Origin of the sequence: Streptomyces buecherae, from assembly GCF_014295035.1 — a bacterium.
Classification (GTDB): domain Bacteria; phylum Actinomycetota; class Actinomycetes; order Streptomycetales; family Streptomycetaceae; genus Streptomyces; species Streptomyces youssoufiensis.
Map to the genome: position 1 here is coordinate 1924301 of NZ_CP060404.1, position 57671 is coordinate 1981971.

The 57671-nt window shown below is 73.1% G+C and carries 45 protein-coding genes and 1 riboswitch (2 of these 46 running past the window's edge); of the genes, 15 read left to right on the top strand and 30 right to left on the bottom strand.

Going from position 1 to position 57671, the window contains the following annotated elements:
* Positions 1-71 carry the start of a PaaI family thioesterase gene (locus tag H7H31_RS07000; protein WP_176164531.1) on the bottom strand. Its footprint begins 514 nt before the window's first position, so 71 of the gene's 585 nt are visible here — the first part of the coding sequence; its start codon is at positions 69-71; its stop codon lies beyond the left edge, outside the window.
* A 59-nt stretch (positions 72-130) separates the two neighbouring features.
* Here H7H31_RS07000 and H7H31_RS07005 point away from each other — a divergent pair, with 59 nt between their 5' ends.
* Complete coding sequence (locus H7H31_RS07005; protein ID WP_187062314.1) at positions 131-577, top strand: DUF3093 domain-containing protein; 447 nt, start codon at positions 131-133, stop codon at positions 575-577.
* Positions 578-624: 47 nt separating this feature from the next.
* On the opposite strand, the gene H7H31_RS07010 is transcribed toward H7H31_RS07005, so the two are convergent.
* From H7H31_RS07010 to H7H31_RS07025, 4 genes are all read right to left on the bottom strand, one after another.
* A complete protein-coding gene (locus H7H31_RS07010) occupies positions 625-1482 on the bottom strand; it encodes a hypothetical protein (protein WP_308284320.1) in 858 nt (285 codons plus the stop codon).
* Between the two features lie 17 nt (positions 1483-1499).
* The gene (locus H7H31_RS07015) at positions 1500-1799 is read right to left on the bottom strand and encodes a DUF4193 domain-containing protein (RefSeq protein WP_187062315.1); all 300 of its coding nucleotides are present in this window, start codon (positions 1797-1799) and stop codon (positions 1500-1502) included.
* A gap of 464 nt (positions 1800-2263) precedes the next feature.
* Positions 2264-3511, bottom strand: coding sequence for a sensor histidine kinase (locus H7H31_RS07020; protein ID WP_187117840.1), 1248 nt, complete (start codon positions 3509-3511; stop codon positions 2264-2266).
* A gap of 6 nt (positions 3512-3517) precedes the next feature.
* A complete protein-coding gene (locus tag H7H31_RS07025) occupies positions 3518-4171 on the bottom strand; it encodes a response regulator transcription factor (RefSeq protein WP_176164527.1) in 654 nt (217 codons plus the stop codon).
* Positions 4172-4641: 470 nt separating this feature from the next.
* Here H7H31_RS07025 and H7H31_RS07030 point away from each other — a divergent pair, with 470 nt between their 5' ends.
* Positions 4642-4818: a hypothetical protein gene (locus H7H31_RS07030; protein ID WP_187060645.1), complete on the top strand. Its 177-nt coding sequence runs from the start codon at positions 4642-4644 to the stop codon at positions 4816-4818.
* A gap of 79 nt (positions 4819-4897) precedes the next feature.
* Here H7H31_RS07030 and H7H31_RS07035 read toward each other — a convergent pair whose 3' ends face one another.
* A complete protein-coding gene (locus tag H7H31_RS07035) occupies positions 4898-5710 on the bottom strand; it encodes an inositol monophosphatase family protein (RefSeq protein ID WP_187060646.1) in 813 nt (270 codons plus the stop codon).
* A gap of 85 nt (positions 5711-5795) precedes the next feature.
* Positions 5796-6971: a ferrochelatase gene (locus H7H31_RS07040; protein ID WP_187060647.1), complete on the bottom strand. Its 1176-nt coding sequence runs from the start codon at positions 6969-6971 to the stop codon at positions 5796-5798.
* A 139-nt stretch (positions 6972-7110) separates the two neighbouring features.
* Between H7H31_RS07040 and H7H31_RS07045 the strand changes: the two genes are divergently transcribed.
* Together H7H31_RS07045 and H7H31_RS07050 are read left to right on the top strand one after the other, a co-directional pair.
* On the top strand, positions 7111-8415 hold the full coding sequence (locus tag H7H31_RS07045; RefSeq protein ID WP_187060648.1) for an MFS transporter: 1305 nt from the start codon (positions 7111-7113) through the stop codon (positions 8413-8415).
* On the top strand, positions 8372-9694 hold the full coding sequence (locus tag H7H31_RS07050) for a D-arabinono-1,4-lactone oxidase (RefSeq protein ID WP_187060649.1): 1323 nt from the start codon (positions 8372-8374) through the stop codon (positions 9692-9694). Before H7H31_RS07045 ends, H7H31_RS07050 begins: the two co-directional genes overlap by 44 nt.
* 167 nt (positions 9695-9861) lie before the next feature.
* Here H7H31_RS07050 and H7H31_RS07055 read toward each other — a convergent pair whose 3' ends face one another.
* Complete coding sequence (locus tag H7H31_RS07055; protein WP_187117841.1) at positions 9862-11199, bottom strand: hypothetical protein; 1338 nt, start codon at positions 11197-11199, stop codon at positions 9862-9864.
* A 466-nt stretch (positions 11200-11665) separates the two neighbouring features.
* On the opposite strand from H7H31_RS07055, the gene sepH reads away from it, so the two are divergent.
* A complete protein-coding gene (gene sepH, locus H7H31_RS07060; RefSeq protein ID WP_187061275.1) occupies positions 11666-12736 on the top strand; it encodes a septation protein SepH in 1071 nt (356 codons plus the stop codon).
* A gap of 365 nt (positions 12737-13101) precedes the next feature.
* Here the strand turns inward: sepH and H7H31_RS07065 are convergent, their stop codons facing one another.
* Entirely contained in the window at positions 13102-13986 is an 885-nt protein-coding gene (locus tag H7H31_RS07065) for a sulfurtransferase (protein ID WP_187061276.1), read from the bottom strand.
* A gap of 434 nt (positions 13987-14420) precedes the next feature.
* Here H7H31_RS07065 and H7H31_RS07070 point away from each other — a divergent pair, with 434 nt between their 5' ends.
* The gene (locus H7H31_RS07070) at positions 14421-15140 is read left to right on the top strand and encodes a VOC family protein (protein WP_232110257.1); all 720 of its coding nucleotides are present in this window, start codon (positions 14421-14423) and stop codon (positions 15138-15140) included.
* A 311-nt stretch (positions 15141-15451) separates the two neighbouring features.
* Here H7H31_RS07070 and H7H31_RS07075 read toward each other — a convergent pair whose 3' ends face one another.
* The 4 genes from H7H31_RS07075 to H7H31_RS07090 all read right to left on the bottom strand — a co-directional run bounded on the left by H7H31_RS07075 (position 15452) and on the right by H7H31_RS07090 (position 21674).
* Positions 15452-16252, bottom strand: a complete 801-nt coding sequence (locus tag H7H31_RS07075; RefSeq protein WP_187061278.1) for a thymidine kinase — start codon at positions 16250-16252, stop codon at positions 15452-15454.
* Positions 16253-16374: 122 nt separating this feature from the next.
* Entirely contained in the window at positions 16375-17610 is a 1236-nt protein-coding gene (locus tag H7H31_RS07080) for an alkaline phosphatase family protein (protein ID WP_187061279.1), read from the bottom strand.
* Positions 17610-18197 (bottom strand): DUF5998 family protein, encoded by a 588-nt coding sequence (locus H7H31_RS07085; protein WP_187061280.1) that lies wholly within the window; start codon positions 18195-18197, stop codon positions 17610-17612. Before H7H31_RS07085 ends, H7H31_RS07080 begins: the two co-directional genes overlap by 1 nt.
* A gap of 150 nt (positions 18198-18347) precedes the next feature.
* Positions 18348-21674, bottom strand: coding sequence for a bifunctional acetate--CoA ligase family protein/GNAT family N-acetyltransferase (locus H7H31_RS07090; protein WP_232109725.1), 3327 nt, complete (start codon positions 21672-21674; stop codon positions 18348-18350).
* A 146-nt stretch (positions 21675-21820) separates the two neighbouring features.
* Between H7H31_RS07090 and H7H31_RS07095 the strand changes: the two genes are divergently transcribed.
* A complete protein-coding gene (locus H7H31_RS07095) occupies positions 21821-22102 on the top strand; it encodes an HPr family phosphocarrier protein (protein ID WP_176164515.1) in 282 nt (93 codons plus the stop codon).
* 232 nt (positions 22103-22334) lie between these two features.
* On the opposite strand, the gene H7H31_RS07100 is transcribed toward H7H31_RS07095, so the two are convergent.
* From H7H31_RS07100 to H7H31_RS07110, 3 genes are all read right to left on the bottom strand, one after another.
* Positions 22335-23240 (bottom strand): M23 family metallopeptidase, encoded by a 906-nt coding sequence (locus H7H31_RS07100; protein ID WP_187062896.1) that lies wholly within the window; start codon positions 23238-23240, stop codon positions 22335-22337.
* 13 nt (positions 23241-23253) lie between these two features.
* Positions 23254-23416, bottom strand: a riboswitch (cyclic di-AMP (ydaO/yuaA leader).
* Between the two features lie 528 nt (positions 23417-23944).
* Positions 23945-25312, bottom strand: a complete 1368-nt coding sequence (locus H7H31_RS07105; protein ID WP_187062904.1) for a M16 family metallopeptidase — start codon at positions 25310-25312, stop codon at positions 23945-23947.
* Between the two features lie 56 nt (positions 25313-25368).
* Positions 25369-26808 carry a M16 family metallopeptidase gene (locus tag H7H31_RS07110; protein WP_187062897.1) on the bottom strand — a complete coding sequence of 480 codons (1440 nt, stop codon included), beginning with the start codon at positions 26806-26808 and terminating at the stop codon, positions 25369-25371.
* A gap of 215 nt (positions 26809-27023) precedes the next feature.
* On the opposite strand from H7H31_RS07110, the gene H7H31_RS07115 reads away from it, so the two are divergent.
* Positions 27024-29477, top strand: coding sequence for a DNA gyrase/topoisomerase IV subunit A (locus H7H31_RS07115; RefSeq protein ID WP_187062898.1), 2454 nt, complete (start codon positions 27024-27026; stop codon positions 29475-29477).
* Positions 29478-29669: 192 nt separating this feature from the next.
* Here the strand turns inward: H7H31_RS07115 and H7H31_RS07120 are convergent, their stop codons facing one another.
* Both H7H31_RS07120 and H7H31_RS07125 read right to left on the bottom strand, forming a co-directional pair.
* On the bottom strand, positions 29670-30899 hold the full coding sequence (locus H7H31_RS07120; protein WP_187062899.1) for a CobW family GTP-binding protein: 1230 nt from the start codon (positions 30897-30899) through the stop codon (positions 29670-29672).
* 11 nt (positions 30900-30910) lie between these two features.
* Positions 30911-32152 (bottom strand): citrate synthase, encoded by a 1242-nt coding sequence (locus tag H7H31_RS07125; protein ID WP_187062900.1) that lies wholly within the window; start codon positions 32150-32152, stop codon positions 30911-30913.
* Positions 32153-32281: 129 nt separating this feature from the next.
* Between H7H31_RS07125 and H7H31_RS07130 the strand changes: the two genes are divergently transcribed.
* The 4 genes from H7H31_RS07130 to H7H31_RS07145 all read left to right on the top strand — a co-directional run bounded on the left by H7H31_RS07130 (position 32282) and on the right by H7H31_RS07145 (position 37387).
* Complete coding sequence (locus tag H7H31_RS07130) at positions 32282-33610, top strand: citrate synthase (RefSeq protein ID WP_187062901.1); 1329 nt, start codon at positions 32282-32284, stop codon at positions 33608-33610.
* 209 nt (positions 33611-33819) lie between these two features.
* A complete protein-coding gene (locus tag H7H31_RS07135; RefSeq protein WP_187062902.1) occupies positions 33820-34869 on the top strand; it encodes a sucrase ferredoxin in 1050 nt (349 codons plus the stop codon).
* Between the two features lie 248 nt (positions 34870-35117).
* Entirely contained in the window at positions 35118-36710 is a 1593-nt protein-coding gene (locus H7H31_RS07140; protein ID WP_232109726.1) for an ATP-binding protein, read from the top strand.
* Positions 36707-37387: a response regulator gene (locus H7H31_RS07145; protein WP_176164506.1), complete on the top strand. Its 681-nt coding sequence runs from the start codon at positions 36707-36709 to the stop codon at positions 37385-37387. The genes H7H31_RS07140 and H7H31_RS07145 overlap by 4 nt, the downstream gene beginning before the upstream one ends.
* Before the next feature lie 279 nt (positions 37388-37666).
* Here the strand turns inward: H7H31_RS07145 and H7H31_RS07150 are convergent, their stop codons facing one another.
* The gene (locus H7H31_RS07150; RefSeq protein ID WP_176164505.1) at positions 37667-39787 is read right to left on the bottom strand and encodes a DNA gyrase/topoisomerase IV subunit B; all 2121 of its coding nucleotides are present in this window, start codon (positions 39785-39787) and stop codon (positions 37667-37669) included.
* Positions 39788-40218: 431 nt separating this feature from the next.
* Here H7H31_RS07150 and H7H31_RS07155 point away from each other — a divergent pair, with 431 nt between their 5' ends.
* Complete coding sequence (locus H7H31_RS07155) at positions 40219-40443, top strand: DUF7455 domain-containing protein (RefSeq protein ID WP_187064377.1); 225 nt, start codon at positions 40219-40221, stop codon at positions 40441-40443.
* A gap of 123 nt (positions 40444-40566) precedes the next feature.
* On the opposite strand, the gene H7H31_RS07160 is transcribed toward H7H31_RS07155, so the two are convergent.
* From H7H31_RS07160 to H7H31_RS07185, 6 genes are all read right to left on the bottom strand, one after another.
* Entirely contained in the window at positions 40567-41385 is an 819-nt protein-coding gene (locus H7H31_RS07160; RefSeq protein ID WP_187064378.1) for a serine protease, read from the bottom strand.
* Between the two features lie 136 nt (positions 41386-41521).
* Positions 41522-43078: an RNA polymerase sigma factor gene (locus H7H31_RS07165; protein ID WP_187064379.1), complete on the bottom strand. Its 1557-nt coding sequence runs from the start codon at positions 43076-43078 to the stop codon at positions 41522-41524.
* A gap of 355 nt (positions 43079-43433) precedes the next feature.
* On the bottom strand, positions 43434-44372 hold the full coding sequence (locus H7H31_RS07170) for a FadR/GntR family transcriptional regulator (protein ID WP_269475442.1): 939 nt from the start codon (positions 44370-44372) through the stop codon (positions 43434-43436).
* 152 nt (positions 44373-44524) lie between these two features.
* Positions 44525-46540, bottom strand: coding sequence for an ATP-binding cassette domain-containing protein (locus tag H7H31_RS07175; protein ID WP_187064380.1), 2016 nt, complete (start codon positions 46538-46540; stop codon positions 44525-44527).
* 117 nt (positions 46541-46657) lie between these two features.
* Positions 46658-47419, bottom strand: coding sequence for an NUDIX hydrolase (locus H7H31_RS07180; RefSeq protein ID WP_187064381.1), 762 nt, complete (start codon positions 47417-47419; stop codon positions 46658-46660).
* Positions 47420-48147: 728 nt separating this feature from the next.
* Positions 48148-49740 carry a DUF4192 domain-containing protein gene (locus H7H31_RS07185; protein WP_187064382.1) on the bottom strand — a complete coding sequence of 531 codons (1593 nt, stop codon included), beginning with the start codon at positions 49738-49740 and terminating at the stop codon, positions 48148-48150.
* A 153-nt stretch (positions 49741-49893) separates the two neighbouring features.
* Between H7H31_RS07185 and H7H31_RS07190 the strand changes: the two genes are divergently transcribed.
* Entirely contained in the window at positions 49894-52059 is a 2166-nt protein-coding gene (locus tag H7H31_RS07190) for a RecQ family ATP-dependent DNA helicase (RefSeq protein ID WP_187064383.1), read from the top strand.
* A 205-nt stretch (positions 52060-52264) separates the two neighbouring features.
* Complete coding sequence (locus H7H31_RS07195; RefSeq protein WP_187064384.1) at positions 52265-52885, top strand: hypothetical protein; 621 nt, start codon at positions 52265-52267, stop codon at positions 52883-52885.
* Between the two features lie 202 nt (positions 52886-53087).
* On the opposite strand, the gene H7H31_RS07200 is transcribed toward H7H31_RS07195, so the two are convergent.
* From H7H31_RS07200 to H7H31_RS07220, 5 genes are all read right to left on the bottom strand, one after another.
* The gene (locus H7H31_RS07200; RefSeq protein ID WP_187064385.1) at positions 53088-53711 is read right to left on the bottom strand and encodes a hypothetical protein; all 624 of its coding nucleotides are present in this window, start codon (positions 53709-53711) and stop codon (positions 53088-53090) included.
* A 59-nt stretch (positions 53712-53770) separates the two neighbouring features.
* Entirely contained in the window at positions 53771-54481 is a 711-nt protein-coding gene (locus H7H31_RS07205; protein WP_187064386.1) for a ribonuclease HII, read from the bottom strand.
* A gap of 582 nt (positions 54482-55063) precedes the next feature.
* Positions 55064-55957: an ADP-ribosylglycohydrolase family protein gene (locus H7H31_RS07210; protein WP_187064387.1), complete on the bottom strand. Its 894-nt coding sequence runs from the start codon at positions 55955-55957 to the stop codon at positions 55064-55066.
* Positions 55947-56627, bottom strand: coding sequence for a histidine phosphatase family protein (locus H7H31_RS07215; RefSeq protein WP_187064388.1), 681 nt, complete (start codon positions 56625-56627; stop codon positions 55947-55949). The genes H7H31_RS07210 and H7H31_RS07215 overlap by 11 nt, the downstream gene beginning before the upstream one ends.
* Before the next feature lie 79 nt (positions 56628-56706).
* Positions 56707-57671, bottom strand: partial view of an ABC-F family ATP-binding cassette domain-containing protein gene (locus H7H31_RS07220; RefSeq protein WP_187064389.1) — the 3' portion only. Its footprint extends 649 nt past the window's final position; 965 of the gene's 1614 nt are visible here — the last part of the coding sequence; its start codon lies beyond the right edge, outside the window; it ends in the stop codon at positions 56707-56709.

Consider the following 57671-nt stretch of genomic DNA (forward strand, 5'->3'; position numbering starts at 1 on the left):
GGCGCTTCGGGGTGTCGCACCGGCGCCGCGGCCTCGACCGGCGGCGTCAGCGATGTCGTTCGTCCACTCACGGGTGCAGACCTTACCCGCGCTGGTGGGCGGCGGGCTCCGTCGTGCCAAGCTGGAAACCATGCAGCCTTACGAGGAACGCCTGACCGCACCCCGTTTCTGGTGGTTCATCGCCGCCCTGACCGGTGTGGCGGGGGCGCTGATCCTGCTGCCGCTGGGAACCCTGGCCATGCTCGGCGGGCTGATCGGAGCGTCGGCCCTGGCCAGCGTCGCGATCAGCGCGTACGGCTCGGTCCGCATCCGGGTGGTGGCGGGTGCGCTGGTCGCCGGGGACGCGAAGATCCCGGTGGAGGCGCTGGGCGAGGCCCGGGTCCTCGACCCGGCGGAGGCCGTCGCCTGGCGCGGCCCCAAGGCCGACCCGCGGGCGTTCATGCTGCTGCGCAGCTACATCCCCACCGCGCTGCGGATCGAGGTCACCGACCCGGCCGACCCGACGCCGTACCTGTACCTGTCCACGCGCCACCCGAAGAAGCTGGCCGCGGCCATCGCCGCGGTACGAACGAGCTAGCCCCTGGCCGGGGCGGCACGGGTGGGGGCCGTGGCGGGTGCGCCGGCTCAGTCGCGGGGGCGGCGGCGGCCGAGGCGGCGCCGCTTCGCCTTGGGAGGCGGCGGAAGCTGTGCCGCCGGTCGGGGTGGGGTGAAGGTCTGAGCGGGTCCGGCGGGCGACAGCTCGCCCGCGACCTGTTCGGCCCGCTCCGGGGACGGGAGCTGGTCCCAGGGGATCTGGCGGGCCCGCAGGTCCTTGCGGACCTTCTCGGCGAGCCGCTTGGTCTCGCGCCGGTTCATCATCGCCCCGACGGCCGCGCCGATCATGAACGGTGCGAGGTTGGGCAGGTTGCGGAAGGTGCGCTTGACGATGCGCTGCCGCAGCTCGCGCTTGACGGGCCCGGACAGGGCCGCGTTGAAGCTGGCGGGCTTGACGACGTCGATGCCCCGCTCCTGGGTCCACGCCGTGAGGTAGGCGGCGCTGCGCTGGGACAGGGTGCCGGGCGCACGCACGCCGTAGACCTCGTGCAGCTCGGCGATGAGCTTGAACTCGATGGTCGCCACGCCGACGATCTCGGTGGCGAGCTCGGCGGGCATGGCGGGCGGAACGGGCAGCATGGCCGCGGCGCCCACGCCCGCGCCCACGGTCGAGGTGGCGCCCGCGGCGCCCGCGACGAGCTTGTCCGCGATCTCCTCGGGGCCGAGCCCCGGGAACTGCGCTCGCAGCGTCGCGAGGTCCCGCACCGGAACACGGGGGGCGCTCGCGATGATCCGGTCGGCGACGGCGCTCACGCCCGCCCGTACGCCGCGACCGGTCCGCCTGAGTCCGGTGCCGGCGGCCTTCGTGCCTCGGCCGACGGCGTCCGCGAGCGAGGCCGCACGGCCCCGCTCGACGTTCGCGTCATCCCGCTGGGAAACGTCCCGCACCGTAAGGGAGCCGTACCTCAGGCCGCGCAGTCGCGGCAGATGGGCTGGCCGTTCTTCTCGGCGGCCAGCTGACTCCGGTGGTGCACGAGGAAGCAGTTCATGCAGGTGAACTCGTCCGCCTGGCGCGGCAGCACGCGCACCGACAGCTCCTCGTTCGAGAGGTCGGCACCGGGCAGCTCAAGGCCCTCCGCCTGCTCGAATTCGTCCACGTCTACGGTGGACGCGGACTTGTCGTTCCGCCGTGCCTTCAGCTCCTCAATGCTGTCCTCGTTGACGTCGTCATCGGTCTTACGTGGGGTGTCGTAGTCCGTTGCCATGTCGCTCTCCCCCTCTGGGTATCTGCGGTGTCTCCAGCGCACGTAACGCGTGAGAGGCCGGACTTGTGCCCGACCTGAGGCGGAGATTTTGCCTCACATCAAGGTCTGTTACTCAATCGACACCCAACCGGCCCCCTGAAGAGGTGATCGGCTTGGATGGCGGTCGGACGGTACACGATGCGCGGGGGGTCCTTCACACGCGCCCTCACCGGTACTTCCCGTGATCGGCGCCCCCGGAAACCCGGATTTTCCCGGCTTTGCACCACTCTCCGCGGCTACGGAGAGTACGTGGCCGAAAATTCGTCCGTGTGATCGAAAACACATGGCGATGAATCTCGCCCCGTCGGGATAATTCCGCTAAAAGCGAACAAATTCCCAGGCTCCCGTGCGCCCCCTGGGGAGCGCCCCCACCGTTCGCCGGGGTGACGCGTCGCACGCCGCGCCCGGCCCGCGGCCCCACGCGCTCACACCGGGAAGGAGACCTGGATCACCAGTCCACCCCCCTCGCGCGGCACGGCCGTGATCCGCCCGCCGTGCGCCCGCACCACCGACCGCACGATCGACAGGCCGAGCCCGACGCCCTTGTCGCTACCGGTCCGCTCCGTCCGCAGCCGGCGGAACGGCTCGAAGATGTTGTCCACCTCGTACGCGGGAACCACCGGGCCCGTGTTCGAGACCACCAGCACCGCCTCCGCCCGCTCCAGCACGGTGTCCACCCGCACCCAGCCGTCGGGGGCGTTGTAGCGCACCGCGTTCTGCACCAGGTTCAGCGCGACCCGCTCCAGCAGCACGCCGTTGCCCTGGAGGACCGCGGGCTGCCGCTCGCCGCGCAGCTCCACCCCCTTGGCCTGGGCCTCCGTACGCGCCTGGTCGACCGCCTGGGTGGCGACCTCGGCCAGGTCCACCGGCTTGCGGTCCACGATCTCGTTGTCGCTGCGGGCGAGCAGCAACAGCCCCTCCACCAGTTGCTCGCTGCGCTCGTTGGTGGCCAGCAGCGTCTTGCCGAGCTGGGTGAGCTCCGGCGAGGCGTCCGGGTCCGAGAGCTGCACCTCGAGGAGGGTGCGGTTGATCGCGAGGGGGGTGCGCAGCTCGTGCGAGGCGTTGGCGACGAAGCGCTGCTGGGCCGTGAAGGCCCGGCCGAGCCGCTCCAGCATCTCGTCGAAGGTGTCCGAGAGCTCCTTGAGCTCGTCGTCCGGGCCGCCCAGCTCGATGCGCCGGGACAGGTCCGAGCCGGCCACCTGGCGGGCGGTGCGCGTGATCCGGCCCAGCGGCGACAGGACGCGCCCGGCCATCGCGTACCCGAAGGCGAAGGCGACCACGGTCAGCCCGAGCAGCGCCAGCAGCGACCTGCGCAGCAGGCCGTCCAGCGCCATCTCGCGCTGCCCCTGCATGCACTGCGCCACGGCGTGGTTGAACTGCGCGCTGTTGCCACGGTCGGGCAGGTCGCAGACGTCGCTGGTGGCCCGGTAGTCGGCGTTGATGATCTGGAACGGCAGCTCGTTGCCCTTGTGCAGGGCGTCGGCGGCCAGCAGGTAGATGATCGACAGCAGCAGGATGCCGGCCATCAGGAACATGCCGCCGTACAGCAGCGTCAGCCGTATCCGGATGGTCGGGCGCAGCCAGGGCAGCGGGCGGCCCAGCTCTGAGGGTGACCAGTGGGGCTTGGGGGGCGCGGTGGGCAGCGGCGGGGTGGGGGGAGGGGTCGCGGCCATACCCGGTCAGATCCGGTATCCGGAGCCGGGCACGGTCACGATCACGGCGGGCTCGCCCAGTTTGCGGCGGAGCGTCATCACGGTCACCCGGACGACGTTGGTGAACGGGTCGGTGTTCTCGTCCCACGCCTTCTCCAGGAGCTGCTCCGCCGAGACCACGGCGCCCTCGCTGCGCAGCAGCACCTCCAAGACCGCGAACTCCTTCGGCGCGAGCTGGATCTCCTGGCCGTCGCGGAAGACCTCGCGGCGGTTGGGGTCCAGCTTGATCCCGGCCCGCTCCAGGACCGGCGGCAGCGCCACGGTCGTCCGGCGGCCGAGCGCCCGCACCCGGGCGATCAGCTCGCTGAACGCGAAGGGCTTGGGGAGGTAGTCGTCGGCCCCGATCTCCAGGCCCTCCACCCGGTCGCTGACGTCGCCGGAGGCGGTGAGCATCAGGACCCGGGTGGGCAGGCCGAGGTCGACGAGCTTGCGGCACACCTCGTCGCCGTGCACCAGGGGCAGGTCGCGGTCGAGTACCACCACGTCGTAGTCGTTGACGGCGATCCGCTCCAGTGCGGCGGCGCCGTCGTAGACGACGTCGACGGCCATGGCCTCGCGACGCAGCCCGGTGGCCACCGCGTCCGCGAGAAGCTGCTCGTCCTCGACGACGAGTACACGCACGGTGCTGTCCTTTCCCTACGCCCCGATGGGCGGCTGGCCCGCTGGGGCCGACTGAATGTGCTCGGCGTTCGCCGCCTGCTGGCCTGACGTTCGCCGCGCGCTCGCCCCACGGACATCCGCCGGTGGGCGGCACACCACGCAAACGCCTGGTGAGCGTCTCCATCCTGCCCCCAAGCCCGATAAACCGGCGGTAAGGGACGACCTGGCGGAGGCCCGGAAAAGGTCCTTCGGGCCGGAGCAAGCGCCGAGGATTTCTTTGGAAGGGCGAGGTTTCTCGGCGTGGAGGGCTGGGGAAGACGACTGCACACCCCGCGATCACGCCCTGACTGTGGCACTCGACTGCGTCTGTCGTTCTCACAGCGTTCGCCGCTTTCAGGGACGGCGTACGTGATCGTTCTCCCGCCAGCGAGCGGGGACCTCCAGGGCACAGCCCGTGCCACCGAGCCGACCCACCGACGAGGGGGCGCACCATGGACGCGTTCACCGCAGGACTTCTGCAGCGCATAGAGGCCACCGAAACCGACCTGACCCGCGCCCGCGAGACGGGCGATGACTTCCTGGTCGAGGTGGAGCAGGCGGAACTGGACGATCTCCGCCGGCTGGCCGCCGAGCACGGCGTCCAGGTCACCGCCACCGCCACCGCCTGACCCGACCCGACGCCCCGGTTCCCGCCCAGTACCGGGGCGTCGTGGTGTCCGGACGCGGGGCGCGGCGCCCTCCGGGCGGCTAGTCGTGCCAGGCGCCCAGGGCCTCCAGGCGGCTCTGGAGGGGGCCGAAGAAGCCCGGCGTGGCGGCTACGGCCAGGTCCGGGGAGAGCGGCTCGCCCGGGCGGCCACCCGTGTGCGCGCCGGCCTCCCGGGCGATGAGGTCGCCCGCCGCGTAGTCCCAGGCGTTGAGCCCGCGCTCGTAGTAGCCGTCGAGCCGGCCGCAGGCCACGTCGCACAGGTCGATGGCGGCCGAGCCGCCCCGGCGGATGTCCCGCACCTGCGGCAGCAGCGCCCGCACGACCTCGGCCTGGGCCACCTTGCGCTCGGTGAGGTAGCTGAAGCCCGTGCCGACCAGCGACTGCTCGAAGGGGGGTGCCGGGCGGACCCGTATCGGCCGGTCGCCGAGGTGGGCGCCGGCGCCGGCCACGGCGCGGAAGGTCTCGCCGCGCATCGGCACCTCCACGACGCCGACGAGGGTCTGCCCGTGCGCCTCGGCGGCGATGCTGACGGACCACGAGGGCAGCCCGTAGAGGTAGTTCACCGTGCCGTCGATCGGGTCGATCACCCAGCGCACGCCGCTGGTGCCCGCCCGGCTCGCGCCCTCCTCGCCGAGCAACCCGTCATCCGGGCGCCGCTCGCCGACGAAGTCGGTGATCAGCCGCTCGGCCGCGATGTCCATCTCGGTCACGACGTCGATGGGGCTGGTCTTGGTGGCGGCTACGCCCAGGTCGGCGGGGCGGCCGTCGCGCAGCAACGCGCCCGCGCGGCGGGCCGCCTCCAGGGCGACGGTCAGGAGTTCGGCCTTGAGCTGGCCGGTCGGCTGGTCGTTCACGGTGCTCCTCGCGCTGGGCTGACAACGATGTTCCTCGATGGTGGCCGCGCCGCTGGCGCCTCGGCCGGACCCGGGTGCCGGTCGGTCACTCGGCTCCGGCGGCGGCCGGCCGTGGGGTGCGCGCCGGGCAGCAGCCCACCGGGCAGACGTCGTGGCTGGGCCCGAGCGCGCCCAGCGCGCACCGCTCGGGCGGGGCCGAGCCCGGCGTGGGCGCCGCGGCGAACCGCTCGGTGGCGGCCCGCTCCAGGACCAGGTCCCGCACCGCGGCGGCGAACCGCGGGTCGGCCCCGACCGTCGCCGCCCGGGTCACCGGCAGGCCCAGCTCGGCGGCCTTGGCCCGGGCCTCGGTGTCCAGGTCGAACTTGACCTCCATGTGGTCCGAGACGAATCCGATCGGGACCATCACGGCCCCGGACACCCCGGCGCCGTGCAACTCCTCCAGGTGGTCGCAGATGTCCGGTTCGAGCCAGGGGATGTGCGGGGCGCCGCTGCGCGACTGGTAGACCAGCCGCCACGGGTACTCGACGCCGGTCCGCTCGCGCACCGCGTCCACGATCACCCGGGCCACGTCCCGGTGCTGGGCCACGTAGGCGCCGCCCTCCCCGCCCTCGGTGTGCACCGGGACCGGGCCGGAGGTGTCGGCGGCGGCCGTGGGGATGGAGTGGGTGGTGAACGCCAGGTGCGCCTCGGCGCGGGCCGCCGCGGGCAGCTCGGCCAGCGCCGCGAGGGTCGCGTCCACCATCGGCTCGACGAACCCCGGGTGGTTGAAGTAGTGCCGGATCTTGTCGATGCGCGGCGGCTCCAGGCCCTCGTCGGCGAGGGTGGCGAGCGCGTCGGCGAGGTTCTCGCGGTACTGCCGGCAGCCCGAGTAGGACGCGTACGCGCTGGTGGCCAGCGTGAGGACTCGGCGGTGCCCGTCGCGGACCATCTCGCGCAGGGTGTCGGTGAGGTACGGCGCCCAGTTGCGGTTGCCCCAGTAGACGGGCAGGTCCAGGCCGTACTGGGCGAAGTCCTCGCGCAGCGCCCGCAGCAGCTCGCGGTTCTGGTCGTTGATCGGGCTGACCCCGCCGAACAGGAAGTAGTGCTGGCCGACCTCCTTCAGCCGTTCGCGGGGGATGCCCCGGCCGCGCGTCACGTTCTCCAGGAAGGGCACCACGTCGTCCGGGCCTTCGGGGCCGCCGAAGGACAACAGGAGCAGCGCGTCGTACGGGGCGGCGGAGGTGGTCGGAGCGGGGGGTGCGGCAGGGGGCTCGGCAGACATGTGATCGATCCTGCCACCCGGGTCTGACGGCCGGGAAATACCCCTGCGTCGCGTCGCCGCGCGCCGTAAGCTGTATGGGCTCAAGACATCCCTTACCGGCAGGTCCCCCAGCGGCCCCTCGATCGGCGGAGTGCGTCCCGTGCCCAACCCGTATCGCGAGATCTTCGCCGTCCCCGGCGCTGCGGGCTTCTCCGCCGCGGGGTTCCTCGGCCGCATGCCGGTGGCGATGATGAGCATCGGCGTGGTGACGATGATCTCGGAGATCACCGGTCGGTACGGGCTGGCCGGGGCGCTCGCCGCCACGCTGGCGATGTCGGGCGCGGTGATCGGCCCGCAGGTCTCCCGGCTCGTGGACCTCCACGGCCAGCGTCGCGTGCTGCGGCCGGCCGTGCTCATCGCGCTGACCGCCATCGCCGGCCTGCTGCTGAGCGCCGAGCGCGGCTGGCCGGACTGGCTGATGTTCGTGTGCGCGGCCTGCGGCGGCTGCGTGCCCTCGCTCGGCTCCATGATCAGGTCCCGCTGGGCGAACATCTACCGCGGCGAGCCGCGCCGGCTGCACACCGCGTACTCCTTCGAGTCCGTCGTGGACGAGCTGTGCTTCATCCTCGGGCCCATCATCGCCATCGGCCTGTCCACCACGTGGTTCCCGGAGGCCGGGCCGCTGGTGGCCGCGTGCTTCCTGGCCAGCGGCGTGTTCTGGCTCACCGCGCAGCGGGCCACCGAGCCGACGCCGCAGCCGCGCGGCGACGACCACTCCAGGCGGTCGGCGCTGCGCTCCCCCGCGCTGCGCATCCTGGTGACCACCGGCGTGTTCAGCGGGGTGATCTTCAGCTCGGTCGACGTGGTCACGGTGGCCTTCGCCGAGGAGCAGGGCCACAAGTCGGCGGCGAGTCTGGTCCTGGCGACCTACGCGGCGGGCTCGTGCCTGGCCGGTGCCGTCTTCGGGCTGATGCACCTCACGGGACCGCCGGCGCGCCGCTGGCTGCTCGGCGTGTGCGCGATGGCCGCGAGCGTGCTGCCGCTGCCGTTCGTGGGGGGCCTGGGCTGGCTCACCGGGGTGCTGTTCATCGCGGGCCTTGCCATCGCGCCGACGGGCGTGACCATCATGTCCCTCATCCAGCACCACGTGCCCCGCGCCAAGCTGACCGAGGGCATGACCTGGGCCAGCACCGGGATCGCGACGGGCATCGCGCTCGGCGCGTTCGTCTCGGGGCGGGTGGTGGACAGGGCGGGGGCCGAGGTGGCGTACGCGGTGCCGGGGATCGCCGGGGTGGCCGCGGTGGCGCTCGCGTTCCTGGGCTACCGCCATGTCGTACCGGCACAGCGGGCGGAGACCATACCGCCGGCACAGGGAGGGACTGATGCGGATGGCCAGGACGGCGGCGAACGGCGCGAGAACGATGGTCGCGAGGAGGACGGGCGGCACTCCCAGCCCGTGGCGTAACTGGGCCGGCAACGTGACGGCCCGGCCGGCTCGGGTCGTCGCGCCGACCAGCACGGCGGAGGTCGTCGACGCGGTGCGCTCGGCGGTCGACGCGGGGCTGCCGGTCAAGGCCGTCGGCACGGGGCACTCGTTCACCGCTACGGCCGCCACCGACGGGCTGCTCATCCGCCCGGAGCGACTGACCGGGGTGCACGCCCTGGACACGGCGGCCGGCACCGTCACCGTCGCCGCCGGCACCTCACTCAAACGGCTGAACGCGACGCTGGCCGCGCACGGCCTGTCGCTGGCCAACATGGGCGACATCATGGAGCAGACGGCCGCCGGCGCCACCAGCACCGGCACGCACGGCACCGGCCGCTCCTCCGCCTCGCTCTCGGCGCAGCTCACCGCCCTGGAGTTGGTGACGGCCGACGGCGAGGTGCTGCACTGCTCGGCCACCGAGAACCCGGACGTCTTCGCCAGCGCCCGCGTCGGGCTCGGGGCACTCGGCGTCGTGACGGCCCTCACCTTCACGGTGGAGCCCGAGTTCCTGCTGACCGCCCGCGAGGAACCGATGACGTTCGACCAGGTCACCGAGGACTTCGAGCAGTTGGTGACCGAGAACGAGCACTTCGAGTTCTACTGGTTCCCGCACACCGGGAACTGCCTCACCAAGCGCAACAACCGCAGCGCGGGCCCCCTCGCCCCGGCCGGCCGGATCAGCGCCTGGGTGGAGGACGAACTGCTCTCCAACGGCCTCTTCCAGGCGGCGTGCGCCGTGGGCCGCGCCGTTCCGGCGACCATCCCGGGCATCGCCCAGGTCTCCAGCCGCGCGCTGTCCGCCCGCACCTACACGGACATCCCGTACAAGGTGTTCACCAGCCCGCGCCGGGTCCGGTTCGTCGAGTGCGAGTACGCGCTGCCGCGCGCGGCTGCCATCGAGGCGCTGCGCGAGCTGCGGGCGATGATCGAGCGCACGGGGGCGCGGGTCAGCTTCCCGGTGGAGGTACGCACCGCGCCCGCCGACGACATCCCGCTGTCCACCGCGTCCGGGCGCGACACGGCCTACCTGGCGGTGCACATGTACCGCGGCACCCCGCACGAGGCGTACTTCAGCGCGGCGGAGCGCATCATGACGGCGCACGGCGGCCGGCCACACTGGGGCAAGCTGCACAGTCGGGACGCGGAGTACCTGTCCGGCGTGTATCCGCGGTTCGCCGAGTTCACCGCGGTCCGCGACCGACTCGACCCCCACCGCACGTTCGGCAACGCGTATCTGCGCCGGGTGCTCGGCGACTGAGCCGGCCCCGACAGCGGCCCGCCCCGACCGCGAGGCCCCGCCCGACCCGCGCGGACCGGCGCCGGCGCTCGCGCTCCGGGCGGCATGCGTACGCGGCCGGCGCCGGGGTTCGGCGCCGACCGCGTGGTGGGGATGGGAGTACGGGACCTGACGTGTGGGCGGCGGGGTCAGTCGGCCTGGGACGTCGCGGGCCCGCCCTGGCCCGCGTTCTGGCCGGGGCGCTGTCCGCCGTCAACGGTGCCGTCCCCCTCCGCCGTGGCGCCCCCGCCGTCGGTGCCCGGGCCGCTCTCACCTCCGGTGCCGGGCGGCGTGGGGGCGATGGTGCCCGGCGTCGAGGGCGTGCCGGGCTTCGACGGGGTGCCGGACCCGGGACCGGGCGTCCGCTGGTCTCCGCCGCCCGTGGGGGCGGGGGCGGGCGGGGTGGTCGGCGTGCGGGTGGGGTCGGTGGCGCCGCCGCCGGGCCGCGTCTCGTCCGGCGTCGAGTCGGGGTCGCGCCCCTCCTCGTCCTGCCGGTCGTCCTCGCCGGTCGCCGGCCGCTCAGTGGTGGGCGCCGGGTCGGGCCGGGCCGGGCGGTCCACGCTCCGGGAGACGCTGTTGCTGAACGTGGTGCCTGACTTGTCGTCGCCCCACACGTTGGACACCGGCCCGCCCGCGGCCCACTCGATGCCCGTGATCAGCGCCATGGCCAGCAGGAACACGCCGAGCGCGGCCAGTGCCAGGCGCCTGCCGCCCCGCCACCTGGTGCCGTGCGTGGTGGCGTCGGTGAACTCGTCGGCGGGCGCCCCTGACGTGTCGCCCGCGTCCCGCGCCGGCGGCGGCCCGTCGGTGGTCGCCGCCTCGGGCCAACGCAGTTGCCGCGTCGCCTGGTCCACTCGCCGCAGCGCCCGGGTGCGGTTGGCGTCGGCGCCCGGTCGGGCCTCGGGCGGCCCGGCGCCGGAGGCCCGCGGCAGCGCCCGGGTGCGGTCCGCCTCCTCCGCCATCGCGGCGGCCGACGCGCGGGGCATCATGCGCGTGCGCTCCAGGTCGGACCGCGGCAGCGGCCGGGTGCGGTCGGCGTCCGCCATGGGCAGCGGACGCGTCGCGGTCTCGTCGCGCGGAGCGTCGGCCCCACGACCATCGGCCGGCGCCGGCGCGCGATGAGCGGCGCCCGGGGCCGGCGACCGGCGCGCGCTGGTGTGCGCGTGCCGGGAGGGTGGCGCGGAGGCTCGTGTCGCCTCCGGCGCGCCGTCGCCGGTGTGGGGCACCTGTCGAGCACGCGGTCGATGGTGGACCGTGACCACGCGGAGCTGCTCCCCCGTGCGGTGGAAAAAGTGCTGGAAGACGGAGCCGCCCGCGGTGGCCACCACGCTGACCACGCCCGCGCCGATGATGGTTCCGTACACGCCGAGTCGAGAGGCGAGCACGGCGGCGGCCACGGCCGCCAGGGCACTGCCGGCGACCTGAGCGACACTCAGTTCGAGCCGCTTCGTCTTCTCTTTTGCCTCACTTTCCGTTGTGTTGCGCATCTCCCGCCTCTGGTCACGTTTCGATCCTCCTTGCACAAAGAAGTGACATTTGGGCGAAGCTGACAGTTCCGGTTCCGTCGATTCTGTGAAACTCGACACCCGAGCGCCCGATCAGGCAGCCTTTGCGGTCCTTCAACTCCCCTGGCCCACGACAACTTCGATGGCGCGGCGGTCCTCCCACATGGCCCAAATGGAGTACTGTTGCGAACCCCGGCCTCGCCATCCCGCCCGGCCGCCCGGACCGAGCGGGAGAGGCCATCGGCGCCAACTCGACCAGCGGCGCCGCGACATGGCATGGCGCGTACTACGCAGAGTGACCTATCGTCTCTTTGGGTCGTAAACACGTCACCGTGCCATAACGGCGGATCAGAGCCTAGGCTCGACACGCCAGGCAACTCGGCAATGTTGTGGCAGGCTGCACCTGGGCAGGTCACACTCATCTAGCGGGAGAACGGCAGCGACGCACGTGACGTCGGCAGGCACCACCCGGGAGGTTCCCATGCCCGAACTGCGTGTCGTGGCCGTCAGCAACGACGGCACACGGCTGGTGCTCAAGGCTGCGGACAGCACGGAGTACACGCTTCCGATCGACGAGCGGCTGCGCGCTGCCGTGCGCAACGACCGTGCTCGGCTCGGCCAGATCGAGATCGAGGTCGAGAGCCACCTGCGGCCCCGGGACATCCAGGCCCGGATACGAGCCGGCGCGTCGGCCGAAGAGGTCGCCCAGCTCGCGGGCATTCCCGTCGAGCGCGTGCGCAGGTTCGAGGGCCCCGTACTGGCGGAGCGCGCGTTCATGGCCGAGCGCGCTCGCAAGACTCCCGTGCGCCGCCCCGGCGAGAACACCGGCCCGCAGCTCGGTGAGTCCGTCACCGAGCGGCTGTTGCTGCGCGGGGCGGACAAGGACGCCACGCAGTGGGACTCGTGGCGGCGCGACGACGGCACCTGGGAGGTGCTGCTCGTCTACCGCGTCGCGGGCGAGACCCACACGGCGAGCTGGACCTACGACCCGCCGCGCCGCCTGGTGCAGGCCGTGGACGAAGAGGCCAGGTCGCTGATCGGCGAGGCCGACGACAGCCCGGAGCCGAGCTTCCCGTTCGTACCGCGCATCGCGCGGCTACCGCGCGACCGGCCGCTGGACCGCACCCCGCAGCGGCACCCGTCGGGCGCGGCCGACGATGTGGAGTCGGCACCCGCCGTGCTCGACGAGGCGCCGGCCGAGCGGGACTCGCTGACCAGCCTGTTGGAGGCCGTGCCCAGCTTCCGGGGCGACATGGTCGTGCCGGAGCCCGTGCAGGCGCCCCACCCGCCGGATGAGCCCATCGAGGAGGCGGAGCCGGTGGAGCCGGCCCCCGCGGCGAGCGCCGGTTCGGCGTACGCGGACGTGCTGATGCCCCGGGCGGTCGCCGGCCACCGCGATCGGTTGACGGGGACGACGGACCGGCAGGCCGAGGCGGACGGCGTGCGCCCGGGTCGCCGCGCGGCCGTGCCGAGCTGGGACGAGATCGTTTTCGGCACCCGGCGCAAGAAGCAGGAATAGCGGCGACGGGCGCGGGCATGGGCGGAGGTGCGACGATGACCACCGCGCGCCACCGTGCCGTCCCGCGCCTGGCCACCGCGCACCCGCGCGCCTTCGCCCTGCCCCGTTCCGTCGGCCAGGCCCCGCTGGCGCGCCGGCGTTGCTGTCGCGCCGGCAGGGCCCGCTGGCCGACCGGCCGGCGGGCCGCCGTGCGTTGGCTACCCCGCACGCTCGCCGTACGGGGCGGGGCCCGGCGCGGCGCGGGCGGCGCCCGGCGCCGGGCCCGTGACCTGCCGACCGGTCGGGCCAGGGCCCCGGCGCGTACGGACGGCGGCTCCCGCGTTCCGTTAGTCACCCGGCGGGGCCCGGCCCAGGGGGTCGGGCCGCTAGCCCGGTTCGGCGCCGGTGGCCACCGGGCGGGACGGGTTGCCGGACCACTCGCTCCACGATCCGACGTACAGCGCCGCCGGCACCCCGGCCACCGCCAGGGCCAGCACCTCGTGGGCGCCGGAGACGCCGGAGCCGCAGTAGACGCCGACCTCGGCCGTCTCCGTGGCGCCGAGCGCCGCGAAGCGCTCGGCGAGTTGGGCGGGCGGCAGGAAGCGGCCGTCCTCGCCCACGTTCTCGGTGGTGGGCGCGGAGAGTGCGCCCGGGATGTGTCCCGCCACCCGGTCGATGGGCTCCACCTCGCCCCGGTAGCGGTTCCCCGCCCGCGCGTCCAGCAGCACCCCGCGGCGGGCCAGTTCGGCCGCCCCGTCCGCGTCGAGCAGCGGCAACCCGCCTGGGCGTGGCGTGAAGTCGCCTACGGCCGGCTCCGGAACCTCCACGCTGACCGGCCCGTCGGCGGCGAGCCACGCGCTCAGCCCGCCGTCCAGGACACGCACCGAGGGGTGGCCGGCCCAGCGCAGCAGCCACCAGGCGCGGGCGGCGGCCCAACCGCCGGAAGGCGACGGCGGGTCACCCGCTCCGCCGTCGTAGACGACCACCGGATGCTGGGCACGCACCCCGGCCCGGCGCATCGCGGCGCCGAAGACCTCCAGGTCGGGCAGCGGGTGGCGGCCCGCGGGGCCGGGCGGGCCGGCGAGTTCGGCCTCCAGGTCGACGAAGACGGCACCGGGCAGGTGCCCCGCCTCGTACGCGGCGCGGCCGGACTTCTCCCCGGCGGCGCGACCGCCGGGCGGCGTCATCTGCCAGCGGATGTCGAGCAGCAGCGGGGGCCGGGGAGCGGCCAGTTCGGCGGCGAGGTCGCGAGGCGTGATGGTGACGTTCATGGCTCTCATCCTCGCGTAATCGCGCCCGCGCCGTACGAATCGCGCCGAACCCGGCGTACGACCGATCGACACCGGCCCGCTACCTCGGTGCACGAGGTGCGCCATGGCGAAGCGGGCATGGTTCGAGGGGAACCCGGGCAGTGCGGCGCGGTCGGAGAGCGCACCACGACCGCTACTGCGAGCATCTGGGAAGACCCGTTCCGTAACAACCTCGCGTGCCGCGTCGGCACGGGGGTATTCAAGCCACACGACGACGTTCCAAGGAGACGAAGACGATGACCGAGGCACGGCGGACCCCCGAGTGGCACCACCCCGGGGTCAGCCCGGGTGCTCCCCCCGTACGCGGCGTCCGGGAAGGCTCCGGTGGCGAGGTCGGCCTGAGCGGGCGCGAACCCGCCCGGCGCACGCCCGGCACGCCCTGCTGGACGAGCCTGATGGTGCACGGCCTGGCCGCGACGCAGGAGTTCTACCAGGGCTTGTTCGGCTGGGAGTTCCAGCCGGGGCCCTCCCAGTTCGGCCCGTACGTGCGGGCGTTGCTCGACGGGCGTCCGGTCGCCGGGATCGGTGAGCTGGCGCCGGGGCTGCGGCTCCCCGTGGCCTGGACGACGTTCCTGGCCAGCGACGACGCGGACGCCACGGCCGAGCAGATCCGTTGCTGCGGCGGCACGGTGGCGGTCGGCCCGCTGGACTCCGGGGACGAGGGCCGGATGGCCATCGCATCCGACCCGCTGGGCGCGGTGTTCGGCGTCTGGCAGGCGCGCGGCCACCTCGGCAGCGAGGGGGGCGGCGCGCCGGGGACGCCCGTGTGGACGGAGTTGCTGACGCCGGAGACGGCGAGCGTCGACAAGTTCTACCAGACGGTCTTCGGCTGTGAGGGCGAGCAGCTCGCGGCGTCCGACGAGGACTACGTGACGCTGACGGTGCGCGGTCGCCCGGTCGCGGGGGTGCACGGCGTCGGACAGTCCCTCCCCCGGGGCCGGGGCCCACACTGGGTGACGTACTTCGAGGTCGCGGACCCCGAGCAGGCGGCCAATCGGGTCACGGAGCTGGGCGGACGCGTGGTGAGCGGCCCGCAGGCCACGGCGACCGGCGACTGCGTGCAGGTCACCGACCCGGAGGGCGCCGCGCTCACCCTGGTGCGGACGGAGCACTGAGCGTGGCACGGGCGCGCGGCCAACCGGCCGAGCGCACCCGGCGCGCGTACGGCGCGCAGCGCACGCTACGGCTACGGCCAGCCGGCGCGCCGGGAGATGGGGCGCGACCCCACGGGACGCGGGTGGTGGGCGCGGCGCGCCGACCGGGGTAGTCCGTGCCACGGGCACGCGGGTGGGAGAAGGGGCCGCGCGGGCGAGGCGCAGCGACCGCGGTGGCGCGAACGGCGACGGACGGCCAGCGACGAGCCGTCACGGGGGACGCCGTTCGCCACGGGAGGTGCGCTATGGGCGGGTGCGCTGTGGAGAGTGCGCTACGGGTGGAGCCCGTTGGCGGGCGCCGCGACGACGGCACGGGTCCGGGTGGTGGGCTGGGCGCCGTCCACGGGCAGCACCTCGGGGGAGAGCGCGGCGGCGCGGGCGGCGGAGGCCGTCATGCGACGCCGGTGGTGGCGCCGGCACAGCACCTCGTAGCCCACCTCGGCCGCGCCGTCGGCGTCGGCCGCGTCGCTGTCGGCCCCGTCCCCTGCGGCGTCCGGCTCGCTGGCCGGGGCGGCGGCGTCGGCCCCCTCGCCGTGGGCCGGCTTGCGCACGTCGCCGACGACGACCTGCGCCCCCTCGACGACCATCCGGCCGCCCACGGTGCGCGCGTTGTGCGTGGCGCGGGCGCCACACCAACACAGCGCCTCGACCTGGAGCACCTCGATCCGGTCGGCGAGTTCGACCAGCCGTTGCGAGCCGGGGAAGAGTCGGCTGCGGAAGTCGGTGGTGATGCCGAAGGCGAAGACGTCGAGGCCCAGGTCGTCGACGATGCGGGCGAGTTGGTCGATCTGTTCCGCGGCGAGGAACTGGGCCTCGTCGGCGATCACGTAGTCGGCCCGGCTGCCCGCGCTCAACTGCGCGACGAGGTAGGCGTAGAAGTCGAAGCCCTCGTGCGCCTCGATCGCGTCGGTCTCCAGTCCGAGCCGCGAGGAGAGGCGGCCCTCCCCCGCCCGGTCGTCCCGGGTGAAGATCATGCCCTGGAGGCCACGTGCCGAGCGGTTGTGCTCGATCTGCAGAGCGAGCGTGGACTTTCCGCAGTCCATCGTTCCGCTGAAGAAAACCAGCTCGGGCATGGGGGAACACGGGCCTTTCGGTCGTTGTGGGTCTCGCGGCGTCGCCCCGCGCTGCGTCGCCCGCTCCGGGGCGCGCGGGGGTGCCGTACGCGGGCGGGGGCGCCGGGCGCGCGGCCGACGACTTACGTGCGTACCTCGAGGAGCGGCACGAGTTGCTCGACGGGGGTCATGGAGCCGTGCAGGCCGACCATGGCCGACTCGTTCGGCTCGGTGCGGCTGGCCACGATGGCGACGTCGTCGCGGGCGGCGGCGACCACGTCCCCGATGCGCCCGTACACCCGCTCGTCCACGCCGTCCCCGGGCCTGCCGAACCAGCCGGCCGCGATCGCCTCGTCCCGGCCGGCCACCCACATCCGGTCGCCGAGCACCTCGCGCCAGACGGCGAGCACGTCCCCGGCCGCTCCCGGCACGGCGTACACATGGCGGGCCCGGCCCTCGCCGCCGAGCAGGGCGACGCCCGCGCGCAGCTCCCAGTCCTCGTCGAAGTCGATGCGCGAGTCCGGGTCGAAGGGCAGGTCGATCATGCCGTGGTCGGCGGTGACGTAGAGCGCGGAGCGCGGCGGCAACTGTTCGGCGAGCCGCTGCGCGAGGCCGTCCACGTACATCAACTGGCCGCGCCAGTCGTCGGAGTCCACGCCGAACCGGTGCCCCTTGCCGTCCACCTCGCTGTAGTACGTGTAGACCAGGGTGCGGCCGGCGGCACCGGTCTGGGCCGCGGCGAAGTCCATCCGCTCCTCGCCGGAGAGCCGGCCGTGGAAGGTGCCGCCGCTGAGCGCGATCTTGGTGAGCGGGGTGTGCTGGAAGGCGGGCGCGGACACCTGGCAGGTGTGCACGCCGGCGGCGTCGGCGAGTTGGAAGACCGTCGGGTACGGCTGCCAGGCGTGCGGGTCGGTCCACGGCTGCCAGCGGAGCTGGTTCATCAGCGCCCCGGTGGCCGGGTCGGCGACCGTGTAGCCGGGGAGGCCGTGCGCGCCGGGCGGCAGCCCCGTGCCCACCGAGGCCAGCGAGGTCGCGGTAGTGGAGGGGAACCCGGCGGTCAGCGGGCGGCCCGTGCCGTTCCGGGAGCTGGCGAGGAGCGAGGTCAGGAACGGCGCCTCGGCGGGGTGCGCCCGCAGCAGCTCCCAGCCGAGCCCGTCGATGAGGAAGACGCACACCCGGTCGGCCGGCGCCAGGTCCAGGCCCGGCGTGCCGGCCAGGCCCGGCACCTCCTGGCCGACCACGACGGCGGGCAGCAGGTCGCTGAGCGAACCCGTGCCGTACTGGGGCAGCGGGGCGGTCGCGGGGTCGAGGGTCGCGCCCTGGGGCTGCCACTCGGGCCAGGCCGCACTGGTGGCGGGGCCCGCGCTGGAGTCGGACATCAGCGGCTGGTCGCCGTGGTCGCCTCGGACAGCGCCTGCGCGAACGCCAACGTCTGGCGCACGCTGTCGGGCCCGTCACCCGCCTCGCTCACGCGCAGCGACAGGTCGTCGGCGGTGGACGAGCCGGTGTAGCCGTGGTCCGCCTCGCAGTTGGGGTCCCCACAGCTCGCGGGCTCCAGGTCGAGCCTGCTCACCGCGCCCCAGCCGATGGTGAGCACCACCTCGCGGGGCAGCGTGCCGGGCGCGTACGACTCGGGGTTGGCGACGACGCGGCTGAGCACCACCGAGGAGATCCGGTTGATCTTCACGGACTCGGTGGAGGTCGTGGCGTACGGGGTCGCGGAGCTGTCGTCGGCGGCCTGCTCGTCGGTGTGGCTCACGATGAAGCGGTTGGCGGTGAGCACGAGGACCGTGACGTGGCGGCGGACCTCGTTGGAGTCGAAGGTCGTCTCCTGGTGAACCAGGAACGCCACCACCGGTTCGCCGCCCACGGCGGCCTCGACCGCCTCGGCAACGAGGGCCGGGTAGTAGCCGCTGCGCTCGATCGCCGCGCGCAGCCCCTGGGTCGTCGTACCGGTCTTCGCCATGCCTCCCATCCTACGGGCCCAGGCCGGTCCCCATCCCCTCCCCTGTCGCCACCCGCGTCGAGCCGCCCCCGCCGCCGGGCCACGGCCGGGCCGCCGCGCGCCCGCGCCGGGTCCGCGCCGGGCCCGCGCTGGGTCTGAGGTGGCCCGGGCTCAGTACGCGGGGAGGTGGCGCGGGCCGAGGTCCGTACGGACCGGGGGCGGGGCCAGCCGCAGGGACGCGCCCAGCACGGACAGCCCGTGCGGGGCCACGACCACCGGCTCCAGGTGCACGGCCACCACCTCGGGGTGGTCGCCGACCAGCCGGGAGACGCGCAGCAGCAGTTCCTCCAGGGCGGCGGTGTCCACCGGTCGCGAGCCGCGCCAGCCGAACAGTAGCGGCGCGGTGCGCACCGACCTGATCAGCTCGGCGACGTCACGGTCGGTGGCCGGTATGAGCCGGTGGGCGGTGTCGCCGAGCAGTTCGGAGGGGGCACCGGCAAGGCCGAAGGAGAGCACGGCTCCCGCGGCGGGGTCGATGGCGGCTCGGACCACCGTGTCCACGCCGCGCGGGGCCATCCGCTGGACGACCAGGCGCAGCTCGTCGGGGCCGCCGAGCAGACTGGTCAACTCGGCATAGGCCCGGCGCAGTTCCCGTTCGCCGCCGAGGTCGAGCCGGAAGGCGCCGAGATCGGCGCGGTGGCGCAGGTGGGGGGCGGTGGGCTTGAGCGCCACCGGGTAGCCGAGGCGGGCGGCGGCCCGCGTCGCGCTGTCGGGGTCCGGCGCGGGCAGGGCGGGCAGCACGCTGATGCCGTAGCGGGCCAGCAGGCGCTGGGTGTCCGGCGCGGAGAGCGCGAAGCTGCGCGCCGGCTGGGAGGCGCGCCCCCGCTCCCCGGCGGGCCGGGCGACCCGCGCGGTGTCGGGGGCGGCGGGTCCGGTGGGGTGGACGGGCTGCTGGGGCGCTCCGGCGGGCGGCGGGGGCGCGGCCCCCGCCCGGGCGGGAGGCGCCTCAGGGGCCGGGAGCGCGACCGGGGCCGGAGGGGTGGTGGGGGGCGGAGGGGCAGTAGGGGGCGCCGGCGCGGCCGGGGACGGGGGCGTGCTCGGGGACGGGGGCGTGCTCGGGGGCGGGGGCGGGGCCTGCTCGGCGTCCTCGTGGGTGTGCGCGGCGAGCAGTACGTCGATGTCGGCCCCGGCGCCCGCCTCGTCGATGTCGTCGTACTCGGGCACCCGGCCTGGCTCGGCCGCCTGGCGCCGCCAGTGCGCGTACCGCACGGCCTCGGCCAGCGCGCGCACCGCGCGCTCGGCCGCCGGATACGCCGGCACGCGGCACTCGGCCGCCGGGCCGTCCGACGCCGCGGGCGGCTCGGCCACGCGCTCGTCCCCGGCGGCGGGGGCGCCCGCGGGGCCTCCGGCCGGGGGCTCGCCGGTCGCGAACGCGTGGTCCCGACCCGCGTCCGGGGGGCCGGGCTGGGCCAGCGCGGCGGCCAGGCCCGGGATCTCCAGATGGACCACGACCACCGGCTTCGCCACGCCGCTCGCGGCGGCCGACCGCCGGATCGCCCGCGCCAGCTCCGTGGCGGACTCCTCGTCGACCGAGGGGATGGCCGTGACGACGACGGCGTCGCACAGGTCGTCGGCCAGGGCCCGGTCGAGGGCCGCGCGGAAGTCGGCGGGCTGGGCCGCCGTGGTCAGGTCGAGCGGGGGCAGCGGGCGCAGGCCCTCGGTCAGGCACGCGTCGTAGCTGATCAGGCCGAGCGACTCCGAGTTGCCGAGGATCGCCACCCGGGGGCCGCGCGGCAGGGGTTGCGCGGCCAGGAACAGGCCCACGTCGGCCAGCTCGGTGACCGTGTCCACGCGGATGACGCCCGCCTGTCGGAACAGCGCGGAGACCGTGGCGTCGGGGATGCGCGTGGTGGGCACCGCGTGCCCGGGGGGCTCGCTGCCGCTGTGCCGGGCGCCCTTGACGACCACGACCGGCTTGAGGGCCGCTGTGCGCTTGGCGAGCCGGGTGAACTTGCGGGGGTTGCCGATGGACTCCAGGTACAGCAGCGCGACGTGGGTGTCGGGGTCGTCGTGCCAGTACTGGAGCAGGTCGTTGCCGGAGACGTCGGCCCGGTTGCCGGCCGAGACGAAGGTGGAGATGCCGAAGAGGCCGGAGCCGCGCCGGTGCAGCCCCGACAGCAGGGCGATGCCGATCGCGCCGGACTGGGTGAACAGGCCCAGGTTGCCGGCCGGCGGCATCTGGGGCGACAGGGAGGCGTTCATCCGCACGCCGTCGGCCGTGTTGATGATCCCCAGGGCGCCGGGGCCGATCAGCCGCATTCCGTACGACCTGACCTGCCGGACCAGCTCCCGCTGCCGCTCCAGGCCCGCCGGCCCGCTCTCGGCGTACCCAGAGGAGACCACCACCAGGCCCTGCACGCCACGCTCGCCACAGTCGGCGACGACGGCGGGCACCTGCTCGGCCGGGACCGCGATGACGGCCAGGTCCACCGGGTCCTCGATGTCGTGGAGCGAGCGGTAGGCGGCGACGCCCGGCGGTTCGGCGGCGTCCTCGGCGGGCGGCGCCTGGCCGGGCGGCCCGGCCGGCTCCGCGTCGGGACGGGGCAGCGGGCCCGCGCCGGCGCGCTCCGGCGCCGCAGCGCCCGCGCCGAGTGCGCCCGGTGCGCTCGCCCCCGGCGGTGGCGCGGCGTCGGCGGCGCGTCGGGCCTGGGCCAGGTCGGCGCCCGTCAGCCACGAGCGCCCGGGAGCGAAGGCGTGGTTGACCGCGCACACCCGGCCCGTGTAGCCGCCGCTGAGCAGATTCACGAGGACCGCCCGGCCGGCGCCGCCGGGCCGGCGGCTGGCCCCGACGACCGCCACCGAGCCGGGCGCGAGCAGCCGCTGCACGGAGCGGGCCTCGGCGCGCTGCTCCCGGGCGCGCATGACGGCCAGCGACCGGGCCGTGGGTTCGAGGTCGAATTCCAGGCGGACGACGCCGTCCTCGAAGCTGCGCTGCTGGGTGTAGCCCGCGTCCGTGAACACCTTGATCATCTTGGTGTTGGCGGGGAGCACCTCGGCGGCGAAGCGGCGGATGGCGCGCTCCCTGGCGACGGCGGCGATGTGTTCGAGCAGGGCGGAGGCGACGCCGCGCCCCTGGTGGGCGTCCTGCACGAGGAAGGCGACCTCGGCCTCGTCCGCCGGCGCCGACGAGGGGCGACCGCGCTCGTCGATGCGGTCGTACCGCACCGTGGCGATGAACTCGTCCCCGACCGTCGCGGCCAGGCCGACCCGGTTCACGTAGTCGTGGTGGGTGAAGCGGTGCACATCGCGGTCGGAGAGCCGGGGATAGGGGGCGAAGAAACGGTAGTACTTGGACTCGTCCGAGACCCGCTCGTAGAAGTCGACCAGGCGCTGGCCGTCGTCGGGGGTGATGGGGCGGATCTGGGCGGTGCCGCCGTCACGGAGCACCACGTCCGCTTCCCAGTGCGTCGGATAGGCGTGCTCGGGCGGCGTTTCCATGGCTCCAGCCTAGGCGGGGGCACCGACAACGGTCCGACTCGCGCACAGCGTTGCGGCGGGGCAGGCTGTGGAAGGGCTCCGCCAGAGCACTCCGCACCCCGTGAGAGACTGGTCTAGACAACAGCAACCACCTGAAGGGCAACACCATGGTTGAGCGCCGCGTCACCGTCGGCTGGGCAGAGGGCCTGCACGCTCGCCCCGCGTCCATCTTCGTCCGCGCCGCGACGGCCTCCGGCGTCCCCGTGACGATCGCCAAGCCGGACGGCACCCCGGTCAACGCCGCCTCGATGCTCGCCGTGCTCGGGCTCGGCGCGCAGGGCGGCGAGGAGATCGTGCTGGCCTCGGAGGCCGACGGCGCCGAGGTCGCGCTCGACCGGCTGGCCAAGCTCGTCGCCGAGGGGCTTGAGGAGCTCCCGGAGACGGTCTGACTCGCTTTTCAGCACCCTGCGAAGCCGCGGTGATCCCCCTGGGACGTCACCGCGGCTTCGTCGTTTCCACTCCGGACAGGGGCGGGGACCGCCGTGCGGGCGCCGTGGCGCGAGACCGCGCGCCGGCTCCCGCTGGCCGCGCGCGGGCCGAGACGCGCCGAAGGCCCCGCGCACAGGGCGGGGCCTTCGGTGTGTGACGTGCGGGGGCCGGGCGGGGTGGCCCGGTGTCGCCTCAGATGTTGACGCCGTGGGAGCGCAGGTAGGCGACGGGGTTGATGTCCGAGCCGTACTCGGGCGACGTGCGGGCCTCGAAGTGCAGGTGCGCGCCGAAGGAGTTGCCCGTGTTGCCGGCGAGGCCGATCTGCTGGCCGGGGGCGACGCTCTGGCCGACCGAGACGGAGATCGAGTCGAGGTGCCCGTACTGGGTGTAGGTGCCGTCGTTCATCTTGATCACGACGTTGTTGCCGTACGCGCCGCCCCAGCCGGCCTCGACGATGGTGCCGGCGCCCACGGCGCGCACCGAGGTGCCGGTGCTGGCGTGGAAGTCGACGCCGGTGTGGCTGCCGGAGGACCAGGCGCCACCGGACGCCTGGTACTGCGTCGAGACGTACGAGCCCGCGACCGGCAGGACGTAGGAGCCCGCCGCCGGACGCTCGGCGGTGCGCGACGCGCGCGTGTCGACGACCTCGCTGGCGCGGGCCTGCTCGGTCTCGCGCTCGGCGGCGGCCCGTGCCTCGGCCGCCTTCTTCGCGGCGGCCTTCTTCTTCGCGGCCTCGGCGGCGGCCTTGCGCTTGGCCTCCTCCGCCTTCTTCTTCATCTCGGCGGCGTGCTCGGCGGCCTGCTGACGCGCCTCTTCCTCGGCCTGCTGCTCGGCCGCGGCCTGCTCGGCGGCGGAGTACTGGGCGTCGGCCTGAGCGCCGATCTTGTCCGCGATGTCCTCGTTCAGGGTCGCGGCCTGACGCAGGCCGGTGTCCTGGAGCTCGGGGACGCCGTCGGCGCCCGGGGCGGCCATCGCGGGGGCGGCGATGCCGGCGACGACGCCGGTGGCCGCGAGGGTGGCCATGCCCGCCGCGTTCGCGCTGGTACGGACAAAGCGGCTGGGGCGACGGTGCCGCCCAGTGGCACGGGTGAACGCCATGGGGAGGCGTACTCCTTTCCTTCCTTCTCGCCTACCGGGTTAGCTGACGGGTTCGGAGCAGGAAGGTCTCCTACGGTCACCACGCCTCTCGCGAGGATGGCGGCCGATTCACCCCAGGGGACTTGGGTCCCCGGCTCCCCTGGCTCGCGCCATAAGGGACTCGGCGATGGTTGCCCGGTGCCACGGGTGTGGCGAAGGTGTGACGGACAACGGGGCTGACGCTAAGCGGGACGTCTTTTGATCGGCAAACAGAACCGGCCATTTGTTGCGCACGCCACACGGCAGACAGGCAGCCTCTCCCGCAAAACAGACAAACCGAGAGGCCCTGGCATCCCACTTGACACCAGGGCCTCTTAACGGCTCATCAGTAACAGGAGCCCCTGCCGCCGCCCCGGACACCCGGGTCAAACCGGGCGCCCACGCCGCTCTCTGGGGCACGGTCAGGTACCGGGCGGCGCCCCGCTACGTCCTGGCGTACGCCACCCGCTCCACCGCTCGCGTGCTCGCCCGCACCTCCCGGCATCTGGGGACCGCGGCAGCCGCCCCGGCCGCGAGGACCGCTCGACGCGCCTCCCGGCGCTCCGGGCGCTGACGGCACGGGCAGCGCGGGCGGCACGGCGGCACGGGCGGCGCAGGGCCGGGCCCGAGCCGGACGGCACCTGACGGCTCGCCAGCCCGGCTCGGGCCACCGGGGTGGCCCGCCGCTAGCCGCTCACCACCCGTACGTCCCCGATGCCCAGCGCCTTCACCGGCTCGGCGATCACCGAGGCGTCGCCGACCAGCACGGTCACCAGCCGGTCGGTGGGGAAGGCGGCGACGGCCGCGGCCGTCGCCTCGACCGTGCCGGTCTCCGCGAGCCGCCGGTAGAGGTGGGCCTGGAAGTCGTCCGGCAGGTGCTGCTCGACCTGGTCCGCGAGGGTGCCCGCGACCGAGGCGGCCGTCTCGTACTTCAGCGGGGCGATCCCCACCAGGTTCTGCACGGCCACGTCGCGCTCGTCGTCCGTGAGCCCGTCGGCGGCCAGCGTGCGCAGCACCTTCCACGCGTCCTCGAGGGCCGGCCCCGTCACCTCGGTGGCCACCGAGCCGCTGATGGCCAGGAGGGAGAGGCCGGTGCCCTCCGGCGTGGAGCGCAGCACCTGGGCGAAGGCCCGCACGCCGTACGTGTAGCCCTTCTCCTCGCGCAGCACCCGGTCGAGCCGGGAGGTGAGGGTGCCGCCCAGGCAGTAGGTGCCGAGCGTCTGCGCGGGCCAGACCTGGTCGTGCCGGTCGGCGCCGACCCGGCCGATGAGCAGTTGGGTCTGCACCGCGCCCGGCCGGTCCACGATGACGACCCGGCCGGTGTCGTCGGCGGTGACGGTGGGCACCGGGCGGGGCGCGGCCGTGTCGCCGCTCCAGGCGCCCAGCGTGTCGGCCAGCGCCTGGTCGAGGTCGACGCCGGTGAGGTCGCCGACGACGACGGCGGTGGCCGTGGCGGGGCGCACGTGGGCCGCGTAGAAGGCGCGCACGGCGGCGGCGTCCACGCGCGCGACCGACTCCTCGGTGCCCTGGCGCGGCCGGGACATCCGGGAGTCGGCCGGGAAGAGCTCCCTGGAGAGCGTCATCGCGGCCCGCCGGGCGGGGTTGGCCAGCTCGTGCGGGATCTCGTCGAGCCGGTTGCGCACCAGCCGCTCGACCTCGCCCTCCGGGAAGGCTGGGGCGCGCAGGGCGTCGGCGAGCAGCCCGAGCGCCTTCGTCAGCCGGGAGGCGGGGACCTCCAGGGAGACGCGCACGCCGGGGTGGTCCGCGTACGCGTCCAGGGTGGCGCCGCAGCGCTCCAACTCGGCGGCGAACTCCTCGGCCGAGTGCCGGTCGGTGCCCTCCGACAGCGCCCGCGCCATGATGGTCGCCACGCCTTCGAGCCCCTGCGGCTCGGCTTCCAGCGGTGCGGCGAGGCTGACCTCGACCGCGACGACCTGCTGGCCGGGGCGGTGGCAGCGCAGCACGGTCAGGCCGTTGGGCAACTGGCCGCGCTCGGGTGCGGGGAAGGCCCACGGCCTGGCCTGGCCCGGCTGCGGCTGGGGGTGGAACTGCATGCTCGTCACGGTGTCCGTCGCGTTCGTCTGCGTCGCGGTCGTGGTTGCGGCGTCGCTCACCGGCCGGCCCCTTCGTCGTTGTCCTCGGTCGCTGCGTTGGCCGCGTCGGCCGCGGGCGCGGCGGGTGCCGCCCGCACGACGTCGGTCGGCTGGGTGGGCTGCGCGCCCTCGTCGCTCTCGCCGTTGTCGGCGGCCTCGATCGGCTCGTAGACGAGGACCGCGCGGTTGTCAGGGCGCAGTCGGGCCGCGGCGACGGCCCGCACCTCGTCGGCGGTGATGTCCAGGACCCGGCCCACGGCGCTCAGCGCGAGCTGCGGGTCACCGAAGAGCACCGCGTACCGGCACAGTTCGTCGGCCCGGCCGCCGACCGTGGCCAGCCGGTCCAGCCACTCGCGCTCCAGTTGCGCCTGGGCCCGCTCCATCTCCTCCGGGCTCGGGCCCTCAGCGGCGAAGCGCGCGAGTTCCTCGTCCACCGCGGCCTCGATGGCGGGCACCTCCACGCCGCCCGAGGTCTTGACGTCCAGCCAGCCGAGCGAGGGCGCGCCGGCCAGTCGCAGCAGTCCGAAGCCGGCCGCGACGGCCGTGCGGTCGCGCCGCACCAGCCGGTTGTGCAGGCGCGAGGACTCGCCACCGCCGAGCACGGTCAGCGCCAGGTCGGCGGCGTCCGCCTCCCGGGTGCCGTCGTGCGGCAGCCGGTAGGCGGCCATCAGGGCCCGCGCGGGCACCTCCTCGCGCACCTCCTCGCGCAACTGCGCGCCGATGGTGTCGGGCAGCGCGCCGTCCCGCGGGGTGGGCTTGCCGTCGTGCGCCGGAATGCTGCCGAAGTACTTCTCGACCCAGGCCAGGGTCTGCTCGGGGTCGATGTCCCCGACGACGGCGAGTACGGCGTTGTTCGGCGCGTAGTACGTGCGGAAGAACTGCCGCGCGTCCTCCAGCGAGGCCGCGTCCAGGTCCGCCATCGAGCCGATGGGGGTGTGGTGGTACGGGTGGCCCTCCGGGTAGACCATCGCGGTCAGCCGCTCGAAGGCGGTGCCGTAGGGCACGTTGTCGTACCGCTGGCGGCGCTCGTTCTTCACCACGTCCCGCTGGTTCTCCATGCTCTCCTCGTCGAGCGCGGAGAGCAGCGAGCCCATCCGGTCGGCCTCCAGCCACAGGGCCAGCTCCACCTGGTGGGTGGGCATGGTCTCGAAGTAGTTGGTGCGCTCGAAGCTCGTGGTGCCGTTCAGCGAGCCGCCGGCGCCCTGCACCAGCTCGAAGTGGCCGTTGCCCGGGACCTGCTTCGAACCCTGGAACATCAGGTGCTCGAAGAGGTGGGCGAGCCCCGTACGCCCCTTGACCTCGTGGCGGGAGCCGACGTCGTACCAGAGGCAGACCGCGGCGACCGGGGTCAGGTGGTCCTCGGAGAGCACCACACGCAGACCGTTCGCCAGGCGGTGCTCGGTCGCTGTCAGGCCGCCGGAGCCGGCCTGTTGCGTGGCCGTGTGACCCATGGGCATGTACGTCCCTTCGATCGCGCGATCTATCGCGGGTTGAGCAGTCCTGTCACTGTATGCAAGCGGGCTGACATCTGGCGAAGTTCCCGGCGAAGCCCCCGCGCGCGGCGGCGTCGTGCGGGCTCCGCCAGCCGGGTCGTGGTCAGCGTTGTCAGTGCGGCGGTCCACAATGGTCGGCGTCAGAACTCGCACCGGCAGGAGAAGGAGCCGCAGCCGCGATGGCCCGCCGCAGCACGAAGACCCCGCCACCGGAGGATTTCGAGGAGCGCATCCTCGACATCGACGTCGTCGATGAAATGCAGGGCTCCTTCCTCGAATACGCCTACTCGGTCATCTACTCCCGCGCGCTGCCCGACGCCAGGGACGGCCTCAAGCCGGTGCACCGCCGCATCCTGTACCAGATGAACGACATGGGGCTGCGCCCCGAGCGGGGGTACGTCAAGTGCGCCCGCGTCGTCGGCGAGGTGATGGGCAAGCTGCACCCGCACGGTGACGCGTCCATCTACGACGCGCTGGTGCGCATGGCCCAGCCGTTCTCGATGCGCCTGCCGCTGGTCGACGGGCACGGCAACTTCGGTTCGCTGGGCAACGACGACCCGCCGGCCGCGATGCGGTACACCGAGTGCCGGATGGCGTCGGCGACCTCGCTGATGACCGAGTCCATCGACGAGGACACGGTCGACTTCAGCCCCAACTACGACGGCAGCGAGCAGGAGCCCGTCGCGCTCCCGGCCGCCTACCCCAACCTGCTGGTCAACGGCTCGTCGGGGATCGCGGTCGGGATGGCGACGAACATGCCGCCGCACAACCTCGGCGAGGTCATCGCCGCGGCGCGGCACCTGATCAAGCACCCGGGCGCCGACCTCGACACGCTGATGCGCTTCGTGCCCGGCCCCGACCTGCCCACCGGCGGGCGCGTCGTCGGCCTGTCGGGCGTGCGGGACGCGTACGAGACCGGGCGCGGCACGTTCAAGATCCGCGCGACGGTGACGGTGGACAACGTTTCACCACGCCGCAAGGGCCTGGTCGTCACGGAGCTGCCGTTCGCGGTCGGCCCGGAGAAGGTCATCGCCAAGATCAAGGACCTGGTCGGCGCGAAGAAGCTCCAGGGCATCGCCGACGTCAAGGACCTCACCGACCGCGAGCACGGGCTGCGGCTGGTCATCGAGGTGAAGAACGGCTTCAACCCGGAGGCCGTCCTCGAGCAGTTGTACAAGCTGACGCCGATGGAGGAGTCCTTCGGCATCAACAACGTCGCCCTGGTGGACGGCCAGCCGCTCACGCTCGGCCTCAAGGAACTCCTGGAGGTCTACCTCGACCACCGCTTCGAGGTCGTACGGCGGCGCAGCGAGTACCGGCGCAGGAAGCGGCAGGACCGGCTGCACCTGGTCGAGGGCCTGCTCACGGCGCTGCTCGACATCGACGAGGTCATTCGCCTCATCCGGTCCAGCGAGAACGCGGCGCAGGCCAAGGAAGCGCTGATGGGCCGGTTCGCGCTGTCGGACACCCAGACGCAGTACATCCTGGACACGCCGCTGCGCCGGCTGACCAAGTTCGACCGGATCGAGCTGGAGTCGGAGCGGGACAAGCTCACCGGGGAGATCGCCGAGCTGACCCGCATCCTGGAGTCCGACGCCGAGTTGCGGAAGCTGGTGTCGAGCGAGCTGGCGACGGTGGCGAAGAAGTTCGGCACCGACCGGCGCACGGTTCTCCTCGAGTCGGCCGGTTCCACGGTGGCGTCGGTGCCCCTGGAGGTCCCCGACGACCCGTGCCGCGTGCTGCTCTCGTCCACGGGGCTGCTGGCCCGCACCGCCACCGGCGAGCCGCCGGTGGACGACGGGGCGGCCCGGCGCGCCAAGCACGACGTGATCGTCTCCTCGGTGCCGGCGACGGCGCGCGCCGACATCGGCGCGGTGACCTCGACCGGGCGGCTGCTGCGGATCGCGGTGATCGACCTGCCGACGCTGCCGGACACCGCGTCGGCGCCCAACGTCTCGGGCGGGGCGCCGCTCACGGAGTTCCTGACCCTGGCCGACGGTGAGCGCGTGGTGTGCCTGACCACGCTGGACGAGTCGTCGCCCGGCCTGGCGCTGGGCACGGCGCAGGGCGTGGTCAAGCGGGTGGTGCCCGACTATCCGACGAACAAGGGGGAGTTGGAGGTCATCACGCTCCGCGAGGGCGACGAGGTCGTCGGCGCCGTGGAGTTGCGCACCGGCGACGAGGACCTGGTCTTCATCACCAGCGAGGCCCAACTGCTGCGCTATCCGGCCGCGCAGGTGCGCCCGCAGGGGCGGGCCGCGGGCGGCATGGCGGGCGTGAAGCTGGGCGCCGGCGCCAGGGCGCTGTCCTTCGGCGCGGTGGACCCGGCCGTCGACGCGATGGTCTTCACGGTGGCGGGCGCGCGGGACACGCTCGACGGAGCGCTGCAAACGGCCAAGCTCACCCCGTTCGACCAGTATCCGCGCAAGGGCCGGGCCACCGGCGGAGTGCGCTGCCAGCGCTTCCTCAAGGGCGAGGACTGCCTGGTCATGGCGTGGGCGGGGGTGGCCCCGCCACGGGCCGCCAGCAACGCCGGCGCCCCGGTGCCGCTGCCCGAGCCCGACCCGCGCCGGGACGGTTCCGGTGTCCCGCTGGCCAAGCCGGTGGCGGCGATCGCGGGCCCGGCCGCGTAGCGGGAGCGCGCGTCGCCGCGCCGGGGCTTGTCCCCTGGCGCGGCACGTGCGGGCGCGCGGACCGTTCGGTGAGCGGTGTGGGGCACGGGCCACCGGGGGCTGCCTGCTTCGGGGGCTCGCGGGGCCTGGGGGTTCGCGAGCCTCAGACCCGGGCCGCCGGGCGAGCAGCCCGGGCGCGCGGGGGCGCGCGGCCTACTCCTCGTCCTGCTCGCGGTCCTGGTGCTGGACGTACCGCAGCACGCCCCACATGGCGCGCGCCACGGCCGCCGCCTCCGTCGGCCCGTCCGAGCCGGCCTCGGCGGCCGGGGCCGCGGTCGGCCCGACGGGCTCGGCGGTGCGCTGGGCCGGCAGCGGGGAGCCGGCCGCGCTCGCGCCGGGCTCGCCCGACAGCGCGGCCCCGGCCACGGGCCGTGCCACCTCCGCCACCTCCGCCACCAGGGGGTCGTCCGCCCGGCAGCCGGCGAGCTGGTCGCGCAGGGCGGGGGCGTCGATGCCCGAGCCGATGAGCACGAGTTGGGTCAGCCGGGGCTCGCCCGAGGGCCAGGGCTCCGGGTAGAAGCGCAGGAAGCGCCCGACGGCGTGCAGCACGTACCGGTTGCGCGGGTCGCCGGCCCCGAAGTCGACGAATCCCTTGATCCGGTAGAGCCCCGTCGGTCGCGCGTCGAGGAAGTCCATCAGCCGCCGCGGGTGCAGCGGTACGGACGAGGTGAACGCGAGGCTCTCGTACGCCGCGTGCGGGTGATCGGCGTGCCCGTCGCCGTCGCCGAGGTCCAACTCGTCGCGCAGGTCCTCGAAGGAGAGCTGTCGCCCGGCGCTCTCGTCGCGCGGGCGGCACGCGAAGAGCAGTTCCGGATCGACGCGGCCGTGCTCCGCGACGACGACCGCCGTGCCCCGGCTCAGCTCGTTGAGGGTCTCCCGCAGGGCGGTCAGCTCGGTCGGCGAGACCCGGTCGGCCTTGTTGAGGACGACCAGGTCGGCGATGGCCAGGTGCCGGTCGAGCTCCGGGTGGCGCTCCCGGGTGGCCGCGAATTCCGCCGCGTCGGCGACCTCGACCAGGCCACCGTAGACCACCCGCCGGTTGTCGCTGGCCAGCACCATCCGCACCAGTTCCTGCGGCTCGGCGAGCCCGCTCGCCTCGATGACGATGACGTCCAGGCGGGCGGCGGGCGCGGTCAGGGTGTCCAGGTAGCCGTCGAGTTCGCTGACGTCCACGGCGCAGCACAGGCACCCGTTGCCGAGCGAGACGGTCGATCCCACCTGCCCCGACACGCTCATGGCGTCGATCTCGATCGAGCCGAAGTCGTTGACGATGACGCCGATCCGGGTGTCGCCGCTGTGCCGGAGCAGGTGGTTGAGCAGGGTGGTCTTGCCCGACCCCAGGAAGCCCGCGAGGACGATGACCGGGATCTGCTGCTCGCTCAACGGGGGACCTCTCACACGGTGGGCACGGGCTGCGGCGGTGGCGGACCGACGTAGCGGGCCGCCGGGCGGATGATCTTCGAGTCCTCCGCCTGCTCCAGGATATTGGCGCTCCAGCCGACCACGCGGGCCGCCGCGAACGTCGGCGTGAACATGGCACGCGGCAGCCCGCACAGCTCCATCACGACGCCCGCGTAGAACTCGACGTTGGTGTGCAGCTCGCGGCCCGGCTTCAGCTCCGCCAGGATCGCCTCCACCTGCGTCTCCACCTGTACGGCGAAGTCCACGAGCGGGCCGCCGAAGCTCCGCGCGACGCCGCGCAGCATCCGCGATCGCGGGTCCTCGGTGCGGTAGACGGGGTGCCCGAACCCCATGATCCGCTCCCCCGCCCGCACCCGTTCCCTGATCCAGGCGTCGATCCGGTCGGGGGTGCCGATGGCGTCGAGCGTGTCCAGGGCCCGGCTCGGCGCGCCCCCGTGCAACGGCCCCGACAGCGCGCCCACCGCGCCCACCAGACAGGCGGCGAGATCGGCGCCGGTGGAGGCGATCACGCGGGCGGTGAAGGTGGAGGCGTTGAACCCGTGGTCGACGGTGGAGATCAGATACCGCTCGATGGCGCGGGCGCGCTCCGGCTCCGGCTCGGTACCGCTCAGCATGTAGAGGTAGTTGGCGGCGTACGGGAGGTCGTCCCGTGGCTCGACCGGCTCCAGGCCCTCGCCGAGCCGGTGGAGCGCGGTGAGCAGGGTGGGTACGGCGGCGCACGCCGCCAGCGCGTCCGCGCGCCGGCGCTCGGTGTCGATGTCGTACAGCGGCCGGAACCCGGCGGACGCGCCGAGCAGGGAGAGAGCGGTGCGCAGACCGGCGAGCGGACCCGACGGCCCGCTGGCGCGGGCGATGCCGGGCAGCGCGGCCCGCAGCGCCTCGGGCAGCCGCCGCAGGGCGGCGGTCCGCGCGGCGAACGCGGCCCGCCGCGCGGCGTCCGGCAGCTCTCCGTAGAACATCAGGTGCCACACGTCCTCGAAGGTGCGGCTCTCGGCGAGTTCGACGGCGGAGTACTGGCCGTAGTGGTAGAAGCCCTCGCGACCGCGGACGTCGCCGAGCGCGGTGTCGGTCACGACGACCCCCGCGAGCCCGCGCGGCACCTCGATCGGCGCGCCCTCGCCCGCCCGGCCTCGGGAGGGTGACGGCTGCTCACCACCGGCCGGCAGCGGTGCCCGCGGCCCCTGCGCGACTGCTTCGGACTCCTGGATCGGCATCTTCGACTCCCCTTCTCGCTTCACATTGATTTCGACTGTCCAGTACGCATGATCGAGCTGTCAATATTGATTGGAGCAAAGTAAATCAACATATGGAGGGGAGCTCATCAGCATGGATACGGTAAGGACATGGCGGACACGGAGTCGGACACCGAACCAGCGACCGGCCGCGGCGAGCGCCGGCTGACCACGCGCGAGGCCGCCGACCTACTCGGCGTCAAGCCCGAGACGGTGTACGCGTACGTCAGCCGGGGCCAGCTCACCAGCCGGCGCGCGCCGGGCGCGCGGGGCAGCACCTTCGACGCCGACGAGGTCGAGGCGCTGCTCCGGCGCGGACGGCGCGAGGCCGCGACGCAGTCCCAGGGGCAACCGGCCCCGGGAGACACCGTCGTACGCACCGGCATCACCCTCATCGAGCCGGACCGCCACTACTACCGCGGCGTGGACGCCACGGCGCTGGCGCGGCGGTACGGGTACGAGGAGGTGGCCGAGTGGCTGTGGACCGGGCGGCTGAGCCCCGGCGTCCGGTTCACCGCCCCGCCGGAGACCCGCGCCGCGGCGCGCCGGGCGGTCTCGGCGCTCCCCGCGCACAGCGGCCCGATGGACGGGCTGCGGGTCGCCGCCATCGCCGCCGCGGCCGCGGACCCGCTCCGCTTCGACCTGACCGAGCGGACGGTGCTGGCCAGCGCCCGCAGCCTGATCGCCACGCTGGTGGGCGCCCTGCCCCCGGCGCCGGGGCAGCGCGTGCCGGCGGCCGACGCGCCCCACTCCGGCGAGGACGCGCCCCCCGGCGCCGACCCGCTGCCGCCGAGCATCGCCGAGCAGCTCTGGCTGCGGCTCTCGCCGCACCCCGCCGACCCCGCCTCGCTGCGCGCGCTCCAGAGCGCGCTCGTGCTCCTCATCGACCACGACCTGGCCGCGTCCACGCTGGCCGTCCGGGTGGCGGCCTCGGCGCGGGCCCATCCGTACGCGGCCGTGTCCGCCGGGCTCGGCGCGGCGGACGGGCCGCTGCACGGCGCGGCCAGCGGGCTCACGCACCGCATGCTGGCGGAGGTCCTGGACCGTGGGAGCGCGGCGGCCGTCGTGGCGGACCAGTTGCGCGCCGGCGGCGGGGTCCCGGGGCTCGGGCACCGGCTCTACCCGGCGCATGACCCGCGCGCACAGGCGCTCTTCGCGCTGCTCACGGAGGTGCCCGGCGCGGCGGACGCCCTGGCCGCCGCGCGGGAGGTGACGGCGACGGCCGCCCAGCGCACCGAGTCGCACGCCAACGTGGACCTCGCGCTCGCCGTGCTGACCGTCTCGGCCGGCATGCCGCCCGAGGCCGGCGAGACGCTGTTCGCGGTGGGCCGGGTGGCGGGCTGGATCGCGCACGCGCTGGAGGAGTACGCCGAACACCCCTTGCGCATGCGCCCCCGGGGCCACTACCGGGGGCCCAAGCCGCCCCAGCCGCTGCCGTAACGCGCGCCCTCGGGAACCGGCGCACGCGGCGCACGGCCCGCGCGGTCCGTACGCGTCACCACCCTCCCGTCCCCCACACGGCGGAACGGGCGACATCGCCCGCGCCGCGCCAACGACCGCCTGAGGCCGCCGTCATCGCTGCTCACGGAGTGAGCAGCAAAGGTCCGTCCCGCCCGGTCGCGGCCACAGCTCAGGTTAGGCTCGCCTGCGTGAGCACCTGTGCGACCAGTTCGCGGGAGCTGGCCGAGCCCCTCGCGGGCACCGCCGCCACTGCCCGCACCTGGCTCCTGATCGAGCAGACCGGCCCCTGGGGCGCCAAGGCCCTCACCGCCAGCCACCTCGACCCCGAGGTGGGCCGCGCGCTGGAGCACGCCGCGGAGGGCACCGGCGTCCGCCTCGCCCTGATCCGACGGCCCGGGCGGCACGCCGACCGCCGCCTGCCGACGCGGCAGCGGGTGATCGCGGCGCACACCCTGCCCGGCCGGTCCTGGATGCGCACGACCCAGGTCAGCGATCCGGCGGCGCTGCTCGCGCTGGACTTCGCCGCCCTGGGCGCCGGCGACGTACGGGCGCTCCCGCTGGCCACCCAGCGCCCCTTCGCGCCGTGGGCGCCCCCCAGCTCGCCTCCGGGCGCCCCCGCCGCGCCCGCGCGGTGGAGCCCGTACGAGGGCGAGCCCCTGGCCTTCGTGTGCACCAACGGCAAGCGCGACCGCTGCTGCGCCCTGCTCGGCCGCCCACTCGCCGCGGAACTGGCCGCCAGCGCCACCGACGTCTGGGAGATCACCCACATCGGCGGCCACCGCTTCTCGCCCACCCTGCTCGTGCTGCCCTACGGGTACGCCTACGGCCGGGCCACCGCCCACTCCGTCAAGGAGGTGCTCGCCTCCGCGCGACGGGGCCGCGTCGTCGCCGACGGCGCGCGGGGCCGCTCCGCGTGGGGCCGCCCGGGTCAGGCCGCCGACCTGGCCGTACGCCGGCACACCGGGGAGGACCGGGCCGACGCGTTGACGGTCGCCGAGGTGCTGGCCCAGCCCGCGCGCCACGCGTCGCCCGCCGCCCACGACGCGGCACCCGCGAACGGGTCCGGCTGGACCGTCACCGTCACGCACGCCGACGGGCGCGCCTGGCGGGTCCTCCTGTCCCAGTCGCCCTCCGACCCGCCCCGCCCCGAAAGCTGCGGCGCCGCCCTCGGCACCCCCGCCCGCTTCGAGGTCGTGTCCATCCACCCCCTGCCGGCCGCGCCGCCGGCCGCCGGTTGACCGCCACGGCGCTCCCCCGTGCCCCGTCACCCGGCCGCTCGCTCCGCCGGGGCCGAGCGAAAACGTTCCGCTCTCTGTTCTGCTCCTTTTGCTCACGCTAGAACGGACACTCGTCACCTCTCAGAACACGGCACCGGCAGCCGCGCCCCCGTACGTTCATCCCCATGAGCGGGTCGGCGAGGGCGGTTCCACCGGTCCGGGCCAGGGTGGGCCGCGGTGGCGACGGGGGACGGAACGGAGGCGGACGGATGCGGATCGGGTGGCCCCGGCGCGTCTTCTCACAGGTGCTGCTCATGCAGTTGGCCATCGCCACCGGCGTCACGGCCCTGGCCACCGGCCTCTTCCTCGCACCGCTCAGCTCACAACTGGACGACCAGGCCATGCGCCGGGCACTGGCCATCGCGCAGACCACCGCCACCCGCCCCCACCTCGACGACGAGCTGCGGACGGGACGCCCGTCGGCACGCGGGCCGGTACAGGCCGAGGCGGAGGCGATCCGGCGCTCCACCGGAGCCGAGTACGTCGTGATCATGGACCGTCGGGGGGTGCGCTGGTCCCACACCTCGCCGGGCGAGATCGGCAAGCGGGTCTCCACCGACCCCAGCGAGGTGCTCGCCGGGCGCGAGCTGATGGAGATCGACCACGGCACGCTCGGCCGCTCCGCCCGCGGCAAGGTCCCGCTGCGCGACGAGCACGGCCGCATCGTCGGCGCCGTCTCCGTCGGCATCGCGTACGAGAACGTCCGGGACCGACTCCTTTCGGCCGTGCCCGGGCTGCTGGCGTACGCGGGCGGCGCCCTCGCGGTGGGCGCCGTCGCCGCCTACCTGGTGGCCCGCCGGCTCCAGCGCCGCACCCACGACCTCGCGTTCTCGGACATCTCCGCGCTGCTGGCCGAGCGCGAGGCCATGCTGCACGGCATCCGCGAGGGCGTGCTCGCCCTCGACAAGAACGGCCGGATTCGACTGGTGAACGACGAGGCGCAACGCCTGCTCGACCTCAGCCCGGGCGACACCGGACGGCCGCTGGACGAGGTGCTTCCGCTCGGCCGTACGACGGATGTCCTCGCCGGCCGCGTCACCGGCGCCGACCTGCTCACCGTCAGCAACGGGCGGGTGCTCGTCGCCAACCGCATGCCCACCGACGACGGCGGCGCCGTCGCCACCCTCCGCGACCGCACCGAACTCGAACGGCTCGGCCGCGAGCTGGACGGCACCCGCGGCCTGATCGACGCCCTGCGCGCCCAGGACCACGAACACGCCAACCGGCTCCACACCCTCCTCGGACTGCTGGAACTCGGGTTGTACGAGGAGGCGGCCGAGTTCATCACCGAGGCCGTCGGCGTGCACCGGGCCACGGCCGAACAGGTCACCGAGCGCGTCCACGACGCGCTGCTGGCCGCCCTGCTGGTCGGCAAGGCCACCGTCGCCACCGAGCGTGGCGTCTCGCTGCGCGTCTCCCCGGACACCTGGCTGCCGGACCGGGTGGTGGACCCGCCGGGGCTGGTCACCATCGTGGGCAACCTGGTCGACAACGCGCTCGACGCGGCACCCGGCGCGGTGGACCCCTGGGTGGAGATCGAGCTGTGCGCGGAGGGCGACACAATCCTGGTCCGCGTCACCGACTCCGGCCCCGGCATCCCCGCCGACCAGCGCGAACTGGTCTTCACCGAAGGCTGGTCCACCAAGACGCCACCGGCCCACGGCAAGCGTGGCATCGGGCTGGCTCTCGTGCGCCGGCTCGCCGAGCGCCAGGGCGGCAGCGCACGCGTGAGCGCCCCGGCCGCCGGCGGCGCCGAGTTCACCATCATCCTGCCGGACGCACTCACCGAGGAGCCTCGATGATCGACGTACTGGTCGTGGACGACGACGTCCGGGTGGCCGACATCAACGCTGCGTACGTCACGAAGACACCGGGCTTCACCGTCGTCGGGCGCGCCCACACGGCCGCCGAGGCCCTGGCCTGCCTCGAACGCACCCATGTGGACCTGGTGCTGCTGGACCACTACCTACCGGACGAGACCGGCCTCGCCCTCGTGGCCCGACTGCGCCAACTCGGCCACCACACCGACGTGATCATGGTGACGGCCGCACGCGACATCGCCACCGTCCAGGCCGCGATGCGCCACGGCGCCCTGCAGTACCTCGTGAAGCCCTTCACCTTCGCCGGGCTGCGCGCCAAGCTCGACGGCTACGCCGCGCTGCGCCGCGCGCTGGCCACCGACGAGGAGGCCGGCCAGGACCAGGTCGACCGCATCTTCGGCGCCCTCGGCGGCGCGTCGGCCGGCCCCCCGGCACTGCCCAAGGGCCACTCCCCGCTGACCGCGGACCTCGTACGCCAGGTCCTGCGCGGCGCCGACGGCCCGCTGTCCGCCCAGGAGGTCGCCGACCGCTCGCAGCTCAGCAGACAGACGGCCCAGCGGTACCTGAAGCTCCTTGAGCGCGCCGGCCGCGTACGCCTGAGCCTGCGCTACGGCGAAACCGGCCGCCCCGAACACCGCTACCTCTGGCGCGCCCCCTGACCAACCCCAGCTCCCCGCCACTCCCCCACCCGGGCTCCGGCCATCCAGGCGCCCCGCCGCGCACCCCGTACGCCCCCTGGCCGGCGCTGAGCCGCCTCACCAGGCCCTCCGGGGCCTCCGCCGCGTAAGGCCCCCGACACGGACCCGCCGACGCCCTGGACGGCCGTAGAGCGCCGCCACGGCGCCAGCGAGCCGGCGTGCGGGCGCCCGCGCGCCACCGAACCCCTCGGGGCACGCGTCGGGTCCCCGGCCTCGCGCCCCCCTCCGGGCGCCTACCGGCTAGGCGTCGATCCGCGACCGGTCGAGCGTCGCGGCCGAACTGGTGATGAACTCCTTGCGCGGCGCCACCTCGTTGCCCATCAGCAGGTCGAAGGCGCGCTCGGCCGCCTCCAGGTCGCTGATGTTGATCCGGCGCAGGGTGCGGTGGCGCGGGTCCATCGTCGTCTCGGCGAGCTGGTCGGCGTCCATCTCGCCCAGGCCCTTGTAGCGCTGGATGCTGTCCTTGTAGCGGACCTTCTTGCGCTCCAGCTCCAGCAGCGTCTGGCGCAGCTCGTCGTCCGAGTACGTGTACAGGTACTTGTCCTGGCCCTTCTTGGGCTGGATCAGCTCGACCCGGTGCAGCGGCGGCACGGCGGAGAAGACCCGCCCCTGCTCGACCATGGGCCGCATGTAGCGCTGGAAGAGCGTCAGCAGCAGGCAGCGGATGTGCGCCCCGTCCACGTCGGCGTCGGCCAGGAAGATGACCTTGCCGTACCGGGCCTGGTCGATGTCGAAGGTGCGGCCCGACCCCGCCCCTATGACCTGGATGATCGCGCCGCACTCGGCGTTCTTCAGCATGTCCGTGATGGACGACTTCTGGACGTTGAGGATCTTGCCGCGGATCGGCAGCAGCGCCTGGAACTCGGAATTCCGGGCGAGCTTGGCGGTGCCGAGCGCCGAGTCACCCTCGACGATGAACAGTTCGCTGCGGTCGACCGCGTCGCTGCGGCAGTCGGCCAGCTTGGCCGGCAGCGAGGACGACTCGAGGGCGGTCTTGCGGCGCTGCGCGTCCTTGTGCTGCCGAGCGGCGATGCGCGTCCGCGCCGCGGCGACGATCTTGTCCAGCACCGCCCTGGCCTGCTGCTTGACGTCCCGCTTGGAGGAGCCCAGGAACGCCTTCAACTCCTTGGCGACCACGTTGGCGACCACCCGGGAGGCCGCCGACGTGCCAAGGACCTCCTTGGTCTGCCCCTCGAACTGGGGCTCGGCGAGCCGGACCGTGACGACCGCGGTGAGCCCCTCCATCGCGTCGTCCTTGACCACGTCGTCCTCGGAGACGCGCAGCACCTTGGCCGCGCGCAACGCCTCGTTGACGGTCTTGGTGATCGAGCGCTCGAAACCGGAGACGTGGGTGCCGCCCTTGGGCGTGGCGATGATGTTGACGAACGACTTCACGGTGGCGTCGTAGCCGGTGCCCCACCGCAGCGCGATGTCCACGCCCAGGTCGCGGGTGACCTCGGTGGGCGTCATGTGCCCCCGGTCGTCGAGGACGGGGACGGTCTCCTTGAAGCTGCCCTGCCCGGTCAGCCGCAGGGTGTCGCAGACGGCCTTGTCCTGCGCCAGGTACTCGCAGAACTCGCTGATCCCGCCGTCGTAGCGGAAGGTCTCCTCGACCGGCTTGTCCTCCTCGACGCCCCGCTCGTCCCGGACGGTCAACGTCAGCCCCGGCACCAGGAAGGCCGTCTGCCGCGCCCTGGCGTGCAGCGTGTCCAGGGAGAGCTTCGCGTCCTTGAGGAAGATCTGCCGGTCCGCCCAGTACCGGACCCGGGTCCCGGTCCGGTTCTTCGGCACGCGCTTGCCCTTGAGCAGGCCGTTCGCCGGGTCGAAGGGCGCGTCCGGGCCGGACTCGGTGAAGATCCCCGGCACGCCGCGGCGGAAGCTGATGGAGTGCGTGGCCCCCCCGCGGTCCACCTCGACGTCCAGCCGCGCGGAGAGGGCGTTGACCACCGAGGCGCCGACGCCGTGCAGGCCGCCCGACGCCGCGTACGAGCCGCCGCCGAACTTGCCACCCGCGTGCAGCTTGGTCATCACGACCTCGACGCCCGACAGGCCGGTCTTGGGCTCGACGTCGACGGGGATGCCCCGCCCGTTGTCCCTGACCTCCACCGAGCCGTCCTCGTGCAGGATGACCTCGATGCGGTCGCAGTACCCGCCCAGAGCCTCGTCCACGGAGTTGTCGATGATCTCCCAGAGGCAGTGCATCAGGCCGCGGCTGTCCGTGGAGCCGATGTACATACCCGGGCGCTTGCGCACCGCTTCCAGTCCCTCAAGGACGAGCAGGTGCCGCGCGGTGTAGTTGGAGCCGCCCCGATCTGCTCCGGTCAGCAGCGCAGTGGACGGCACAGACATCTCGGCGGTCACGCGGTTCGCTCCTCGCTGAATTTCGACTGGCCCTCGGCCGGGCTCACGGGTGGGCTGGGCGCCGTCAGAAGCGTACAGATGCCTGGTAGAGCCTTTGTGCCGCCACCCGTGAGAACGCCCATGCTAATCGAGAGTCGCTCGTACGTTCGATCCCTCGATGGGGTGACGCGTACATCACGTTCCCAAGGAGGCATGAACCATTTAGGCTCCGGGCACGTCCTGATGAACAACCCGGCAACCCAGCCGGCGGGACAAGACCGACAAGCGACGTGAAACCGTAAGCCAGCGAAATACGGCTCATTCGCCGCCAACCGGCACCATCCAGCCGACTTGGAAAGAAATTTCAAGGGAAAGCCACGAACGGGAACGTTTTCGGCCTGGTTGGATGTTGACCCTGGTACGACAGCTCGTCGAGCTAGAGAAGAGGCGACGTGACTACTGTTCTGACCCCCGCGAGCCCGCTGACGGCCGCTGACCGCTGCGATCGTTGCGGCGCCCAGGCATATCTGCGCGTCGTGCTGACAAGTGGTGGCGAACTGCTCTTCTGCGCCCACCACGGGCGCAAGTTCGAGCCAGAACTCAAGAAGATCGCCGCGGAAATACAGGACGAGACCGAGCGGCTCACCGCTGCCCCGGCATCCGCGTCCACTGACTGAGGAACGCTGCCACATCGCATCCACGACGAGCGAGGACCGGCCTGGCCGGCGACGGGCGGTCGCCCCCGCAGCGCGGGGGGACCGCCCTCCTCGTCTCTCCCTCGGTATCTCCGCGGCCCGTGACTACCCGTGTCGCTCCACCAGCGGAGCCACGGCCGAGATCCGCGTATACACCCCCGGGCTGCCTGGTTGGGCGCAACCGCTCCCCCAGGAGACCAGCCCCACCAACCGTCCCCTCGCCACGAGCGGGCCGCCGCTGTCCCCCTGACACGCGTCCCGCCCACCGCTCGGGTCGCCGGCGCACACCATCGACTGCGCCACGAAGGTGCCCTCGCTGGTTCCTGGGTACGCCTCCTCGCAGCGCTTGTCATCGAGCATCTTCACCTCGGACGCCATGAGCTGCGAGGAGTAGTTGCCCGTACCCGTGGTGTCGCCCCAGCCGTAGACCTTCGCGGCCGTGCCCGGTCGATAGGCGGCGTCGCCCTCTTTCGCCATCGGAATCACCCGCTCCACGGGCTGCTCCCGTTCGAGCGTGAGCACGGCCACGTCCCCCGCGTTCGTCGCCGGATCGAAGTCCGGGTTGACCCACACGCGTCGCAGCGGGACCTCTTCGCCCAGGCCGCTCCCCAGGTCGCCACGGCCCACGATGGCCCGCAGGTCACCGACCGCGCCACGGTCCACGCCCAGCACCTCGCGACTCATACAGTGAGCCGCCGTGATCACCGTGGTCCGGGAGACGAGCACCCCACCGCAGAACTGGCCGGAGCGTGCCTCACCGAACCGGTCGCGGCTGCCCAGCGCGACGGCCCACGGCGCGTCCGCGGCCTGCACCGGCTGGCCCCCGATGACGACCCCGTCCGCAGCCGCCGCCCCCGACAGGGCCGGGACGGTCACGAGCGCCGCGAGCAGAGAAGTGGACAGCGAAGAGAGCGGGGTACGCATGCGGGCCTCCTGACCAAGCGGAGTGAGCTGTGCGCTCAGCGTCACCCAGACGGGCGCGCCCCGCATCCGGACAGCGAGCGGGCCGGGCCCTCCCGAGGAGGACCCGGCCCGCAAACGCGCAGCGTACGGCCGCCGATCAGTCCAGGTAGTCGCGCAGCACCTGGGAGCGAGACGGGTGACGTAGCTTCGACATGGTCTTCGACTCGATCTGACGGATGCGCTCACGCGTCACCCCGTAGACCTTGCCGATCTCGTCCAGCGTCTTCGGCTGGCCGTCCGTGAGGCCGAAGCGCATGGAGACCACGCCGGCCTCTCGCTCGCTGAGCGTGTCGAGAACGGAGTGCAACTGCTCCTGCAGCAGCGTGAAGCTGACCGCGTCGGCGGGCACGACCGCTTCGGAGTCCTCGATCAGGTCACCGAACTCGCTGTCGCCGTCCTCACCGAGCGGCGTGTGCAGCGAGATCGGCTCGCGGCCGTACTTCTGGACCTCGATGACCTTCTCCGGGGTCATGTCGAGTTCCTTGGCCAGCTCCTCCGGAGTGGGCTCGCGGCCCAGGTCCTGGAGCATCTGCCGCTGGACGCGGGCGAGCTTGTTGATGACCTCGACCATGTGCACCGGGATACGGATGGTGCGGGCCTGGTCGGCCATGGCGCGCGTGATGGCCTGACGAATCCACCACGTGGCGTACGTGGAGAACTTGTAGCCCTTCGTGTAGTCGAACTTCTCGACCGCGCGAATCAGGCCGAGGTTGCCCTCCTGGATGAGGTCCAGGAAGAGCATTCCGCGGCCGGTGTACCGCTTGGCAAGCGAGACCACCAGGCGGAGGTTGGCCTCCAGGAGGTGGTTCTTGGCGCGGCGGCCGTCCTCCGCGATGATCTCCAGCTCACGCTTGAGCTTGGGGGCAAGCTTGTCCGAGTTGGCCAGCTTGTCCTCGGCGAACAGGCCCGCCTCGATCCGCTTGGCGAGCTCGACCTCCTGCTCGGCGTTGAGGAGGGGAACCTTGCCGATCTGCTTGAGGTAGTCCTTGACGGGGTCGGCGGTGGCGCCGGCCGCGGCGACCTGCTGGGCCGGCGCGTCGTCCTCGTCGTCGTCGGAGAGGACGAAGCCCTGGTTCTCGGGCTCCCCCTCGCCACCCTCGGCCTTGCCCGCGGCCTGCGGCTCCTCGATGGGTTCGTCGCCGTCGAGGAGTTCGTCGGCGTCCTTCTTGGACGTCGCCTTCTTCGCGGCGGCCTTCTTGGCGGGCGCCTTCTTCGCCACCGCCTTCTTGGTCGCGGCCTTCTTCGCCGCGGCCTTCTTCGCGGGCGCTGCCTCGGTCTCGTCGCCCACCCGGTCGTCGGCCGTGGCCGTCGAGGCGGTCGCGGCGGCAGTGGTCTTCTTGGCGGCGACCGTCTTGGCCGCGACGGTCTTGGTGGCGGTGCGCTTGGCTGGGCTCTTCGCTGCGACGCTCTTGCGGGTGCGCTTCGGCGCCTCTGCGGCACTGACCATCAGCGTCACACCCTCCTCGTCGAGGACCTGGTTGAGGCTGCGCAGAACATTCTTCCACTGGGTTGGCGGAATCTGGTCAGCCTCGAAGGCCCGACGCACATCGTCGCCGGCGATCTGCCCCTCAGCCTTTCCCCGCTCGATGAGCGCCATGACAGACTCGGACTCGGCGATCTCCGACGGGAGCGTACGGGATGTGCTGGCCGACACGAACAACCTCTCGGAACGATGGAAACGGCTTCCGGCCCCGTCCGTAGACCGGAGCCGACGACCGCCGGCAAGGATGAACCGACGGCGCAGGTGGAGGCGCAGAGGACAACAGCGCCGCGAACGACGCCCGTATTCCTCCTCGGCTGCCACCTCTTTAGTCATCGCGCTGCCTCAAAGAGCGTTACGCCCAATCACCGTGGCCCGAGTCACACCACATAGCGATCCAAAACATCATGTAAGCGGACAGAGGCCGCCGCGTCGCCGAACCCACAGTCTGTCCCGGCCAGCCGGACAGGGTTCGGCGACGTCACCGCAACCGGGCAACGGGGGTCAGCGCCCCCACCAGGGGGTGCGGTCAGTGCTCACGCGGCGCGGGCACCACTCGATCGACCTCGGGGTGGACCATGAGCAGTTGAGCCATCGCGGCCTCCGCGCCGGCCCCGTCGCCGGAGCTCACCGCGTCGACGATCCGGCGGTGCTGCCCCACACTCGCCTCGGTGGAACGGTCACAGCCGGTGACCGGGCCGCCAGAGACCTGAAGCGCGGCGCCGACGATGCCGGCCAGGTGCTCCAGCATGCGATTGCCCGCGACCTGGAGCAGCACCGCGTGGAACTCGGCGTCCGCCCGCGAGTAGGTCAGGGCGTCACCCTGCCCCAGCGCGTGGCTCATGATCTCGACGACCTCGGCGAGCCGCTCCTTACCTTCCTCGCGGCCATTGCCCGCGGCGAGCCGGGCGGCGAGCGGCTCGATGGTCCAGCGCAACTGGCACAGCTCTCGTCGCTGGTCATCGCGCTGCGGCCCGAACGCCCGCCACTCGATGATGTCGGGGTCGAGCAGGTTCCAGTCGCTGACCGGGCGGACCCGGGTGCCGACGTTGGGCCGGGCGCTGACCAGGCCCTTGGCCTCCAGCACTCGCAGGGACTCGCGCACGACCGTGCGCGAGACCTCGAAGCGCTGACCGATCTCCTCCGGGACAAGTGGCCGGTCGGCCCCCAGGTCGCCGGAAACGATCATCTGTCCTAGCTGCTGGACGAGTTGGCCGTGCAGGCCGCGGCCACGGTTGCCGGTGGAGCGCCTGCCCACTCGGCCGAGCTCTGCGTCCGCGTCCCAGGCGGGGAGGGCGACACGTTCGGCGCCGGGGGCCTCGGCGTAGGGGTAGCGGTCAAGCTCGCCCGAGCCTGCGAGGCCGGAGTCGGCGGGGCGAGCCGCGGTCGTGGTGGTGTGCGCAAGGGTACTCACGCATCCTTTGTCGGCGACGCTCCGAAGGCCCTTAAGGTCTTTGGTGAAAAGCACACGAAAGGGTGATCGCCCATTACCTCATAATTGACGTCCAATCGGACAGAAGTGAGCGAGCTATGGGGAGTTGCGCACAGTTCACGCGCCCTTGAGTGCGTCCGCGTACGCCCTGGTCGGGCCCCTGCGCGACCGAGATCGACCGCCGGCGCTCATTTCGCGCGCTGCCAGCGCATGACGCGGACCGGGCGCGGACGGCCACGGAGCGCCGTGAGCACATAAGCGCACAACAGTACGGAGATCGAGAGCGCCATCACGTGCGCCACGGGTTCGCTGGCCAGTCGCGCGGCCAGGGCCAGGCCCCGGTCCGGCAGGGACGGCCATTCGACCAACGTCGCCGCGCGCACCCGGTCCGACATGCCGGCCAACGACCTCGCGGACGGCTCGTCCACCGCCCGTCGCAGGAATGTCAGCGCGAGCAGCGGCACGGTCAGGGCCGCTCCGAGCCCCAGCAGCGTGGAGCGGAGCACCGCCGCGGCCAGCAGCCCCACCCACGCGCAGCCGACCGCCAGCAGGCACCAGCCGCCCAGCAGTGCGGGCCAGTCCGCTGGCGGCCTGGCCACGTCCGGGCCGTACAGAACCCACAGCGCCGCCCCGTTGGCCAGCGCCGCGATGGTCGCGAGCAACACCGCGCCGCCCGACCAGACCAGCGACTTCGCGCCGAGGAGGGCCAGCCGTCGCGGAACGGCTCCCTGCGTCGGGGCCAGGGCGGGGTAGCGGTACTCCTGCCCGAAGGCGAGCGCGCCGAGCAGCCCGGCGCCCACGGCCACGGGCGGCAGGGGGAGCGACCTCGGCCACCCGGTGAACAGTCGGGCCGCCGCCGCGTCCCCCGTACGGGCAAGCAGCGCGCCGGCGAGGAGCGAGGCGACGAGCGTCGCGGCCGCTACGTACCAGGCAGTGCTCACGCCGAACACGCGACGTAGCTCGTAGCGCACTGGCCAGGCCGGCCCCGGCGGGGGGAACCGGGTGAGCGTCAAGGCCCGCGAGGCCGGCACCCCGCGCCCTGGGGAGGTCGGTTCGTCCGCCGGCGTGGGCCAGGGCGCGCCACCGCCGGCCACTCCCCCGGCGCCGCCGAAGCCCACCCACGAGCCGCGACCGGCCACGACGGGGCCGTCGGGCTGCGAGGCGCACGCCGGCTCGTCCGCGACAGCCAGCCGCGCGGCCTCGGGAAGCGCCTCGACCGGGGCGGTGCCGTGCTCGGGTGAATCGCCAGCACGGGTCAGAAGCGTGACGCGTTCCGGCGCCTGAGCCGGGGTCTGACGACGGTCGGCATCCCGTCTCCCCGGTGTGGTCAGGCTCGGAACCCCGAACTCGTCCGCGAGGCGGTGCACGAGGATGCCGTTGCGATAGGCGAGCTCGCCTACGGCCGCGCAACTGCTGCCGTACACGGCGATGCGACCACTCCCCTCGGGCACCACCTCGATCCGCTCCCCGGTGGCACGCGCCTCCTGCGCCAACAGGGCGGCAAGGCGGTCGGCGAACGGCGAGCGCACCACGACGCGCGGCCGCAACCGGGTACGGGCGAAGTCGGCGGCGCTCTGATCAGCGGCCAGTCGCCCTCCCTCGACGCTGATCACCCGGTCGGCGAAGCGATCCAGGCCCCGGGGTTCGCTCGTGGTGACGAGCACCGCGCCGCCCTGGTCCGCGTAGCCACGCAGCAGGCCGTGCAGCCAGGTGGTCTCGCGGGGCGACAGGTCACGCACGGGTTCGTCGAGGACCAGCGCGTGCGGGTCACCGAGGAGCGCGCACGCCAGGCCGAGGCGGCGGTCCATGCCGCGCGAGTAGTCGCCCAGCCGCTGCTCGGCAAGGCTGCTCAAGCCCACGAGCTCCAGCACCTCGTCCGCGCGCCCGACCGGCACCCCGGCAGCCGCCGTGAGCATCCCGAGGTGCCGCCGCGCGGTCCGCGCGGGGTGGCCCGGAACATCGCCGAGCACCACTCCGACTTCGCGCGCGGGGTGCGGCACCCGGTGCAGGGGGCGGCCACGGAAGAGTGCGAGACCACGCCCGGACTCCAGTTGCAACAACAGACGCAGCGCGGTGCTCTTCCCGGCACCTGGCGCCCCGAACAGAACGGTGACGAGTCCCGGACGCGCTTCGAAGGTGAGGTCGTCGACGACGGGCGGCTGGTTGCGACGGGGGGCACTGGTCAGCCCGATGGCCTGGATCATGGCTTCTCTCGCGAGGCATGAGACCGCACTGCGGCACGTGGGATATGGGCTATCGCAGCACCGTAACCCCATCTGTCCTATCTTCTCCGCATACGCAACCTTTGCAACGCCGTAGTGTCACACCTCGGGACGCAACATCGGCGGGTTCAGGAGGGTCGCACCGCCGGCCCTGAACAGTTGCGCGGGCCGACCACCCTGGCGCGTCGTCGTGCCCCCGGTGGGTACGAGAAACCCTGGCGTACCGGTGACCTTGCGGTGGAAGTTGCGCGGGTCGAGCGCCACACCCCACACCGCCTCGTACACGCGGCGCAGCTCGCCGACGGTGAACTCGCGCGGGCAGAACGCGGTGGCGAGCGAGGAGTACTCGATCTTCGAACGCGCTCGCTCCACGCCGTCCGCGAGAATCCGAGCGTGGTCGAAGGCGAGCGGCTCGCCATGCCCGGCCTCGCGCCCGAACGTGTCCTCCTGTCTGAGCAACGACTCGACGGGAGCCCAGCGCGCGCTGTGCGCGTCGCCGCCCGCCCGAGGAGCCGGGAGGTCGGGAGCGAGCGCCAGGTGCGCCACGCTGACCACACGCATCCGAGGGTCGCGCTTGGGGTCACCGTAGGTGGCCAACTGCTCCAGATGCGCGGCGTTCGGCGGCGCGGGGTGTGTCGGGTCGTGGGCGAGGAGGCCGGTTTCCTCGGTGAGCTCGCGCGCGGCGGCGGCTGACAGATCCTCATCTCCGCGAACGAACCCGCCCGGTAGGGCCCAACGCCCCTGGTGCGGCTGCTCGCCACGGCGGACGACGAGTGCGCAGAGCGCGTGCTGTCGCACGGTGAGCACGACCAGATCGACAGTGACGGCGAAGGGCGGAAAGGCCGACGGGTCGTAGGGCATGGGGGGATCATAGTCGTCTGCCTGACGATAAAAAGGCCGCTGCATTGTCTTGGCACAACCCACCGAGCGAGCGCGCGCAACATCGCCACCACCCACGCCGCCACGCATCGTCGCTCACTCACGGAGGTCTCCCAACTGCCGTTCCACCACTGCCGGCTGCCCTGCTCCCCGACCAGGTCCCCTCTCGCCCGCATCCCGCCCCTCGCTGCTCAATCAGGGCGCTCGACTCACGGCCGCCAAGCCCCGCCGCGCGGCTTGTGCGGCGCGCGACACCGGCGCGGTCGCCCGATCAGGCGATGCGTCGACGCCCTCCTCGCGTGACGCGTGGAGATGCCGGCACCTGCCGCCAGACGACGGGGGCGCCGGACCGGGCCCTCGAAGCGTCACGGAGGCCCTCAGCTCTGCCACGAGCGGCGAGCGGCGAGCGGCGAGCGGCGAGCGGCGAGCGGCGAGCGGCGAGCCCAGCATGCGCCCCCCTTCGGCTCAACCTGTGTCCGCGTAGACGATCCGCCTGATCGACACGGAACGGCTCAGAGGCGGTCGCGCTGCGCGCGGCGCTTGTCACGGTCGTGGTGTGGTCGACCTGGCGAGGCGCCTGCCGCGGGCCGAGGCGAGGTCCATCGCTCCCGCCCCTGCCGCTCGCGGCGACGTATTGGTTCTCTACGGGACGGGCTCAGGCGCTCCGCGAGGTAGGCGCCGGCCACGTCCCCAACCCCAGGGCAATACAGCTAGCTCGTGCCGTTGGTGTCGCGCGGCCCGCCGTGGCGGCGCACCCGGGGCCTACCCGCTGGCCCACGGGTCTCCCCCACATCGCGTCGCGTAGCGGGGCGGCTTCCCCTGGCAGGCCGCGACGATGCGCTACGACGTCGCTGACGGGGCACCGTCGGCCGGAGGGCCGATGTCGGTGTGGTCGCCTCTTGGTCTCCGGGAGACCTGGTCGCGAGAGGAGTGGCGCCCTGCTCGCATGTCTGCCCGCTCGCCGTCGCGGCCTGGGCGTCCCGCTTCGATGTCTTGGGATCGGGCTTCTGGAGGCTCACGCACTGCGCCACGGATCGCGGACCGCTCCGCCGTGGCCGAGCCTGCCGGTCCTTCCGCGCGTCGATCCGGCGCAGCTCCTCCCGGACCGCGCTTCGCAGTGCGCCGTCCGCCGAGCGTCCCGCCTGCTCCTCTCGTAGCGACCGGCGGAGCAGCTCGGGGTCGATCCCCTCGTTGCACGCCTGGTGCAACAGCCGGGCGAAGACGTAGTCGGGATCGGCGTGCAGGGCTCGGCTGAGAGCGACCCGGGCCTCGGGCTCGTCCCCCAGCGACCAGGCGACCCAGCCCGCCAGGGTGAGCGGCGCGGCAGCGTGCTCCGCGTAGGCGCCCACGCAACGACGCGCGAGGGCTCGCCACAGCCGCAGTGCGGGCTCCGCCTCCGGCCCCTCCATCCACTCCGCGGCTCGGTCGCGCGTGACGCGGTCTTGCAGGCCGAGGATCATCTCGGCCGCCTCGTCCTGTGCGAGAAGGTCGTCATCGCGGTCGTCCGCCGCCGCACGTCCGGAGACCGGGTCCGCCTCTTTGAAGCGCTTGAGCGCCCCTGCCGCCAGGTCCAGCGTTCGCCCGCGCACGGCGAGGGCGGAGTCTCCGAGCATTTTGGAGACGAGGGTGCCTGCGGCAGCGTCCAGCGCCCGCTCCTGCTCGGGTAGGCGTGTGGTGGGCAGTGGCGTCAGCCGGGCCTCCATTTGTCGTAGCGAGCCACGGACCTGGATTCCTGCGTAGGTGGCGGCGGCAGCCATCGCAGACGTGCCGGGCATGACGAGCGGCGTCCCCTCGTGAGGGCAGCAACGCTCGCCAGGGCAGCAGTACGACCAGAAGGTCCCCGCGGAGATGCAGAGTGCCTCCAGAACGGGGGCCTCCAGCTTTCCGCACGCCACACGCAGCCGCTGGACGAGTGGGCGGAGCCGTTCCATCACCTGGCGTCCGCTGTCCCCCTGCTCAGGGTCCTGGCAGACGAAGATGATGACGCCCGTGACCTGGTGGCCTCGTCCACGGCAGCCGGTGATCAGGCAGTCGGCGAGCTGGTCGCACATGTCCGGCCAGTCCTCGGGGATGGCCGGAATGCCCAGGCGCAGCCTGCCCCCGAAGCGTCCCTTCTCACCGTGTAGCGCGATCATGACCACGCTGTCAGTGGGATAGAAGCCCATGAGGTACGGAAGGGCGTCAGCGAGCTCCGCCGGGCTACGGAGAGTGACTTGCTCCAGGTCAGAGGCGAGCGAGGGATGACGCGAGGGTGAGGAGTCGGAGGAGCCGGCAGGACCGAAGGGTTCGTTGCGGTTCGTCATGGCACGAGAGTCGCGTGGGCGGCAAGATCCCACCAGCCCTGTGGATAACTCGCAGATTGGAAGATTGTCGTACTAATTGAACTTCTAGCGAAGTTATCCACAGGCGGCAGGACTCATTCGCGCGATGTCAGTGGCATCAGGTTGCATGGGGGCATGACCAACGACGAACTCCGCGTCTCAGCCGACCGCGTCCTGGCCCGCCTCGTCGGTGACACGACGGGTACGGCCAGGCTGCGCGAGGACCAGTGGCGAGCCATCGAGGCCCTGGTAGCCGACCACCGCAGGGCACTGGTCGTCCAGCGCACCGGTTGGGGGAAGTCCGCGGTCTACTTCGTGGCGACCGCACTGCTGCGAGAGCGCGGTAGCGGGCCCACAGTGATCGTCTCGCCGCTCCTCGCGCTGATGCGTAACCAGGTCGAGGCCGCCGAGCGCGCGGGGATTCGGGCGCGCACCATCAACTCCGCGAACACCGAGGAATGGGAGACCGTCCAAGAGGAGGTCGCTGCGGGGGCGGTGGACGTCCTCCTCGTGAGCCCTGAGCGCCTCAACAACCCCGACTTCCGTGATCAGGTGCTGCCCAAACTCTCCGCGTCGACGGGTCTGCTCGTCGTCGACGAGGCGCACTGCATCTCCGACTGGGGCCATGACTTCCGCCCCGACTACCGCCGTCTGCGCACCATGCTGGCCGACCTACCACCTGACGTGCCCGTGCTGGCCACCACGGCGACGGCCAACGCCCGCGTCACCGCCGATGTCGCCGAGCAGTTGGGCACGGGAGGCGGGTTGACGCAGACGTTGGTGCTACGGGGTTCGCTGGACCGGGAGAGCCTGAGTCTCGGCGTGCTGAACCTCCCGGACGCGGCACATCGCCTGGCCTGGCTCGCCGACCACCTCGACGAGTTGCCGGGCTCCGGCATCATCTACACCCTCACCGTCGCGGCAGCGGACGAGGTGACCACGTACCTGCGCCGCAGCGGGCACCACGTGGCCTCGTACTCAGGCAAGACGGAGGACGCGGATCGCCGGGCCGCGGAGGCCGACCTCCTGGCGAACCGCGTCAAGGCACTGGTGGCCACGTCCGCGCTCGGCATGGGATTCGACAAACCGGACCTCGGATTCGTGGTGCACCTGGGTTCGCCCGCGTCACCGATCGCCTACTACCAGCAGGTAGGCCGAGCGGGCCGAGGGGTTGAGCACGCCGAGGTGCTTCTGTTGCCGGGCCGCGAGGACGAGGCGATCTGGCGGTACTTCGCTTCCCTGGCCTTCCCCTCCGAGGAGCAGGTGCGCCGCACCCTCGACGTGCTGGCGGCGGCCGACCGCCCGTTGTCCCTGCCCGCCCTGGAACCCCAAGTCGAGCTGCGCCGCTCCCGGTTGGAGACGATGTTGAAGGTGCTCGACGTGGATGGCGCGGTGCGTCGAGTACGCGGAGGCTGGACGTCCACCGGGCAGCCGTGGACGTACGACGCGGAGCGGTACGCCTGGGTGGCGCGACAGCGCGCGGCCGAGCAGGAGGCGATGCGCGCGTACGCGTCCACGACGGAGTGCCGCATGGAGTTTCTACGCCGGCAACTGGACGACGAGACAGCGCAGCCGTGTGGGCGTTGCGACAACTGCGCAGGCGCCAGGTTCTCCGTCGACGTTTCCGCCGCCGCGCTCCAGACGGCACAGGGCGAGCTCGGCCGGCCGGGAGTGGAGGTGGAGCCACGTCGCATGTGGCCCACGGGCCTACCCGCCATCGGGGTCAGCCTCAAGGGCAGGATTCCCGCCGGTGAGCAGGCCGCCCCCGGTCGGGCCCTCGGCCGGTTGTCCGACATCGGATGGGGCAATCGCCTTCGCCCCCTTCTCGCGCCGCAGTCACCGGACGACAAGGTGCCCGACGACGTCGCCAACGCGGTGGTCACCGTGATCGCTGACTGGGCCCGCGGGCCGGGAGGTTGGGCCTCCAACGCTCCCGATGCGCCAAGCCGACCGATAGGCGTGGTCACCGTGGCCTCACGGAGCAGGCCACAGCTCATCCAGTCCCTCGGCGACCGGATCGCGACCGTCGGCCGCATGCCGCTGCTGGGCACCGTCGCCTATCGGGACGACGGGGTCGACACGCGCGTGCCGCGCACCAACAGCGCCCAACGGCTGCGGGCCCTGGACGGCGCGTTGACCGTCCCCCCGGCCCTGGCCCAGGCACTGGCCTCGTCCGATGGCCCGGTACTTCTCGTGGACGACTACACGGACACCGGCTGGACCCTCGCGGTCGCGGCTCGACTGCTTCGCCAAGCCGGCGCGCAAGCGGTGTTTCCGCTGGTTCTCGCGGTGCAGGGGTGACGCATGGCGCGCCGAGCGGCGCGTCAGCCAGAAACATGAGGGGCATATAGCTAGATAGCGGTCACTGAACGCGGCTGTTCGTTGCCGCCGTTCACCGTGACCGCGAGAATTGAACTGGCTCTTCGGTCGTGGCGTCCCCAGGGCTGGGTGCTGCCGTGTGAACCATGCTCGCCGCCCGGCCCGGGCACACAACGAAGGGAGGACCGTGGCCTTCGGCTTCGCCCCGCCCCCCGCGTCCGACCCCTCCCACCGGCTGGGACGCATACTCGAATCCTCCGAGTGGGCTGCCGCCGGCATCCCCCTACTCTCCAACCCTCGCGAGCTGGTCAGCGGCCTGTACGCCCGGCACGCACCCACGTTGTCCACCGCGGTCGTGGGCGTACTACAGCAGGACGGGCGGCTGGCGGCCAGTGCTTCGTTCCGCCAGCGCGCCGACGTCGCGGATGGCTGGGAGTTGCGTAACGGGCTGCTGGCACGGCTACGCCGGATCATCCCGCACGACCTGCGACTGCGGAGCCCGGCACGTACGGCGGTCCTGATGTACTGCCGCGGCGGGGACGGCGGCTGGACGGAAGAGGACGGGGCCTGGATGTGGGGGCTGCGGGACGCGTGCACCCTGCACGGCCTGCGCTGCGGTGCCTACATCACGATGACGCCTCACGGCTGGCAGGTGCTGGGCGACGGGCGCGGGGGACGACGTCCGTACGTGGGCTCGCCAGTTGACAAGCTCATACCGGAGGAGCCGGAGACGCCGAGCAACGTCGCCCCTCCCCGCGGAACGGGCGGCGCCTCCACCGAAAACCTGCGGCCGACGGCGGCGTGCTGACCGCCCCGCGGGCGGGGCTGTCACACGTGTTGCTCATGGGGCAACTCGGCTGCTACGCCCCTGCCGACCACCCTGAGCGCGAAACGCGGACACAGCCGGAGGGAACGCCGTTAGCCGGGCGCCCTCGGTGAGAGGGCGCCCGGCTCGGGTACGTATGTCGGCCAGCGTCGCGGGCTGGACCAGTGTCGCGGGCCGCTGGAGGCTAGACGCTCGCGGTCAGCATGGTGTTGATCCGCTGCGGGTCACCGCAGACGATGAGCAGCACGCCGGCGCGAGCCATCGCCTGAGGCAGCAGCCGGGCCACGTCTGTGTCCGCGCCGCCGTTGACGGCCACGACCACCACCGGGCGTCCGGTGGCCCGGCCCGCGTCGGCGGCGGCGTAGAAGACGTCGTCGCTCGCGTCGTGCTGGGCCCAGTACGACGCCTCACCGAAGGACAGTTCGTGCGCGGCCCACGGATGCGGGTCTCCCGTCGTGAGCACCAGCACATCGCCAGGCGCGCGACCGGATTCCAGCAGCAGATCGACGGCCTCGTCCGCAGCGTCCAGCGCGCCCTGCTCAGAGGCGGGGATGAGCTGGAGTTGCGTCTTGGCCGACGTCTTGGACGGGACGAGGGGAACGGCAGGCGTGGGCCGCGCGGCATCCGCTGGCGTGCGCTGGGCCGGGGCCGCCGGCCCGCGCTTCGGTCCGGGGCGGCCAGGCCGCATCGGAACGGGCCGGGGACCGGGAACAGGACGAGGGGTCGACGCGGCATGGCCGGAGGCCGGCGCTACGCGGGGACCCGGGACACTCTCGTGAATCTGAGGCTCCTCGGGGATGAGAGGCATATGTGATGTCTATCAAACGCCGACGCGGAGCGCGTCGGCGGGTGGCTAGTTGGGGCGACTCAGGCCCCGGTGAAGTCGAAGCCGAGTTGGCCTTCGCTCTCCAAGACGATGACGTCCGGGGCGATTCGGGGCCGCTTGAGGTGCTGCCAGCGCGGCAGTGAATCGAGGTACGCCCACGACAGTCGGTGATGCGGGGTAGGGCCCAGTTCCTCCAGGGCTGCGCGGTGCACGGGCGACGGATAGCCCACGTTGTCCTCGAAGGAGAACTCCGAGCACCCCGCGCCCAATTCCGCCATCATCGCGTCTCGTTGCACCTTGGCCAGTACGGAGGCGGCGGCCACGGCGATGCACGACTGGTCGCCCTTGATTACCGTCCGCACCCGCCAGGGGGCGCCGAGGTAGTCATGCTTGCCGTCGAGGATCACCGCGTCGGGTCGCACCGGCAGTGCGTCCAGGGCGCGGGTAGCGGCCAAGCGGAGCGCCTCCGTCATGCCCAGCTTGTCGATCTCCTCCGGCGAGGAGTGGCCGAGGCCGTGAGCCGTGACCCACGTCGTCAGCTCCGCAGCGAGGGCCGTGCGGCGCTCGCGCGTGAGCAGCTTCGAGTCGGTCAGCCCGGCGGGCGGGCGCCGCAGCCCGGTGACTGCGGCGCAGACCGTGACCGGGCCAGCCCATGCACCACGGCCGACCTCATCGACTCCGGCGACGATCTTGGCTCCGGTCGTGGCGCGTAGCGAGCGCTCGACGGTGTGAGTGGGCGGTTCGTAGGGCATGGCGATGCTAAGACTACGCCGCCCGGATGAGGGGTTGCGCACCCGGAGACGTTTCAGCGCTATGTGACTCGTGATCTCCGCCATGCACGGCACGTGTCAGCAGTCGGGGCGCCTGCGAGCGGTGCGCCGTCAGGGCGTACGCGGCGTCAACGGCGGTGGCGTCAGCGGGTACGTGAGCGTGGTCGATCACTTCTCGCGGGGTGGGGGGCCGTCCCATGTGCCGAAGTCGAGCACCTTGCTACCGGTTGGTCCGGCGCGCGATTTGCCCCCACCACCTCTGGCGAGCGGTCCCGGATGTTCACTGCCCTGTCCCGCCTCCGCCGGTTTCTCATCTCATCGCGGGGCGGCCATCGCGGCCTGAGCGGCCTCGCGCTTCGGCGCCCGAGGCCGGACATTCGCGCTGGGTGCGCAGTCGCGTGCGCACCGCAGTGGGGGGGATGTAGTCCCCCTCGCGCGACCGCGGACGCTTGGTCCTCACCCGGCCGGTCGGCGCGTGCGTCGGCAGGCTCCGCGGCGCGCTGGACCGGGATCTTGGCCTCGGAGCATCGTCAGGACCGGCCTGGCGGAAGGGGCGACTCCCGCTCAGTGCGGCTGGCCCGGCAGCCAGTCGGGGAGCGCCTCCGTACGGTCCTGCCACTCGGCCGGCGGAGCGCCCGCCGGGCTGGCAGCGAGGACGCCGCCGACGATGGCGCAGGTGGTGTCCACATCGCCGCCTGCCTGCGCGGTTACCCAGAACGCCCGCTCGAAGGAGGCGAGGTTTCCGGCTGCGGCCCACAGCGCGAAGGGCACGGTGTCGTGCGCGCTGGTACGGCGACCGCAGCCGAGGACGGCGGCGACGGTGACCGGGTCGGCGAAGTCGAGCATGTCGCGGGCGCGACGCAGCCCGGCCTGAACCGCACTGCGCGGTACCAGCGCCACCACGTCGTCCAGCAGTCGCGCGGGGTCGCCCGGCCCGCCGGGGGCGGCGACCAGGGCGGCTGCTGCCGCCACCGCCATGGCCCCGGCTACCGCCTCGCGATGCTGGTGCGTGGTGTAGGCGGAGATCTCCGCCTGGTGCGTCGCCTGCTCGGCGTCGCCCGCGTACCAGGCGCCCAGTGGGGCGATCCGCATCGCGGCGCCGTTGCCCCACGAGCCCTGGCCGTTGAAGAGCGCCGCGGCCAGTTCCCGCCAGTCGGCCCCCTCCCTCACCAGCCTCAGCATCCGGTTCACCGCGGGCCCGTACCCGCGGTCGAAGTCGTGGTGCTCGGCGAAAGAGGTGGCGAGCGCGTCCTGGTCGATGCGACCGTGCGTGGCCAACACGGCGAGCACCGAGCACGCCATCTCGGTGTCGTCGGTCCACTGCCAGGAGCCGGGAGGCAGTGCGCGTGCTTGCAGGCGGGCGTAGTTGGCGGGAACGAAGAACTGGGAGCCAAGGGCATCGCCCACGGCCAGACCACGCAGGCTCGCGTGGGCGCGTTGAAAGCGGTCAGCGGTCATCGCAGCGAACTCTAACCGGTAGTGGATACGGTTCCGGGGTGCACCAGCGCTCGAACGGTCGGTCCAATCGGTAGCGGCCGTCGTCTCCGAGCAGCAAGGTGCGATATTCGGCGTTACCCGGGTTGGAGAGCGACTCGAATTCCGCGACGCTCCAGTGGAACCAGCGCATGCAGAACAAGCGCATGGTCAGACCGTGGGTCACGAGCAGGACGTTCCGTGGGTGGTCGGGGTCCTCGAAGCTGCGCCACAGGCTTTCCAGAAAGGCACCCACCCGGTCGTAGACGTCCGCGCCGGACTCTCCCTGTGCGAAGCGGTAGAAGAAATGGCCGTACGCGTCGCGGTACGCCTTCTGCTTGCGCACGTCCTCACGGTCCTGCCAGTTTCCCCAGTCCTGCTCGCGTAGCCGCGGCTCCTCCCGGACCCGGGTACGCGAGGGATCCAGGCCCAGCAGGTGGAACGTCTCATGGGTGCGGCGGTAGGGGGAGACGTAGGCAGAGATCGGTTCGTCTCCGAAGGTGCTCCGTAGCGCGTCGCCCGCTTCGACGGCCTGCCGTTGCCCGCTTGGTGTCAGGGCCAGCGCATGATCGGGCTCCCTTTCGTAGACGGTGTCGTCGACGTTTCCCTCGGACTCGCCGTGGCGGATGAGGACGATGCGCTGAGGTCGTGCCATTCGGCCACCCTAGATCGACCGCCGCGTCGCCGCCGTGACACTCACCCGCCTCGCGCAGGCCCAAGGGCACGGGCGGTGATCAGCCGGGGACGAGGCGTCCGCGGCGCAGCTCCCGGTGCTCGCCGGCGAATCGCGCGCGCAGCAACCGATCGTGGGTGACGACGACCAAGGCACCCTGCCACCGGGCCAGGGCAGCCTCCAGCTCTTCGACCAGGCCCAGGGCGAGGTGATTGGTGGGCTCGTCCAGCAGCAGCAGATCCATCGGCCTGGCCAGCAGGCGAGCCAGGGCGAGTCGGCGGCGCTGCCCGACGGAGAGCGAGCCCACCGGGACGTGCAGATCGCGCTCGCGAAACAGTCCGTACGACAGGAGACGCTGGGCGTGCTCATCGGGCCCGTCCGGCAGTCCTCGGCCGAAGACCGCGAGCAGCCGCTCCCGGGGGTTGTCCACCGGTATCTCCTGAGCGAGGTAGCCAATGCGTCCTCGGCGGTGGACCCGGCCGCTGTCGGGCGTCGCCACTCCGGCCATCAGGCGGAGCAGAGTCGTCTTGCCAGCCCCGTTGTCGCCGTGGATCAGCAGTCGCTCTCCGGTCCGGACGGACAGCGCGTGCACCGAGAGCCGGTCCGCGACCCGGACTTCGTCCAGGGTGACCAGTTGGCCGCCGGCGGCCCCCTGCGCGGGTCGGGCAGCGAATCGCAGCACGTCAGGTGGCCTGGGTACCGGGTCGGCCTGGAGCCTTCTCAGCCGCTCCTGGGCGTTGCGCACTCGGCTGGAGACCGATGCCTGGACACGCCCCTTGTCCCGGCCGTAGGCCATCTTGTTGCCGTCCTTTCTCGCCCGGCCAGGAGCGACGCGCGAGGCGGTCGTGGCGGCGAACTCCGACAACTCGGCGGTGTCGGCGCACCATTGCTCGTACGCCGCCTCCCAGCGCTGCCGCGCTGCGGCGCGCTCCGCCACGAAACCCGGGTACCCGCCCCCGTAGCGCACGAGTGCCCGTCGGTCGGCGTCCACTTCCAGGATCGCGGTGGCCACCCGCTCCAGGAACA

What these genes read in the sequence shown, in the direction of transcription:
- H7H31_RS07005 (WP_187062314.1), top strand. Translation starts at nt 131, where the DNA reads ATGCAGCCTTACGAGGAACGCCTGACCGCACCCCGTTTCTGGTGGTTC.
- H7H31_RS07015 (WP_187062315.1), bottom strand. Translation starts at nt 1,799, where the DNA reads ATGGCAACGGACTACGACACCCCACGTAAGACCGATGACGACGTCAAC.
- H7H31_RS07020 (WP_187117840.1), bottom strand. Translation starts at nt 3,511, where the DNA reads ATGGCCGCGACCCCTCCCCCCACCCCGCCGCTGCCCACCGCGCCCCCC.
- H7H31_RS07030 (WP_187060645.1), top strand. Translation starts at nt 4,642, where the DNA reads ATGGACGCGTTCACCGCAGGACTTCTGCAGCGCATAGAGGCCACCGAA.
- H7H31_RS07040 (WP_187060647.1), bottom strand. Translation starts at nt 6,971, where the DNA reads ATGTCTGCCGAGCCCCCTGCCGCACCCCCCGCTCCGACCACCTCCGCC.
- H7H31_RS07050 (WP_187060649.1), top strand. Translation starts at nt 8,372, where the DNA reads ATGGTCGCGAGGAGGACGGGCGGCACTCCCAGCCCGTGGCGTAACTGG.
- H7H31_RS07055 (WP_187117841.1), bottom strand. Translation starts at nt 11,199, where the DNA reads ATGCGCAACACAACGGAAAGTGAGGCAAAAGAGAAGACGAAGCGGCTC.
- H7H31_RS07065 (WP_187061276.1), bottom strand. Translation starts at nt 13,986, where the DNA reads ATGAACGTCACCATCACGCCTCGCGACCTCGCCGCCGAACTGGCCGCT.
- H7H31_RS07070 (WP_232110257.1), top strand. Translation starts at nt 14,421, where the DNA reads ATGGTGCACGGCCTGGCCGCGACGCAGGAGTTCTACCAGGGCTTGTTC.
- H7H31_RS07075 (WP_187061278.1), bottom strand. Translation starts at nt 16,252, where the DNA reads ATGCCCGAGCTGGTTTTCTTCAGCGGAACGATGGACTGCGGAAAGTCC.
- H7H31_RS07080 (WP_187061279.1), bottom strand. Translation starts at nt 17,610, where the DNA reads ATGTCCGACTCCAGCGCGGGCCCCGCCACCAGTGCGGCCTGGCCCGAG.
- H7H31_RS07085 (WP_187061280.1), bottom strand. Translation starts at nt 18,197, where the DNA reads ATGGCGAAGACCGGTACGACGACCCAGGGGCTGCGCGCGGCGATCGAG.
- H7H31_RS07090 (WP_232109725.1), bottom strand. Translation starts at nt 21,674, where the DNA reads ATGGAAACGCCGCCCGAGCACGCCTATCCGACGCACTGGGAAGCGGAC.
- H7H31_RS07095 (WP_176164515.1), top strand. Translation starts at nt 21,821, where the DNA reads ATGGTTGAGCGCCGCGTCACCGTCGGCTGGGCAGAGGGCCTGCACGCT.
- H7H31_RS07100 (WP_187062896.1), bottom strand. Translation starts at nt 23,240, where the DNA reads ATGGCGTTCACCCGTGCCACTGGGCGGCACCGTCGCCCCAGCCGCTTT.
- H7H31_RS07105 (WP_187062904.1), bottom strand. Translation starts at nt 25,312, where the DNA reads ATGCAGTTCCACCCCCAGCCGCAGCCGGGCCAGGCCAGGCCGTGGGCC.
- H7H31_RS07110 (WP_187062897.1), bottom strand. Translation starts at nt 26,808, where the DNA reads ATGCCCATGGGTCACACGGCCACGCAACAGGCCGGCTCCGGCGGCCTG.
- H7H31_RS07115 (WP_187062898.1), top strand. Translation starts at nt 27,024, where the DNA reads ATGGCCCGCCGCAGCACGAAGACCCCGCCACCGGAGGATTTCGAGGAG.
- H7H31_RS07125 (WP_187062900.1), bottom strand. Translation starts at nt 32,152, where the DNA reads ATGCCGATCCAGGAGTCCGAAGCAGTCGCGCAGGGGCCGCGGGCACCG.
- H7H31_RS07130 (WP_187062901.1), top strand. Translation starts at nt 32,282, where the DNA reads ATGGCGGACACGGAGTCGGACACCGAACCAGCGACCGGCCGCGGCGAG.
- H7H31_RS07140 (WP_232109726.1), top strand. Translation starts at nt 35,118, where the DNA reads ATGCGGATCGGGTGGCCCCGGCGCGTCTTCTCACAGGTGCTGCTCATG.
- H7H31_RS07145 (WP_176164506.1), top strand. Translation starts at nt 36,707, where the DNA reads ATGATCGACGTACTGGTCGTGGACGACGACGTCCGGGTGGCCGACATC.
- H7H31_RS07160 (WP_187064378.1), bottom strand. Translation starts at nt 41,385, where the DNA reads ATGCGTACCCCGCTCTCTTCGCTGTCCACTTCTCTGCTCGCGGCGCTC.
- H7H31_RS07175 (WP_187064380.1), bottom strand. Translation starts at nt 46,540, where the DNA reads ATGATCCAGGCCATCGGGCTGACCAGTGCCCCCCGTCGCAACCAGCCG.
- H7H31_RS07180 (WP_187064381.1), bottom strand. Translation starts at nt 47,419, where the DNA reads ATGCCCTACGACCCGTCGGCCTTTCCGCCCTTCGCCGTCACTGTCGAT.
- H7H31_RS07185 (WP_187064382.1), bottom strand. Translation starts at nt 49,740, where the DNA reads ATGACGAACCGCAACGAACCCTTCGGTCCTGCCGGCTCCTCCGACTCC.
- H7H31_RS07190 (WP_187064383.1), top strand. Translation starts at nt 49,894, where the DNA reads ATGACCAACGACGAACTCCGCGTCTCAGCCGACCGCGTCCTGGCCCGC.
- H7H31_RS07200 (WP_187064385.1), bottom strand. Translation starts at nt 53,711, where the DNA reads ATGCCTCTCATCCCCGAGGAGCCTCAGATTCACGAGAGTGTCCCGGGT.
- H7H31_RS07205 (WP_187064386.1), bottom strand. Translation starts at nt 54,481, where the DNA reads ATGCCCTACGAACCGCCCACTCACACCGTCGAGCGCTCGCTACGCGCC.
- H7H31_RS07210 (WP_187064387.1), bottom strand. Translation starts at nt 55,957, where the DNA reads ATGACCGCTGACCGCTTTCAACGCGCCCACGCGAGCCTGCGTGGTCTG.
- H7H31_RS07215 (WP_187064388.1), bottom strand. Translation starts at nt 56,627, where the DNA reads ATGGCACGACCTCAGCGCATCGTCCTCATCCGCCACGGCGAGTCCGAG.